General features: G+C 71.1%; 55 protein-coding genes and 2 pseudogenes (1 of these 57 running past the window's edge). 34 read left to right on the forward strand and 23 right to left on the reverse strand.

The window, feature by feature from the left end:
- Positions 1-185 precede the first annotated feature (185 nt).
- Positions 186-833, reverse strand: a complete 648-nt coding sequence (locus tag ACGFRG_RS34015) for a nucleopolyhedrovirus P10 family protein (RefSeq protein WP_361431701.1) — start codon at positions 831-833, stop codon at positions 186-188.
- 88 nt (positions 834-921) lie between these two features.
- Here ACGFRG_RS34015 and ACGFRG_RS34020 point away from each other — a divergent pair, with 88 nt between their 5' ends.
- The 5 genes from ACGFRG_RS34020 to amaP are packed head-to-tail and all read left to right on the forward strand — an operon-like array spanning position 922 to position 3,311.
- Positions 922-1,428, forward strand: a complete 507-nt coding sequence (locus ACGFRG_RS34020) for an Asp23/Gls24 family envelope stress response protein (RefSeq protein ID WP_361431698.1) — start codon at positions 922-924, stop codon at positions 1,426-1,428.
- Positions 1,429-1,457: 29 nt separating this feature from the next.
- Positions 1,458-1,649, forward strand: a complete 192-nt coding sequence (locus ACGFRG_RS34025; protein ID WP_361431696.1) for a hypothetical protein — start codon at positions 1,458-1,460, stop codon at positions 1,647-1,649.
- Between the two features lie 9 nt (positions 1,650-1,658).
- Positions 1,659-2,027, forward strand: a complete 369-nt coding sequence (locus ACGFRG_RS34030) for an iron-sulfur cluster assembly protein (protein ID WP_361431694.1) — start codon at positions 1,659-1,661, stop codon at positions 2,025-2,027.
- A complete protein-coding gene (locus ACGFRG_RS34035) occupies positions 2,024-2,728 on the forward strand; it encodes a DUF6286 domain-containing protein (RefSeq protein WP_361431692.1) in 705 nt (234 codons plus the stop codon). Before ACGFRG_RS34030 ends, ACGFRG_RS34035 begins: the two co-directional genes overlap by 4 nt.
- Positions 2,729-2,732: 4 nt before the next feature.
- On the forward strand, positions 2,733-3,311 hold the full coding sequence (gene amaP, locus ACGFRG_RS34040) for an alkaline shock response membrane anchor protein AmaP (protein WP_393270286.1): 579 nt from the start codon (positions 2,733-2,735) through the stop codon (positions 3,309-3,311).
- A 58-nt stretch (positions 3,312-3,369) separates the two neighbouring features.
- Here the strand turns inward: amaP and ACGFRG_RS34045 are convergent, their stop codons facing one another.
- The 6 genes from ACGFRG_RS34045 to ACGFRG_RS34070 all read right to left on the reverse strand — a co-directional run bounded on the left by ACGFRG_RS34045 (position 3,370) and on the right by ACGFRG_RS34070 (position 8,833).
- Positions 3,370-4,125: an SDR family oxidoreductase gene (locus ACGFRG_RS34045; RefSeq protein WP_393270288.1), complete on the reverse strand. Its 756-nt coding sequence runs from the start codon at positions 4,123-4,125 to the stop codon at positions 3,370-3,372.
- 4 nt (positions 4,126-4,129) lie between these two features.
- The gene (locus ACGFRG_RS34050) at positions 4,130-5,914 is read right to left on the reverse strand and encodes a glycoside hydrolase family 15 protein (RefSeq protein ID WP_393270290.1); all 1,785 of its coding nucleotides are present in this window, start codon (positions 5,912-5,914) and stop codon (positions 4,130-4,132) included.
- A 125-nt stretch (positions 5,915-6,039) separates the two neighbouring features.
- Positions 6,040-6,825, reverse strand: a complete 786-nt coding sequence (locus tag ACGFRG_RS34055; protein WP_393270292.1) for an SURF1 family protein — start codon at positions 6,823-6,825, stop codon at positions 6,040-6,042.
- A gap of 79 nt (positions 6,826-6,904) precedes the next feature.
- Positions 6,905-7,138: a hypothetical protein gene (locus tag ACGFRG_RS34060; RefSeq protein ID WP_188274533.1), complete on the reverse strand. Its 234-nt coding sequence runs from the start codon at positions 7,136-7,138 to the stop codon at positions 6,905-6,907.
- A gap of 53 nt (positions 7,139-7,191) precedes the next feature.
- Positions 7,192-8,169, reverse strand: a complete 978-nt coding sequence (locus tag ACGFRG_RS34065; protein ID WP_361431678.1) for a DEDDh family exonuclease — start codon at positions 8,167-8,169, stop codon at positions 7,192-7,194.
- Positions 8,170-8,209: 40 nt separating this feature from the next.
- A complete protein-coding gene (locus ACGFRG_RS34070; RefSeq protein WP_393270295.1) occupies positions 8,210-8,833 on the reverse strand; it encodes a TetR/AcrR family transcriptional regulator in 624 nt (207 codons plus the stop codon).
- Positions 8,834-8,968: 135 nt separating this feature from the next.
- On the opposite strand from ACGFRG_RS34070, the gene ACGFRG_RS34075 reads away from it, so the two are divergent.
- From ACGFRG_RS34075 to ACGFRG_RS34095, 5 genes are read left to right on the forward strand one after another with little or no spacing between them, the layout of a single operon-like run.
- Positions 8,969-9,766: an acetoacetate decarboxylase family protein gene (locus ACGFRG_RS34075; protein ID WP_361431673.1), complete on the forward strand. Its 798-nt coding sequence runs from the start codon at positions 8,969-8,971 to the stop codon at positions 9,764-9,766.
- Positions 9,766-10,650, forward strand: a complete 885-nt coding sequence (locus ACGFRG_RS34080; protein WP_393270298.1) for an SDR family NAD(P)-dependent oxidoreductase — start codon at positions 9,766-9,768, stop codon at positions 10,648-10,650. The genes ACGFRG_RS34075 and ACGFRG_RS34080 overlap by 1 nt, the downstream gene beginning before the upstream one ends.
- A 53-nt stretch (positions 10,651-10,703) precedes the next feature.
- Complete coding sequence (locus ACGFRG_RS34085) at positions 10,704-11,987, forward strand: amidohydrolase family protein (protein ID WP_361431668.1); 1,284 nt, start codon at positions 10,704-10,706, stop codon at positions 11,985-11,987.
- On the forward strand, positions 11,984-13,213 hold the full coding sequence (locus ACGFRG_RS34090) for an amidohydrolase family protein (RefSeq protein ID WP_393270303.1): 1,230 nt from the start codon (positions 11,984-11,986) through the stop codon (positions 13,211-13,213). Before ACGFRG_RS34085 ends, ACGFRG_RS34090 begins: the two co-directional genes overlap by 4 nt.
- A gap of 25 nt (positions 13,214-13,238) precedes the next feature.
- Positions 13,239-13,961 carry a VIT family protein gene (locus ACGFRG_RS34095; RefSeq protein ID WP_361431663.1) on the forward strand — a complete coding sequence of 241 codons (723 nt, stop codon included), beginning with the start codon at positions 13,239-13,241 and terminating at the stop codon, positions 13,959-13,961.
- 3 nt (positions 13,962-13,964) lie between these two features.
- On the opposite strand, the gene ACGFRG_RS34100 is transcribed toward ACGFRG_RS34095, so the two are convergent.
- Positions 13,965-17,048, reverse strand: coding sequence for an NACHT domain-containing protein (locus ACGFRG_RS34100; RefSeq protein WP_393270307.1), 3,084 nt, complete (start codon positions 17,046-17,048; stop codon positions 13,965-13,967).
- Between the two features lie 167 nt (positions 17,049-17,215).
- Between ACGFRG_RS34100 and ACGFRG_RS34105 the strand changes: the two genes are divergently transcribed.
- From ACGFRG_RS34105 to ACGFRG_RS34115, 3 genes are read left to right on the forward strand one after another with little or no spacing between them, the layout of a single operon-like run.
- Positions 17,216-18,124: a sterol desaturase family protein gene (locus tag ACGFRG_RS34105; protein WP_393270310.1), complete on the forward strand. Its 909-nt coding sequence runs from the start codon at positions 17,216-17,218 to the stop codon at positions 18,122-18,124.
- Positions 18,121-18,792 carry a lysoplasmalogenase gene (locus ACGFRG_RS34110; protein ID WP_393270313.1) on the forward strand — a complete coding sequence of 224 codons (672 nt, stop codon included), beginning with the start codon at positions 18,121-18,123 and terminating at the stop codon, positions 18,790-18,792. Before ACGFRG_RS34105 ends, ACGFRG_RS34110 begins: the two co-directional genes overlap by 4 nt.
- Positions 18,793-18,810: 18 nt before the next feature.
- Positions 18,811-19,854 carry a zinc-dependent alcohol dehydrogenase family protein gene (locus ACGFRG_RS34115; protein ID WP_361431657.1) on the forward strand — a complete coding sequence of 348 codons (1,044 nt, stop codon included), beginning with the start codon at positions 18,811-18,813 and terminating at the stop codon, positions 19,852-19,854.
- A gap of 64 nt (positions 19,855-19,918) precedes the next feature.
- On the opposite strand, the gene ACGFRG_RS34120 is transcribed toward ACGFRG_RS34115, so the two are convergent.
- Together ACGFRG_RS34120 and ACGFRG_RS34125 are read right to left on the reverse strand one after the other, a co-directional pair.
- Positions 19,919-21,457, reverse strand: a complete 1,539-nt coding sequence (locus ACGFRG_RS34120; RefSeq protein WP_393270377.1) for a S8 family serine peptidase — start codon at positions 21,455-21,457, stop codon at positions 19,919-19,921.
- Positions 21,458-21,581: 124 nt separating this feature from the next.
- Positions 21,582-23,102, reverse strand: a complete 1,521-nt coding sequence (locus ACGFRG_RS34125; protein WP_393270317.1) for a S8 family serine peptidase — start codon at positions 23,100-23,102, stop codon at positions 21,582-21,584.
- A gap of 285 nt (positions 23,103-23,387) precedes the next feature.
- On the opposite strand from ACGFRG_RS34125, the gene ACGFRG_RS34130 reads away from it, so the two are divergent.
- The 3 genes from ACGFRG_RS34130 to moaA all read left to right on the forward strand — a co-directional run bounded on the left by ACGFRG_RS34130 (position 23,388) and on the right by moaA (position 26,523).
- Entirely contained in the window at positions 23,388-23,750 is a 363-nt protein-coding gene (locus ACGFRG_RS34130; protein ID WP_361431653.1) for a DUF485 domain-containing protein, read from the forward strand.
- A complete protein-coding gene (locus tag ACGFRG_RS34135; RefSeq protein ID WP_361431651.1) occupies positions 23,747-25,381 on the forward strand; it encodes a cation acetate symporter in 1,635 nt (544 codons plus the stop codon). Before ACGFRG_RS34130 ends, ACGFRG_RS34135 begins: the two co-directional genes overlap by 4 nt.
- A gap of 152 nt (positions 25,382-25,533) precedes the next feature.
- Positions 25,534-26,523 carry a GTP 3',8-cyclase MoaA gene (moaA, locus tag ACGFRG_RS34140; protein ID WP_361431648.1) on the forward strand — a complete coding sequence of 330 codons (990 nt, stop codon included), beginning with the start codon at positions 25,534-25,536 and terminating at the stop codon, positions 26,521-26,523.
- Here the strand turns inward: moaA and ACGFRG_RS34145 are convergent.
- Both ACGFRG_RS34145 and ACGFRG_RS34150 read right to left on the reverse strand, forming a co-directional pair.
- A complete protein-coding gene (locus ACGFRG_RS34145; RefSeq protein WP_361431645.1) occupies positions 26,506-26,754 on the reverse strand; it encodes a hypothetical protein in 249 nt (82 codons plus the stop codon). The genes moaA and ACGFRG_RS34145 overlap by 18 nt on opposite strands.
- Before the next feature lie 177 nt (positions 26,755-26,931).
- Positions 26,932-27,309, reverse strand: coding sequence for a DUF3099 domain-containing protein (locus ACGFRG_RS34150; protein ID WP_393270320.1), 378 nt, complete (start codon positions 27,307-27,309; stop codon positions 26,932-26,934).
- Positions 27,310-27,561: 252 nt separating this feature from the next.
- Between ACGFRG_RS34150 and ACGFRG_RS34155 the strand changes: the two genes are divergently transcribed.
- On the forward strand, positions 27,562-27,837 hold the full coding sequence (locus ACGFRG_RS34155) for a GlsB/YeaQ/YmgE family stress response membrane protein (RefSeq protein WP_361431640.1): 276 nt from the start codon (positions 27,562-27,564) through the stop codon (positions 27,835-27,837).
- A gap of 111 nt (positions 27,838-27,948) precedes the next feature.
- Here ACGFRG_RS34155 and tyrS read toward each other — a convergent pair whose 3' ends face one another.
- The 4 genes and pseudogenes from tyrS to ACGFRG_RS34175 all read right to left on the reverse strand — a co-directional run bounded on the left by tyrS (position 27,949) and on the right by ACGFRG_RS34175 (position 32,504).
- A complete protein-coding gene (gene tyrS / locus ACGFRG_RS34160) occupies positions 27,949-29,217 on the reverse strand; it encodes a tyrosine--tRNA ligase (RefSeq protein ID WP_361431638.1) in 1,269 nt (422 codons plus the stop codon).
- Between the two features lie 55 nt (positions 29,218-29,272).
- Complete coding sequence (locus tag ACGFRG_RS34165; RefSeq protein ID WP_361431635.1) at positions 29,273-30,670, reverse strand: metallopeptidase TldD-related protein; 1,398 nt, start codon at positions 30,668-30,670, stop codon at positions 29,273-29,275.
- Positions 30,667-30,933 (reverse strand): annotated as a pseudogene (locus tag ACGFRG_RS34170) (metallopeptidase TldD-related protein); the annotation flags it as partial. The pseudogene ACGFRG_RS34170 and the gene ACGFRG_RS34165, both read right to left, overlap by 4 nt.
- A gap of 218 nt (positions 30,934-31,151) precedes the next feature.
- Complete coding sequence (locus tag ACGFRG_RS34175; RefSeq protein WP_393270325.1) at positions 31,152-32,504, reverse strand: tetratricopeptide repeat protein; 1,353 nt, start codon at positions 32,502-32,504, stop codon at positions 31,152-31,154.
- A gap of 172 nt (positions 32,505-32,676) precedes the next feature.
- On the opposite strand from ACGFRG_RS34175, the gene ACGFRG_RS34180 reads away from it, so the two are divergent.
- From ACGFRG_RS34180 to ACGFRG_RS34190, 3 genes are all read left to right on the forward strand, one after another.
- Positions 32,677-33,258: an ATP-binding protein gene (locus tag ACGFRG_RS34180; protein WP_393270328.1), complete on the forward strand. Its 582-nt coding sequence runs from the start codon at positions 32,677-32,679 to the stop codon at positions 33,256-33,258.
- The gene (locus ACGFRG_RS34185) at positions 33,255-33,476 is read left to right on the forward strand and encodes a hypothetical protein (protein ID WP_393270331.1); all 222 of its coding nucleotides are present in this window, start codon (positions 33,255-33,257) and stop codon (positions 33,474-33,476) included. The genes ACGFRG_RS34180 and ACGFRG_RS34185 overlap by 4 nt, the downstream gene beginning before the upstream one ends.
- Positions 33,477-33,924: 448 nt before the next feature.
- Positions 33,925-34,221 carry a hypothetical protein gene (locus ACGFRG_RS34190; RefSeq protein WP_393270334.1) on the forward strand — a complete coding sequence of 99 codons (297 nt, stop codon included), beginning with the start codon at positions 33,925-33,927 and terminating at the stop codon, positions 34,219-34,221.
- A gap of 410 nt (positions 34,222-34,631) precedes the next feature.
- Here the strand turns inward: ACGFRG_RS34190 and ACGFRG_RS34195 are convergent, their stop codons facing one another.
- Positions 34,632-35,411, reverse strand: coding sequence for a GntR family transcriptional regulator (locus ACGFRG_RS34195; RefSeq protein WP_393270337.1), 780 nt, complete (start codon positions 35,409-35,411; stop codon positions 34,632-34,634).
- Positions 35,412-35,585: 174 nt separating this feature from the next.
- On the opposite strand from ACGFRG_RS34195, the gene ACGFRG_RS34200 reads away from it, so the two are divergent.
- The 6 genes from ACGFRG_RS34200 to ACGFRG_RS34225 all read left to right on the forward strand — a co-directional run bounded on the left by ACGFRG_RS34200 (position 35,586) and on the right by ACGFRG_RS34225 (position 40,592).
- Complete coding sequence (locus ACGFRG_RS34200) at positions 35,586-35,927, forward strand: hypothetical protein (RefSeq protein WP_393270340.1); 342 nt, start codon at positions 35,586-35,588, stop codon at positions 35,925-35,927.
- Positions 35,927-37,228 (forward strand): FtsK/SpoIIIE domain-containing protein, encoded by a 1,302-nt coding sequence (locus ACGFRG_RS34205; protein ID WP_393270380.1) that lies wholly within the window; start codon positions 35,927-35,929, stop codon positions 37,226-37,228. The genes ACGFRG_RS34200 and ACGFRG_RS34205 overlap by 1 nt, the downstream gene beginning before the upstream one ends.
- Complete coding sequence (locus ACGFRG_RS34210) at positions 37,225-37,422, forward strand: hypothetical protein (RefSeq protein ID WP_393270343.1); 198 nt, start codon at positions 37,225-37,227, stop codon at positions 37,420-37,422. The genes ACGFRG_RS34205 and ACGFRG_RS34210 overlap by 4 nt, the downstream gene beginning before the upstream one ends.
- A 298-nt stretch (positions 37,423-37,720) precedes the next feature.
- Positions 37,721-39,115 (forward strand): replication initiator, encoded by a 1,395-nt coding sequence (locus ACGFRG_RS34215; RefSeq protein WP_393270383.1) that lies wholly within the window; start codon positions 37,721-37,723, stop codon positions 39,113-39,115.
- A 20-nt stretch (positions 39,116-39,135) separates the two neighbouring features.
- Entirely contained in the window at positions 39,136-39,297 is a 162-nt protein-coding gene (locus ACGFRG_RS34220; RefSeq protein WP_393270346.1) for a helix-turn-helix domain-containing protein, read from the forward strand.
- Positions 39,298-39,344: 47 nt separating this feature from the next.
- A complete protein-coding gene (locus tag ACGFRG_RS34225; protein ID WP_393270349.1) occupies positions 39,345-40,592 on the forward strand; it encodes a tyrosine-type recombinase/integrase in 1,248 nt (415 codons plus the stop codon).
- Between the two features lie 61 nt (positions 40,593-40,653).
- Here ACGFRG_RS34225 and ACGFRG_RS34230 read toward each other — a convergent pair whose 3' ends face one another.
- Positions 40,654-42,180: a TldD/PmbA family protein gene (locus ACGFRG_RS34230; RefSeq protein WP_393270352.1), complete on the reverse strand. Its 1,527-nt coding sequence runs from the start codon at positions 42,178-42,180 to the stop codon at positions 40,654-40,656.
- 184 nt (positions 42,181-42,364) lie between these two features.
- Here ACGFRG_RS34230 and fabG point away from each other — a divergent pair, with 184 nt between their 5' ends.
- The 3 genes and pseudogenes from fabG to ACGFRG_RS34245 form a co-directional block, all read left to right on the forward strand.
- Entirely contained in the window at positions 42,365-43,084 is a 720-nt protein-coding gene (fabG, locus tag ACGFRG_RS34235) for a 3-oxoacyl-[acyl-carrier-protein] reductase (protein WP_361431630.1), read from the forward strand.
- Between the two features lie 4 nt (positions 43,085-43,088).
- Positions 43,089-43,856, forward strand: a complete 768-nt coding sequence (gene fabI / locus ACGFRG_RS34240; RefSeq protein WP_393270355.1) for an enoyl-ACP reductase FabI — start codon at positions 43,089-43,091, stop codon at positions 43,854-43,856.
- A gap of 170 nt (positions 43,857-44,026) precedes the next feature.
- A pseudogene (locus ACGFRG_RS34245) lies at positions 44,027-44,383 on the forward strand (hypothetical protein); the annotation flags it as partial.
- 384 nt (positions 44,384-44,767) lie between these two features.
- Here the strand turns inward: ACGFRG_RS34245 and ACGFRG_RS34250 are convergent.
- Positions 44,768-45,442: a FadR/GntR family transcriptional regulator gene (locus ACGFRG_RS34250; RefSeq protein WP_361431625.1), complete on the reverse strand. Its 675-nt coding sequence runs from the start codon at positions 45,440-45,442 to the stop codon at positions 44,768-44,770.
- 72 nt (positions 45,443-45,514) lie between these two features.
- Here ACGFRG_RS34250 and ACGFRG_RS34255 point away from each other — a divergent pair, with 72 nt between their 5' ends.
- The 4 genes from ACGFRG_RS34255 to ACGFRG_RS34270 all read left to right on the forward strand — a co-directional run bounded on the left by ACGFRG_RS34255 (position 45,515) and on the right by ACGFRG_RS34270 (position 48,026).
- Complete coding sequence (locus tag ACGFRG_RS34255) at positions 45,515-46,867, forward strand: CynX/NimT family MFS transporter (protein ID WP_393270358.1); 1,353 nt, start codon at positions 45,515-45,517, stop codon at positions 46,865-46,867.
- A gap of 4 nt (positions 46,868-46,871) precedes the next feature.
- Positions 46,872-46,988: an SGM_5486 family transporter-associated protein gene (locus tag ACGFRG_RS34260; protein ID WP_361431621.1), complete on the forward strand. Its 117-nt coding sequence runs from the start codon at positions 46,872-46,874 to the stop codon at positions 46,986-46,988.
- A gap of 238 nt (positions 46,989-47,226) precedes the next feature.
- Positions 47,227-47,430: a hypothetical protein gene (locus tag ACGFRG_RS34265; protein ID WP_361431619.1), complete on the forward strand. Its 204-nt coding sequence runs from the start codon at positions 47,227-47,229 to the stop codon at positions 47,428-47,430.
- 77 nt (positions 47,431-47,507) lie between these two features.
- A complete protein-coding gene (locus tag ACGFRG_RS34270; protein ID WP_361431617.1) occupies positions 47,508-48,026 on the forward strand; it encodes a histidine phosphatase family protein in 519 nt (172 codons plus the stop codon).
- Between the two features lie 83 nt (positions 48,027-48,109).
- Here ACGFRG_RS34270 and serB read toward each other — a convergent pair whose 3' ends face one another.
- On the reverse strand, positions 48,110-49,375 hold the full coding sequence (gene serB, locus ACGFRG_RS34275) for a phosphoserine phosphatase SerB (RefSeq protein WP_361431615.1): 1,266 nt from the start codon (positions 49,373-49,375) through the stop codon (positions 48,110-48,112).
- A gap of 220 nt (positions 49,376-49,595) precedes the next feature.
- Positions 49,596-51,287 (reverse strand): streptophobe family protein, encoded by a 1,692-nt coding sequence (locus ACGFRG_RS34280; protein WP_393270386.1) that lies wholly within the window; start codon positions 51,285-51,287, stop codon positions 49,596-49,598.
- Between the two features lie 263 nt (positions 51,288-51,550).
- Here ACGFRG_RS34280 and ACGFRG_RS34285 point away from each other — a divergent pair, with 263 nt between their 5' ends.
- A complete protein-coding gene (locus ACGFRG_RS34285; protein ID WP_393270363.1) occupies positions 51,551-54,121 on the forward strand; it encodes an FHA domain-containing protein in 2,571 nt (856 codons plus the stop codon).
- Positions 54,122-54,209: 88 nt separating this feature from the next.
- Here the strand turns inward: ACGFRG_RS34285 and ACGFRG_RS34290 are convergent, their stop codons facing one another.
- Both ACGFRG_RS34290 and ACGFRG_RS34295 read right to left on the reverse strand, forming a co-directional pair.
- The gene (locus tag ACGFRG_RS34290; RefSeq protein ID WP_361431608.1) at positions 54,210-54,875 is read right to left on the reverse strand and encodes a transglycosylase SLT domain-containing protein; all 666 of its coding nucleotides are present in this window, start codon (positions 54,873-54,875) and stop codon (positions 54,210-54,212) included.
- A 274-nt stretch (positions 54,876-55,149) separates the two neighbouring features.
- A protein-coding gene (locus ACGFRG_RS34295; protein ID WP_393270366.1) for an S-adenosylmethionine:tRNA ribosyltransferase-isomerase crosses the window boundary here: on the reverse strand, positions 55,150-55,331 show its end. The gene runs 952 nt beyond the window's last position; the window shows 182 of its 1,134 coding nt (coding positions 953-1,134); the start codon falls outside the window, past its right edge — the gene reads right to left on this strand; it ends in the stop codon at positions 55,150-55,152.

Genomic DNA, 55,331 nt, shown 5'->3' on the forward strand with positions numbered 1-55,331 from the left:
CCCACGCGGCGGAGCCGCAAATCGACACAGCCCCGCGCCCCTACAGGAGGGCCCGAAGGGCCCATCAAGGGGCGCGGGGCTGTGACATTTGCGGCTCCGCCGCGTGGGCGCGACCAGCCCCCACCGGGCCGCAGACGAAACGACATCCGCCGGAGGCTTTAGGGAAGGGGCGGGGTGGGGAAACGTCACCCCACCCACGTCACCAGCACCCCCACCCCACCCCCCACCACCCCCCGAACCGCCCGCGCCACATCCAGCGCCCGATGACCCGCCGCCGTCGTCAGCTCCAGGACGTCGGGGCGATCGGGGCGAGGCGACAGGGGATGGCCGAGTTCCGCCGTCAGGGACGCCACGCCCGGGACCGACAGGGCCGCCCGCGCCAGCGGGGTGTCCGGGGGGCGCCCGGCCGGGGGAGTCCGCGGCGGCAGCTGCGCCGGGGCGGACAGGAGCGCGGTCACGTGCACGTCCACGCCCGTCAGCGCCAAGCCGACCCGCGCGTCCGCCGCCTCCCACAGCACCTCCCGCAGCCGCTCCAGCCGCCCCGGCAGCGGCTCGGCGCCCCACACCGCCACCTCCGCCGAGACCCGCACCGGCCCCGCCCCCGGCGCGCTCGGCGGAGCCCACGCGGCGGGCGGGCCGGAAGCGTCCGGGGCCGCGAGCGACAGGCGCACGGCCGTCAGCGCAAGCCCCGGCACCGCACCCGCGGCCGCGCACAGCACCGCCCCCGCCGCCCGCTCGGTCACCCACACCCCGTCCGCCGCCTCCCCGAGCGGCAGCAGCCTGCCGAGGCCCAGTCGGCGCCGTACTTCCGCGCCCCACGCGTCCGCCGTCATTGCTCCAGCCTGCCGCATCCCTGGCGCGGGAGTGGGGAACCGCACTTAGTGTGGGCAATCGGGGGGAAGCCGAAAGGGATGAACCGCCATGAGCGAGACCGCACAGCGCAACCGCCCCGAGCACTCCGGTCCGGACCGGGACTCGCCGGACAGCGGGACCAGTGGGACCAAGAAGGCTTCCTCCGCCAAGCGTGGCGGGGGTGATCCCGGGACCCGTGGGCGTACCACCATCGCCGACGGCGTGGTGGAGAAGATCGCCGGGCTCGCGGCCCGCGAGGTCGGCGGGGTGCACGCGATGGGCAGCGGCCTGTCGCGTACCTTCGGAGCCGTCCGGGACCGGGTGCCCGGCGGCAGCAAGGCCGCGGTGTCGCGCGGCGTCAAGGCCGAGGTCGGCGAGGTCCAGACGGCCCTCGACCTGGAGATCGTCGTCGACTACGGCGTGTCGATCTCCGAGGTGGCCCGGGCCGTGCGCGAGAACGTGATCGATGCCGTCGAACGGATGACGGGACTTGAGGTCGTCGAGGTCAATATCGCGGTGAGCGATGTGAAACTTCCCGATGAGGAAGAGGACGAGCCGGAGCCACGTCTCCACTGAGGCCCCGGCCCCCGACTGAGGAGCTCAACATGAGCATGGCGGTGATCGGCATGGTGGCCGGCATGGCCCTCGGCTTCGCCGGATACTTCGGCGGCTTCGGGGCGTTTTTGCTGGTCGCGGCGCTCGGCGCGATCGGCTTCGTGGCGGGCAGGTTCCTGGACGGCGATATCGAACCAGGCGACTTCTTCCGTCCGCGTGACCGCGGCGACCGGCGGCGGTGACACGGCCCCATGACGGTGTCGTCGACGGCGTCGCCCCGGCGGATCGAGCCCGCGGAGCGCGGTGCGACCCGGATCGCCGACCGGGTGGTGGCCAAGATCGCCGCACAGGCGGCGCGCGAGGCGCTGGACGCGCCCCCCGAAGGTGGCGCCGCGCCCCACGCGACGGTGACGGTCCACCAGGACGCGGCCCGGGTCCGGGTCAGCGTGGAGCTCGGCTACCCCTCCGACATCGGCGCGCAGTGCGGCGCCGTGCGTCGGCAAGTCGCCGAGCGGGTAAGGGCGTTGGCGGGCATGGAGGTGCCCGAGGTGGCGGTGCAGATCGAACGGCTGCACTCCGCGCACACCGGAACGGCGGCGGATCGGGGGAGGATTCGATGAACGAGCCCACACCGCGGGAGTCGACACCGCACGAGCCCGAGGGCGACGACGCCACGCGCCGGATGCCCGTCGTTCTGGAGAAGAACCCCGAGGGCGGGCTCGACCAGTCGCAGTCGTCCGCCGCGTACGACCCCGTCCTGGCGGAAGGGGCGGGCGGCGGGGGCGGCCGGTTCTGGTCGACCCGGCGCGTGCCCGCCACCGTCGTGGCGCTCCTCGTGCTCGCCGCGGCCGGGCCGCTGCTGTACGACATCGCGGCCGTCCGGGCCGACCGCCCGGCGATGCGCTGGCGCCGCCGCGGCGCCGACTGGCTGGCCGAGCACGCCGTGGACGACGTGGTGGTGCTCGCCGGAGCGGGTGTCGTGGTGGCGCTCGGCCTCTGGCTGATCGTGCTCGCGCTGACGCCCGGGCTGCGGGACGTGCTGGTGATGCGGCGCCCGTCCGCCGACGTGCGGGCCGGGCTGGACCGGGCCGCCGCCGCGCTGGTGCTGCGGGACCGGGCGATGGAGGTCCCGGGCGTGCAGTCGGCGCGGGTCCGGGTGGGCCGCGCCAAGGTCGCGGTGCGCGCGGTCTCGCACTTCCGCGAACTCGACGACGTACGGGCCGATTTGGACGCCGCGCTCGGGACGGGCATCAAGGAGCTCGGGCTCGCCGCGCAGCCGGGCATGTCCGTGCACGTGGGCCGCGCCGCCAGGAAGAGGTGAAGCGGTGCTGAGTACGGTGAACCGGGTGCTGCTGGGTCTGGTGGGGCTGGTGCTGGTCGCGGCGGGCGGCGCGGTGCTGGCCGCCGGGTCCGGACTCTCGGTCCCCTCGTGGTGGCCCTGGCACGGCACCGACGACGTGGTGCTCAGCCGGGCCCGGCGGGGGCGCTGGCACGACTACGGCTGGTGGTGGCCGGTGGTCATCGCGGCGCTCGCCGTGCTGATCCTGCTCGCCCTGTGGTGGCTGCTCGCCCAGCTGCGCCGGGCCCGCCTGGCCGAGGTCCTGGTGGACTCCGGCGACGGCGAGGGCGCGCTGCTGCGCGGCCGGGCCCTGGAGACGGTCCTGGCGGGCGAGGCGGAGGCGCTGCACGGGGTGGCGCGCGCCCAGGTGACCCTGCACGGCCGCCGCACCACCCCGGCGGCCCGTGCCGCCCTGCTGCTCGAACCCCACGCCGCCCCCGCCGAGGCCCTGGCGCTGCTCACCTCGCAGGCCCTCGCCCACGCCCGTGACTCGGCGGGCCTGGCCGCGCTCCCGGCCGAGGTACGGATGCGCGCGGTCAAGCACCGGCCGCAGCGGGTCAGTTGACCGAAACGGGTCGGGTCCCACCCCGGTCCCCGCACCCCGGGCCGCCCGGCCGCGCGCCTCAGAACCCGTGCCGCGCGCCCCCGTCCACCGGCAGCATCACGCCCGTCAGATACGACGCGGCGGGCGAGAGCAGGAACGCGGCCGTGCGGCCGAACTCCTCCGGCGTGCCGTAGCGGCGCAGCGGGATCCGGGACTCGCTCGCGGCGCGCGCCGCCTCCGCGTCGCCGGACAGCGCGTCCAGCTCCCGTACGCGGTCGGTGTCGATCCGGGACGGCAGCAGGCCGACCACGCGGATACCGCGCGGGCCCAGCTCGTCCGCCAGGGACTTGGCGAAGCCCGCGAGCCCCGGGCGCAGCCCGTTGGAGATGGTCAGGCCCGGGATGGGCTCATGGACCGACGCGGACAGGACGAAGCCGATCACCCCGCCCTCGTCGAGCTCGGCGGCCGCCGTGCGAGCCGTCCGTACCGCCCCCAGGAACACCGAGTCGAAGGCCGACCACCACTGCTCGTCCGTGTTGTCGGCGACGAAGCCGGGGGCCGGGCCGCCGACGCTGATCAGCACGCCGTCGAAGCGGCCGAACCGCTCGCGGGCGGTGGCGATCAGCCGGGCGGGCGTCGCCGGGTCGGCGTTGTCGGCTGCCACGCCCACCGCGTTCGGGCCGAGCCCGGCGGCGGCCTCGGCCACCGACTTCTCGTCGCGGCCGCTGAGCACCACCTTCGCGCCATCGGCCGCGAGCGCCGTCGCGGAGGCGAGGCCGAGGCCCCGGGAGGCGCCGGTGACGACGTAGACGCGGTCCTTCAGTCCAAGATCCATGCGCCTATCCTGCCTCCAGCCCCAGCGCGGTCGCCACCAGGCCGATGTGGCTGAACGCCTGCGGGAAGTTCCCCAACTGGCGCTTGGCCACCGGGTCGTACTCCTCGGCGAGCAGCCCCACGTCGTTGCGCAGCGCGAGCAGCCGCTCGAACAGGTCCCGCGCCTCCTTCTCGCGGCCGGTCAGCCGCAGCGCGTCGGCCAGCCAGAACGAGCAGACCAGGAACGTGCCCTCGCTGCCGGGCAGCCCGTCGACCGTACGGCGGCCCTCGGTGCTGTAGCGGCGCAGGAAGCCGTCCCGGCCGAGTTCGGCCCGCACCGCGTCCACCGTCCCGATCACGCGCGGGTCGTCGCCCGGCAGGAACCCGACGCGCGGGATGAGCAGCGTCGCCGCGTCCAGCTCGGCGGACCCGTACGACTGCGTGAAGGTGTTCCGCTCCGGGTCGAAGCCCTTCTCGCAGACCTCCCGGTGCACCTCGTCGCGCATGCGCCGCCAGCGCTCCGCGTCGCCGCGCCGCGCCGGGTCGCTCTCCAGGGCCCGGACCGCGCGGTCGGCGGCGACCCACGCCATCACCTTGGAGTGCACGAAGTGGCGGCGCGTGCCGCGTACCTCCCACAGCCCCTCGTCCGGCTCGCGCCAGCGGGACTCCAGGAAGCCGAGCAGGCTGAGTTCGACGTTCCAGGTGTGCGGCTTGGCGGCCATGCCCGCGGTACGGGCCAGATGCAGCGAGTCGATGACCTCCCCGTACACATCGAGCTGGAGCTGGTCGACGGCGGCGTTGCCGATGCGGACCGGGGTGGAGTCGAAGTGGCCGCTCAGCCAGGGCAGTTCGACCTCCGGCAGCCGTCGCTCGCCGCCGAGCCCGTACATGATCTGGAGGTCCGCCGGGTCGCCCGCGACCGCGCGCAGCAGCCAGTCGCGCCAGGCCGCCGCCTCCTCCAGATAGCCGGCGGTGACCAGCGCCTCCAGGGTCAGCGTGGAGTCGCGCAGCCAGCAGAAACGGTAGTCCCAGTTGCGCACGCCCCCGATCTCCTCGGGGAGCGAGGTCGTGGGGGCCGCCACGATGCCGCCGGTCGGCGCGTAGGTGAGCGCCTTGAGCGTGATGAGGGAGCGGACCACCGCGTCCCGGTAGGGGCCTTCGGTGCGGCACTTGTCGGCCCATTCGCGCCAGTCCGCCAGGCTCTGCTCCAGCGCCTCGTACGGATCGATTATCGACGGCCGCGGCTCGTGCGAGGGATGCCAGGTGAGGACGAACGCGACCTTCTCGCCCGGCCCGACCGTGAACGACGAGCGGGTGCTCATCTGCTGGCCCCACGTCTTGACCGCCGGATCGGTGCGCAGCCAGACCGAGTCGGGGCCCGCGATGGCGACCCGGTGGCCGTCGGCCCGGCGCACCCAGGGCACCACCCGGCCGTAGTCGAAGCGCAGCCGCAGGACCGAGCTCATCTCCACGCTGCCGCTGACGCCCTCGATGATCCGTACGACGTCCGGCATGACATCGCGCTGCGGCATGAAGTCGATGACCTTGACCGTGCCGGTGCGGGTCTCCCACACGGACTCCAGGACGAGCGAGTCGTCGAGGTAGGCGCGGCGGGTGCAGTCCCCGGCGCCCGCCGGGGCGATCCGCCAGTGGCCGTTGTCGTCCTCGCCGAGCAGCGCCGCGAAGCAGGCCGCCGAGTCGAAGCGGGGCAGGCACAGCCAGTCGATGGAGCCGTCCCGGCCCACCAGGGCGGCGGTCTGCAGATCGCCGATGAGGGCGTAGTCCTCGATGCGCTGGATACGTCGCGTCACGCAGTGGCGTGTTCCCGCCCGGCGGAATTGTCAATCAGGCCAATACGTCAATACGACCGGACGGTAGGCGAACAGAACGCGCCGGTACGCCTCGGACGGGGGCGCGGCGGTGGTACGAGGGTGGCTCAGGCGGCCGCGGGCGCGGGCAGCTCGCCCTCGGCGTTCGCCGCAGCCTCGGCCCGGTCGCGCTTCTCGCGGCGGACCAGGATCACCCAGCCGACCGGGACCCCGGCGGTGAACAGCCACCACTGGACGGCGTACGCCATGTGGGGACCGATCGAGGAGTGGTCGGGGGCGGGGATCAGCTCGGGGGAGTCCGACTCGGGCGCGGTCTGCTCGATGTAGCCGCCGAGGACCGGCCGCCCCAGTGCCTTCTGCTGCTGGGCGCTGCTGATGAGCATGACCTGGCGGGGCGGCAGGCCCTTGACGTCCTTGATGCCGCTGGCCGCGGTCGTCTGGTCGGCCATCAGCCGCCCGGTGACGGTGACATCGCCCTTGGGTGGCGCGGGGATCTTCGGGAACTCGGTCTGGCTGCCGTTGTCCGCCACCCAGCCGCGGTTGATCAGCACGGTCGGGCCGCTGTCCAGGATGAACGGGGTGAGCACGTGGTAGCCGACGCGGCCGTCGGCCGCGGTCCGCCGGCGCACGACGACCTCATGGGCGGTGTCGTAGGTACCGGTGGCGGTGACCCGCAGCCAGTACTGGGAGTGCGGGACGACGTGCCCGGGGGAGGTGAGCTGGGTCACCGGGACCGGCTTCGCCTTCAGGTTGTCCGCGATGACGGCGTTCTGCGCGACGCGGTGCTGGTGGCGGTGCAGCTGCCAGAAGCCCAGCTCGATCATCGTGGGGATGAGAACGAGGGCGAGGAGGGTGACGAGCACCCACTGCCGGGACAACAGGAAGCGATACACCCCACGACGGTACAACTCCGCCATGGGGTGTTCTCAGGGGGGTCGGCAGTACGGGAGGCCCCCTTCGGGATACGGGGGGTCAGACCTTGTCGACGATGCCCACCCTGCCCTCCGCTCGGGCGCAGTGCCCGCCGCAGTACCAGTGCCCCTCGACCTCGACGCCCTGGCCGATCACCTGGACCCGGCAGTGTTCGCAGATGGGCGCCATGCGGTGAATGGCGCAGGAGAAGCAGTCGAAGACGTGCACCGCGCCCTGCGCGTGCACCTCGAAGGACATCCCGTAGTCGTTTCCGCAGACCTCACAACGTGCCATGCGCCACAGGGTGCGGCGCGCCGGGCCGCATCGGCGGGCGGCACGCCCTGCACTCACCCGTCTGCCGGAGCCACGTCCCGCAGCAGCTGGGTGAAGGCGGCCTCGTCGACGACCGGGGTGCCGAACGACTTCGCCTTGACGGTCTTCGAGGTCGCCGAGTCCGGGTCGTTGGTCACCAGCAGACTGGTGAGCCGGGACACGCTGGTCGCCACGTGCAGCCCGGCCTCGACGGCCCGGTCCTCCAGGAGCTCCCGGTCGATGGAGGTGTCCCCGGAGAACGCCACCCGCATGCCCTGCTTGAGTGGTTTGTCCGCTTCGTAACGCCCCGGGTTGGGGTACGGGCACGCCGGGCGCTTTCGGGCCGGGCGCCAGCTCGCACCTCGGTAGGACGCCTGGTAGCCGATGCGCGGCGTGGGCGGCGCGTCCGACCACTCGGTCAGCGGGCGGCATTCGAGCAGCGGCAGCCGGGCACCCACCCGCGCCGCCTCGTGCAGGCTCGGGCGGAACGCCTCGGCCAGCACGCGCGCGTCGTCGAGCGCGTGGTGCGCGCGCTGCTGCACCACTCCGTAGTGCGCGGCCAGCGACTCCAGTTTGTGGTTGGGCAGCGGCAGGGCGAGCTCCTTGGAGAGCGCGATGGTGCACAGCCGCTGGCGCACCGGCGCGGTCCGCTTCGCCCGTGCGTACTCCCTGGCGATCATCTGCCAGTCGAAGATCGCGTTGTGCGCGACCAGGACCCGGCCGTCCAGGCGCTCGGCGAACTCCCCGGCGATGTCCGGGAAGAGCGGCGCGTCGGCCAGCACGTCGGTGGTCAGCCCGTGGATCCACACCGGCCCCGGGTCGCGCTCGGGGTTGACCAGCGTGTACCAGTGGTCCTCGACATTGCCCTGGGCGTCCAGGCGGTAGACGGCAGCCGACACTATCCGGTCGTCGCGGGCGAGTCCGGTGGTCTCCACGTCGACGACCGCGTACCCCTGTGGGTAGGCGGTCGGCCACGTCGGCGCTGCTGTCGTACGGTCGTCGAGCATGGTCACAGAGAATACGGGGCCGCACTGACAGTCCGACCGGCGCCCGTCAACGCGGCTGCGCCAGCAGCCCGTCCACCAGGGCCCGCACCGAGGTCGCGAACAGCCGCTCCGGGTCCGCCGGCCGGGCCAGCGCGCGGGCGAGCGCCGGGTCGTGCTCGGCGGACGCGGTGTGCCAGAGCTCGTCCTCGCCGGGGTGCTGGGCCGGGGCGCGTTCGCGGTAGCGCTCGACCAGGACATGGCCGACGACCTGGGTCTGGACGGCCCGCACCACCCGCGCCGCGGCGGCCCCGCGTAGCCCGGCCGTGTGGACCTCGTGGACCAGGGCCTGCTGGGCGGGCAGGAACATCCGCTCGGTGAGGCCGCGTTCATGGACCAGCGCGATCAGATGCGGGCGCTCGCGCAGCTCCCGGCGCAGGGCGGTGGCGACCGAGACGATCCGGGCGGCCGGGGTGCGCCCGCGCGGTCTGATCTCGCCCAGCTCCCGCACGGTCAGCTCGACGAGCGCGTCGAGCAGCGATTCGCGGTTGCCGACGTGCCAGTAGATCGAGGTCACCGCCGTGCCCAGGTCGGCGGCGAGCTTCCGCATGGTGAGGGCCGCCGGGCCGTGCTGCCGGACCAGGGCCCCGGCGGCCGCCAGGATCTCCTCGCGGCTCAAAGACGTACGCGTCATGGCCCGCCGCCTTCCCAACTCCGGTTCCCGCACGGCTCTTTACCCTTCATCGGCGGCGGTGTAACTGTGTTACAGAACCCGGGGGACGGCACGGCGAACACAGGCTGAGGCACGACCGACGAAGGGTGGTACGACATGGCACGCGTACGGTACGGAGCCCGTACCCAGGAGGAGATCCGGGCCGCTCGGGCCGCGAGCGCGAAGCTCCCCGACATCTGGTCCACCGGTGTGACGGCCGTCTGGGAGAGCGATCCGGACGCGGTCGCGGCCGTTCTGCCGCCGCCGCTCAAGCCCGCCGAGAAGTCACTCGTACGGGCGAACATCAGCCGCGTCGACCTGCCCGGCTACCGGCTCGGCGCGGGCTCGGTGGCGGTCTGTGCCGTCCACGACGGGCAGCCCGGGTGGTACCCGCTGGTGATGCCGATGACCCATGAGCGCGCGCTGATCGGCGGGCGCGAGGTGTTCGGCGAGCCGAAGAAGCTCGGCGAGGTCACCGTCGAGCGGGACGGCCTGGTCGTACGGGCCGCGCTCGCCCGGCACGGCATCGCCTTCGTCGAGGTGCGCGGGGCCGTCGACAGCGTGCTGCCGCTGCCCGCGCCCACCGAGAAGGTCGACTTCTACTTCAAGTTCCTGCCCGCCGTGGACGGCGAGGGCTTCGAGATGGACCCGGTCCTGGTCCACTGCGTACGGAACGAGAAGGTCCGCAAGCTGGAGCGGATCACCGGGGACGTGGTGCTGCGCGAGTCGATGTTCGACCCGGTCGCCGATCTGCCGGTGCGCCGCGTCGTGGAGATCACCATCGGCGAGAAGACCACCGACCAGCGCGGCCGGGTGGCCGAACGGGTCAGCGCGCAGGCCCTGTTGCCGTACATCCACCAGCGCTACGACGACCCGCGGCAGATCCTCGACGGGCCGCCGGCGGGGAGCGTCTGATGCGGCTCGCCGAGGGGCAGACCGCGGTGGTCACGGGCGCGGCGAGCGGGATCGGGCTCGCGATGGCCCGCCGGTTCGCGGCCGAGGGCCTGAACGTCGTCCTCGCCGACGTCGAGGAGGCCGCCCTCCACAAGGCGGCCGAGGAGGTGCGCGAGGAGGGCGCGCGGGTGCACGCGCGCGTGACCGACGTCTCCGAGCGCGATTCGGTACGAGCGCTCGCCGACGCCGCCTACGACGCCTTCGGGGGCGTCCATGTGCTCTGCAACAACGCGGGCGTCGGCTCCGGGGCCGAGGGCCGGATGTGGGAGCACGAGGTCAACGACTGGAAGTGGGCCTTCGCCGTCAATGTGTGGGGCGTCTTCCACGGCATCCAGACCTTCGTCCCCCGCATGATCGCCTCGGGCGAGGCGGGCCATGTGGTCAACACCTCCTCCAGCGACGGCGGGATCGCACCGCTGCCCACCGCGTCCGTGTACGCGGTCACCAAGGCGGCCGTCGTCACGATGACCGAGTCGCTGTACGCGCATCTGAAGGCGGAGCACGCGCGCGTGGGCGCGTCCGTGCTCTTCCCCGGCCCGCACATGCTGCGCACGGGCCTGTGGGAGTCGCACCGCAACCGGCCCGAGCGGTACGCCAAGGAGCGGCCCCGCAGAACGCCCTACCGCAGCCTGGACCAGTGGGAGGCGGCGATGCGGGCGGCCGGGCGCGAGATCGAGTTCACCCCGGTCGAGGACGTCGCCGAGACGGTCGTGGCCGGCGTCCGGGCCGACCGCTTCTGGCTGCTCCCGCCGAGCGAGCACAGCGACCGGCAGATCAGGGCCAGGTCGCAGTCGATGCTGGACCGGGCCGAACCGGCGTACCTGGAGAACTTCATTCTCGACTGAGGACTGGCGACGGAGCACCGAGGACCGACGACAGAGGACCGAGGACGGCAGAGATGACCGAGCCGAACGACCCGTATCTGATCATTTCCTCCGACTGCCACGCCGGACTGCCCACCGAGCGGTACCGGCCCTATCTCGACTCCCGCTTCCACCGGGAGTTCGACGACTTCCTCGCCGGGCGTGAGCGGCGCCGCGAGGAGATGACCCGCCTGGGCGTACGCAACGAGGCCTTCGCGTCCAAGTGGTTCGCCGACAACGAGGAAGGCCTCAAAGGCGGTTGGGACGTCGAGCGGCGGCTCAAGGAGCTCGACGGCGACGGCGTCGCGGCCGAGGTGGTCTTCCCCGACGCGGACGCTGTCGACAGCGGCACCGCCGCGCCCTTCGGCGTGGGCCTGGGCCTGTCCGGCGACCAGGACCCGGAGCTCGGCATGGCGGGCGCCCAGGCGCACAACCGCTGGCTGGCCGAGTTCGTCGGGCACTGTCCCGAACGGCACTGCGGGGTGGCCCTGCTGCCGGTGACGGGCGACGTCGCGCGCGTGGTGGCCGAGATCCACCGGGCCAGGGAGTCGGGGCTCGGGGCGCTGATGATCCCCTCGATGTGGGTGGACAAGGCCCCGTACCACGACCGCCGCTACGACCCGGTGTGGGCGGCGGCCGCCGAGACCGGGATGCCGCTGGTCACCCACTCGGGCGCGGCGCCCCGCCACGAGTACGGCGACCACCTCGGCATCTACGTCAGCGAGGTCACCTGGTGGCCCGCGCGGCCGCTGTGGTTCCTGCTCTGGTCCGGTGTCTTCGAACGCCATCCGGGGCTCAGGTTCGGGGTGGCGGAGTCGGGCTGCTGGTGGCTGCCGAATCTGCTGTGGTTCATGGACCGGCTGTATCTGGGCGCCCACGGCGGCAAGAAGCTCTCGCCGTTCGCCGAGCTGAAGCGGCCGCCGAGCGAGTACCTGGACCGGCAGATGTTCGTCTGCGCCACCAACACCAAGCGCCGTGAGCTGGCCCAGCGCTACGAGATAGGTGTCGACAACATCCTGTGGGGTTCCGACTTCCCGCACCCGGAAGGCACCTGGCCGCACACCCGGGAGTGGCTGAGGAAGACCTTCCACGACATCCCCGTGACCGAGACGCGCCGCATGCTGGGCCTGGCGGCGGCCGAGGTCTTCGGCTTCGACGTCGACAAGCTCGCTCCGGTCGCCCGGCGCATCGGCCCGACCCCGGCCGAACTCGGCCAGAGCGACGACCAGTCGGCGGTCGAGGCGTCCTGGGCGCGCTCGCGCGAGGTGGGCCGGCACTGGCTGACCGACCACGACTTCCCGGTCCTGGGGGCGTCATGACGGCCGACCGCTACACCGTGATCTCGGCCGACTGCCACGCGGGCGCCGACCTCCTCGACTACCGGCCCTACCTGGAGAAGCGGTACCACGACGACTTCGACGCCTGGGCCGCCACCTACGTCAACCCGCACGAGGACCTGCTCGCCGACACCGCCGACCGCAACTGGAACTCCGAGCGGCGCGTCGCCGACCTGGCGGCGGACGGGATCGTGGCGGAGGTGATCTTCCCCAACACGATCCCGCCGTTCTTCCCGTCGGCGTCCCTGATGGCCCCCGCGCCGACCCGGGAGGAGCTGGACCTGCGCTGGGCGGGCCTGAGAGCCCACAACCGCTGGCTCGCCGACTTCTGCGCGCTGGTCCCGGGCCGCCGGGCCGGGGTGGCGCAGATCCTCCTGAACGACGTCGACCGGGCGGTGGCGGAGATCCGCCGGACCAAGGAGGCGGGCCTGACCGGCGGCGTCATGCTCCCGGGCGCACCACCGGGCTCGGGACTGCCGGAGCTCTACTCGGCGGCGTACGACCCGCTCTGGACGGTCTGCGCGGACCTGGACGTCCCGGTCAACCACCACGGCGGCTCCGCGTCGCCGCCGCTCGGCGAGGAACCGTCCGCGCGGGCCGTCTTCATGGTGGAGACCACCTGGTTCTCGCACCGGGCGCTGTGGCACCTGATCTTCGGCGGCGCGTTCCGCCGCCACCCCTCGCTCAAACTGGTCCTCACCGAACAGGGCTCGGGCTGGATCCCCGGCGTCATCGAGATGCTGGACTACTACCACGAGCGCCTGGTGTCGGCCGCGACCCGGGCGGCGACGGCGGAGTCCAGGTTCGGCGCGGGGCTCGCCGAGTCGATGGGCGAGGGCCCGAGCCGGGTCTGGCGCGACAACTGCTATGTGGGCGCCAGCTTCATGCGCCCGCACGAGGTGCGGCTGCGCGACCGGATCGGCCTCGACAAGATCATGTGGGGCAGCGACTACCCGCACGACGAGGGCACGACCCCGTACTCCCGCGAGGGCCTGCGGATCGCGTACGCGGGGCTGTCGCAGGAGGAGGTGGCGCGGATGGTGGGCGGCAACGCGGCGCGCGTGTACGGCTTCGATCTGCCGCTCCTGGACGCGCTCGCGGCGACGGTGGGCCCCACCGTCGAGGAGATCGCCGAGCCGCTCAAGGAGATCCCGCCGGACGCGACGAGCCCGGTGTTCGCCCTCGGTGGGTCGGTACGGGTGTGGTGACGGCGGGGGTGAGACCCTTCGCCGCATGACGGAAGCGGAGACGGCCGAGGGCCACGGCGAGGCCCATCACGGAGCCCTCGGTACGCGCCTGAACTGGCTGCGGGCGGCGGTCCTGGGTGCCAACGACGGCATCGTGTCCACGGCGGGCCTCGTCGTCGGCGTGGCGGGCGCGACGGGGGACCGCTCTACGCTCCTGACGGCGGGCCTCGCCGGCCTGCTCGCGGGCTCGATGTCGATGGCGGCGGGCGAGTACGTCTCGGTGTCGACCCAGCGCGACTCCGAGAAGGCCGCCCTCGCGCTGGAGCGGCGCGAGCTGAGCGAGGAGCCGGAGGCCGAACTGGACGAGCTGACCGGCCTGCTGGAGGGCCGCGGGCTCAGCCCGGAACTGGCCCGGGAGGCCGCGCAGCAGCTCACCGAGCGCGACGCCCTGCGCGCCCACGCGCGCGTGGAGCTCGGCATCGACCCCGACGAGCTGGCCAACCCCTGGCACGCGGCGGGCGCGAGCTTCCTGGCCTTCACGGTCGGCGCGCTGCTCCCCCTGCTGGCGATCGTGCTGCCGCCGTCTTCGGTACGCCTGTACGTGACGGTCGGCTCGGTCCTGGCGGCCCTGGCCCTGACCGGCTGGTGGAGCGCCCGACTGGGCTCGGCACCGGCGGGGGCGGCGGTGCTGCGCAATGTGAGTGGGGGTGCGGTGGCGATGGGGGTTACGTATGTGGCGGGGGTGTTGTTGGGGGCGGCGGGGGGTTGAGGGTCAGGGGCGGGTGCGGGAGATCTTGAGGCGTTCCGGGGGGATGAGGTCGGCGCCGATGACGGGCATGTCGTCAGGCAGTGTGATCGTGAGTGCGGGCAGGTCTGCCAGCGGGGTGAGGTCGAGCGGGGTTCCGGCGGCAGTCGACCTGGAGAGATGCACCTTGCTCAACTGGGGCAGCTCTCGTAACGGCCCGAGACCGTACGGGAGTTGACACTCGCCCAGGGACAAGTTCTGGAGCCGGGCAGCGCCCGCTAGCCCGCTCAGATCGAGAGCAGTGAGCTCGTAGAGGCCCAGGTGCGTCAGTCGTCCGAGCAGGTCGGGCATCCGGCATAGTTCCCGTAGTTGCGACTGTCCGGCGAGCGTCAGATTGGTGAGGAGCGGCCAGCGTTCGATGCCGTTGAGACTCGCGTACCGGATCTGGCGCTCAAGCATCAGCGACGTCAGCTGGGGGCCCAGGGGTAGCTCAGCAAGGCTCTCGATGAGCGCGGGATGGCCGATGAAGGCTCCCTTGAGGCTGGTCGCCTCCCGCAGCGGCTCCAGCGAGAGCTCCGGATCGAGCATGTAGAGGGAGATTTGCTCAAGGCCCGGCGTGGCGATCGGCGTCAGATCCCGAAGCGCCGAACACCGGCTCAGCCCCAGATGCTTGAGTCGGGGGAGTGAGGCCAGCGGAGTGAGATCTGTGAGATCCATGCTGCCGTAGACGAAGACGTATTCCGCTGCCTGGACTTCGGTCAGTGGGGTGAGATCGGTGTGGTTGCCTGACACGTGGATGCGATGAGCGCCAGGAACCAGTCGAAGCGCGAGCAACTGCTCCGGAGTCGTCGCGGTCAGCACAGCGCGGTCCCACGTCCCCGCGGCCAACACCTCCCGCGCGTGCTCCTCGGTGTCGAACGACCCCCAGGCGCCGGATACCTGCGTGGCGACCAGGGGTCGCCCGTCTTCTCGAAACCGCGAGACCACCTGCAACGCCGCATCCCCCCTGATCAGCGCAGCCGTCCGCACCACCGCCCCCGCCTCGTACTCGTCCAACCCCTCCGGCCCCGGCAGCAGCTCAAGCACCAGCTCGCCCACCTTCGCCAGCTTGTCCGCGTCGTCCAGGCTGCGCGGCGGCAGCAGCTCCCGCGTCCGGGTCTGGATCGCGTCCCGGATCGCCGGGTCCAGCTCGGGAGCGTGTTCCAGGCAGGCCGCCGCCAGCAGTACCAGCCGGTGGCGCAGCTTCGGGGCCCGGTCCGCGCGGCGGAGCAACTGCTTGAGCAGTCGCGCCCGTTCGTCCGCGCGCGCGTGCCCCACCGCCATCTGGACGACGTCGTCCCATGTGTCGTCGTGCGCGTTGGCCGCCAGCACGCCGAAGTCGCGGGACTCCACCGCCGCCTTCGCGCCCAGGTAGTCCTGGAAGGTGCGGTGCACGAAACCCACGGTGCCGGGGGCCGGTTCGCGTAGCAGGCCGCTGCGGATCAGGAGGTGGGCGAAGACCTGTTCCGCGGTGCCGCGCACCTGCGGCATCGCGGTGAGCCAGTCGGCGATCATGGCCATGGCCTCGCCCTGCTCGGCCTCCACCTGGGCGTTGCGGATCAGCCAGTACGCGAGTCGCTGGAGGAGCGCGGTCTGTTCCTCGCGGGTGAGCTCGACCCCCTCCACGCACGCGATCTCGCGTTCCGTGTCCCGTCGTACCAGCAGCATGTCGAGGGCCGCGTCGTACAACTCCTTCCTCGCGCGAGGCAGTTGCATCCGGCGGTCGCGGTTGAGCGCGCACAGCAGGGCGCACATCAGCGGGTTGGTGGCGAGCCGTCCGAGGTCCCGGCGGCTGCCGACCGCTTGGCGCAGCGAGGTCTCGTACGTCGCCAGCTGTGCGCGCTCCGCGTCGCTCAGGCACTCGCCGCGCGCGGCGTCGTGCCAGTGGCCGATGAACGCGCGGATGTCGTCCCGTTCCATCGGCAATAGTGAATGGGCCACGAAGCCCTGCCGGGAGAGCCAGTCGACGGGCACGGCGGAGGGGCGGGTGGTGACGACGTACCGCGCGTTCGGGAACGCGGCGATCAGCGACTTCAGCCAGGTCTCGGTACGGTGGCGCAGCCGTGTCGGGACCTCGTCCACCCCGTCGACGAGGACGAGGGCCCGGCCGTCCGCGAGCAGCCGCTCCGCCCACCCGGCGGGCGCCGTCCCGTGCAGCGGCACCCCGCCCGCGCGCAGGAACTCGTCCGGCAGCGGGAGCGCGTCGGCCTGGGTGAAGGCGCGCAGCCGCAGAACGAAGGGGACGCACCGGTTCCAGTCCGCCATCTCCCCGGTGAAGGTGCGCCGCGCGGCGTTGAGGGCCAGCCACTGGACGAGGGTGCTCTTGCCGGAGCCCGCGGGTCCGCGCAGCACCAGGCGGTCGGCGGCGGCGAGCGCCTGCTCGGCCTTGACCGCGACCTGGTCGCCCCGGGCAAGGCCGAAGTCCCCGCGCTCGCCGCTCACCGCGAGGCTGATGTAGGCGGTGTCCAGCGCCCATTCGCTCCGCGAGCGGCCCAGTGTCAGCCCGTACAGCTCAAGCCGCCCGTGCGTCTCGGTCACGTAAGCCGCGTATTGCTCCTCGAAGCTCAGTGCCGCCGCCTGGGCGCGCGGGCCGAGGCGGTCGCGTACGTCCGCCACCAGCGCGTGCGTCCGACCCGCCGTCCGCGCCTGCTCCACCGCCGCCCGCGCGGCGAACGCGGGGTGGGCGGTCAGCTGCTCGACCACGTGCGCGCAGCACAGACCCAGCAGCTCCTCGTACAGGCCCTCGCCCGGGCCCGGGTGCGGGCGGCGGAGCTCGGCGCGCAGCCGCTCGGGGTCCAGGTCGAGCGCGAACAGGTGCTCCGGCGTGATCTCGCCCGCCGCGAACGCGTCCGCCACCGCGTCGGCCGCCGCCGTCCGCTCGTACCCGGGCAGCGAGCCGTAGGAGTCCGTCAGCCTTCGGCCGAGCACCTTCGCCAGCCGCTCCGGCGACGCGGGCTTCGGCAGGGGCCGGACGGGGGCGGGGACCAGACCCGCTCCGGGCCTCGGGCTCAGGAGGGACTTGGCGACGGTGGAGACCACCGTGCCCGCCAGCCGCATGAGCGCAACTTCCATGCCGGACACGGCAGTTGACCTCCCCCTGGGGCCCGGAGGAGCAAATCGTACGCCCGGCGGCCGTGCCGTCATTGGCAGAAGGTGCCAAAAGTCGCTGACAACTTGTCTCGCATACTTGTCAGTAACAACCTCTAGCGCACCCGCCACCCCGCCCCTACGGTGCAGGCATGTCGCCGAACCTGCCCGATGTCGTGCTGTGGTCGATACCCGCCTTCGTGCTGCTCACCGTCGTCGAAATGGTGAGTTACCGGATACATCCGGATGACGAAGCGGCCGGGTACGAGACGAAGGACGCCGCCACCAGCGTCGGCATGGGGCTCGGCAGCCTGGTCTTCGACGCGCTGTGGAAGATCCCGATCGTCGCGATCTACACCCTGGTGTACGAGCTGACACCGCTCAGCATCCCCATCCACTGGTGGACCCTGCCGCTGATGCTGCTCGGGCAGGACTTCTTCTACTACTGGTCCCACCGGGGCCACCATGTGATCAGGATCCTGTGGGCCTGCCATGTGGTGCACCACTCCAGCAAGAAGTTCAACCTCACCACCGCGCTGCGCCAGCCCTGGACGACGTGGACGGTGTGGCCGTTCTACGTGCCGCTGATCGCCCTCGGCGTGCACCCGGCGGCGCTCGCGTTCTGCTCGGCCACCAACCTGGTCTACCAGTTCTGGGTGCACACCGAGCGGGTCGGCAAGCTGCCCAGGCCGTTCGAGTTCGTCCTGAACACGCCCTCCCACCACCGGGTCCACCACGCCTCCCAGGGCGGCTATCTGGACCGGAACTTCGGCGGGATCCTGATCGTCTGGGACCGGATGTTCGGGTCGTTCACCCCCGAGACCGACCGACCCGTCTACGGGCTCACCAAGAACATCTCCACCTTCAACCCGCTGCGGGTCGCCACCCACGAGTACGCGGCGATCGCCCGTGACATGCGTGCCGCGAGCAGCTGGCGCGAGCGGGCCGGGCGGGTCTTCCGGGGTCCGGGCTGGCAGCCGGCCGCCGCCGCACCGGCGCCCGCCGAGGCCGCGCCCACCGAGGCCGCCGAGCCCGAGCCCGTCTCCGAGCAGCACGCGTGACGGCGGTCGCCGCCGAGCGGAACCGCGCCCGGCTGGTCCGTCCGCTGCTGCTCGCCTTCGGGGCCGTCGCCGTCGTCGACCTGCTCTGCCTTGCCGCCGGGTGGCGGGCCGGGCACGTGGTCGCCAAGCCGCTGCTCATGCCGCTGCTCGCCGGGCACGTGTACGCGCGCGGTGGGCCCCGGATGCTGGTGGCCGCGCTGCTGTGCGGCTGGGGCGGTGACGTGTTCCTGCTCTCCGACGCCGACCCCGCCTTCCTGCTCGGCATGGGCTCGTTCGCGGCCGGGCACGTCTGCTACCTGCTGCTCTTCGGGCGGGGCCGGACGTCCAGAGGGCTCGGGGCCGCGTACGGGCTCGCGCTGGTCGGCACCGTCGCCGCGCTGTGGGGCGATCTCCCGGCCGGGCTGCGTATCCCCGTCGCCGGGTACAGCCTGCTGCTCACCGCCATGGCGTACCGCTCCAGCGGGCTCGGGCCGGTCGTGGGGCTCGGCGGGGCGCTGTTCCTGCTCTCCGACACGCTGATCGCCACCGGCGTCGCCGACTGGCCGCAGCTGCCGCGCCCCGACTTCTGGGTGATGCTCACGTATCTCGCCGCGCAGGCACTCCTGGCACAGGCGTACGGTGAGATGCGGACTTCCCGTGCGGCCACGTTCCGTACGCCCCCCGACTGACCAGCAAGGATCTGCCCCATGCGCGCCACCGTCATCCACGCCCCCCACGACATCCGGGTGGAGGAGGTGCCGGACCCGATCGTGCGGCTGCCCACCGACGCGGTGGTCCGCGTGCTGCGCGCCTGCATCTGCGGCAGCGACCTGTGGGCGTACCGGGGCGAGTCGGCGCGCCAGCCGGGCCAGCGCATCGGGCACGAGTTCCTGGGCGTGGTCGAGGACGCGGGCGCCGAGGTGAACGGCTTCCGGGCCGGTGACCTGGTGGTCGCGCCGTTCGTCTGGTCCGACGGCACCTGCGAGTTCTGCGCCGAGGGGCTGCAGACGTCCTGCCCGCAGGGCGGCTTCTGGGGCTCGGTGGGCTCCGACGGCGGCCAGGGCGAGGCGGTCCGGGTGCCGTTCGCCGACGGCACGCTGGTCAAGCTGCCCGCCGCCGCGGCCGCCGACGACCACCTGCTCACCGCGCTGCTCGCCCTCTCCGACGTGCTCGGCACCGGCCACCACGCCGCCGTCGGCGCGGGCGTGAAGCGCGGCTCCACGGTCGCCGTCGTCGGTGACGGGGCCGTCGGGCTCTGCGGCGTCCTGGCCGCCAGGCGGCTCGGTGCCGAGCGGATCATCGCGCTCGGCCGCCACCAGGCCCGTACCGACATCGCGCGGACCTTCGGCGCCACGGACGTCGTCGCCGAGCGCGGCGAGGCCGCCGTCGACGCGGTGCGCGAGCTGACCCGGGGCCAGGGCGCGCACGCGGTCATCGAGGCGGTCGGCACCGAGCAGTCGATGCGTACGGCCGTCGAGATCACCCGCGACGGCGGCGCCATCGGCTATGTCGGCGTCCCGCACGGCAGCGGCACCGGCCTCGACCTGAGCGTCATGTTCGACCGCAACATCGCCCTGCGCGGCGGTGTCGCCCCGGTCCGCGCCTACATCCCCGAGCTGCTGCCGGACGTCCTGTCCGGCACCGTCGACCCGTCCCCGGTCTTCGACCTGACGGTCGGCATCGACGGCGTGCCGGGCGGCTACAAGGCGATGGACGAGCGTACGGCCCTGAAGGTGCTGGTCAAGCCGTAGCGCGTACGTCGTACGCGGCCCGGCGGGGCCGGGCGCGTCGCGCCGCCCGGCCCCGACCTTGCTGCTAGCGAACCGCGTTGAGCGCGTCCACGATCCCCGCCCCGTAGAACCCGCTGCGGTGCCGTCCGCCCTCGCAGACCGCGTCGGGCTTGCCGTCGCCGTCGATGTCGTACGGGTCGGGGCAGGCGGTCGGGTCGGCGCCCTCCTTCAGGAGCTCCTTGATCTTCCAGGCGGGCGCGTGCGGGTGCTCGGACTTCAACAGCGCGGCCACGCCCACCACATGCGGGGTCGCCATGGAGGTGCCCGCCATGTAGGCCCACTTGCCGCCGGGCACCGGGCCGAGGATGAGGCCACTGGTGGCCGGGGCCTGCGGCGGCTGGTACGCGGTGGAGTCGCCGCCGGGCGCGGCCACGTCGATGACGCCCAGACCGTAGTTGGAGAACGAGGACTTCAGCCCCTTGGCCCCGGTCGCGGCGACCGTGACCACACCCGGCAGCTGGGTCGGGATGTCGAAGCACTCGTGCGGGTCGACGGTCCGGTTGCCCGGGGTGCTGTCGTTGGGGCTGGCCGGGTCGGTGATCGAGTCGGCCGCGAGGTCGTAGTGCTCGTTGCCCGCCGCCGCCACATTGACCGTGCCCTTGGACTCGGCGTACCGGCTGGCCCGGGTGATCGCCTCGACCAGCGCCTTCTGATCGGGGTCGGTGGTGCAGTTGAAGTACCAGGGGTCGGTGTAATAGCTGTTGTTGGTCACATCGATGCCGTGGTCGGCCGCCCACATGAAGCCGCAGACGACCGCCTCGGTGTAGAAGAAGCTGCCGCCCTGGGTGGACACCTTGATCGCGGCGACCTTCACCCCGGGTGCGACGCCGGTGATGCCCACCCCGTTCTTGGCCGCGGCTATCTCGCCCGCCACATGTGTGCCGTGCGGGGAGCCGCCGGTGGTGAACGGGCGCCAGGCGCCGTCGGTGGTGTCCGGCTTGCCGCCGATGCAGCTCACCGACTTGGCCCGGTCGAAGTTGGGCGCGATGTCCGGGTGGGTGTCGTCGACGCCCGTGTCGATCACGCCGACGGTCACCTTGGAGCTGCCGAGCGTCCGCTCGTGCGCCTTGTCGGCCTTGATGGCCTTCAGGTCCCACTGCAACGGCTCCAGCGGATCCTGCCCGGCCGCCGCCCCGGCGGTGGCGGCCCTCACTTCCTCCTCGCTGAGCAGCTTCGGCGTACCGACGTCGGTCGTCGCCTGCGCGGGCAGCGGCGCGGTCCGGGTCGCCCCGGCCGAGGCGACACCCCGTACCTCTCTGATGGTCCTGGCGAAGTCCGGATCGGCCGAGTGCACGACGATCACGCCGATCCGGTCGTACGCCTGGACGACGGTGCCCCCGGCCGCCCCGATCGCCTTGGTGATCCGGGCCGAATTCCCCTGCCCCTTGCGGAGGTTGACGACATAGCTGAGCGAGGGCGCGGCGTCGGTGCGCGCGGTCGCCTTCGCCGGCGCCGGGTCGGCCGGCGCGGCGGACGCGCTCCCGGGCAGCACGGCGAGGGCGGTGGCGGTCGCCATCGCGACGGATACGGCGATGGCGCGCTGCGTACGGGAGAGGTGCAACATCATGGGTTCTCCATGTGGTTGACGGATGTCTCGTGACGTACGGAAGTGCCTTGCGGGTGTTGCCCGGTCGCCCGGCCGTTCGGTCATCGGCCGGGTGACCGTCCGATCAGCGGTGCGGCTGCGGCTACTCGGTCACCGCGCGCAGCGCGTTCACGACGCCGAAGCCGTAGAACCCGTTGACGCGCTTGCCGCCCTCGCAGGTGGAGTCCTGGACGCCGTTGCCGTCCGGGTCGTAGAGGCCGGTCGGGCAGCCGGGGTTGTCGGCCTGCGCCTTGAGCAGGGCTCGCAGCTCGGCCGGGGACGCCCACGGGTGCTTGGACTTCAGCAGCGCGGCGACCCCCACGACGTGCGGCGTCGCCATCGAGGTGCCCTGCTTGTAGCCGTACAGGCCGCCGGGCAGCGTCGACAGGACGCGGCCGTTCTTGTCCGGGGTGTCCGGGATCTGGTACTTGTCACCGCCGGGCGCGGCCACGTCGACCTGCCCGAGGCCGTAGCTGGAGTAGTACGACTTGATCCCCTGCACACCGGTCGCGGAGACGGTGACGACACCGGGCAGCTGGGCCGGGATGTCCGGGCACTTGGCCGGGTCGACGGTCACCGTGGGGTGCGGCGCGGGCTGGTCGTCCGGGCTGGTGGTGTCGGTGAGCGCGTGCTTGGACAGGTCGTAGTTCGCGTTGCCCGCCGCCGCGACGTTCAGGACGCCCTTGTTCTCGGCGTACCGCGTGGCCCGGGCGACCGCGTCCAGGAGCGCCTTCTGGTCCGGGTCGTCCTTGCAGGTGAAGTACCAGGGGTCCACGTAATAGCTGTTGTTGGTGACGTCGATGTGGTGCTCGGCGGCGAAGACGAAGCCGCAGACCACCGCCTCGGTGAAGAACAGTCCGCTGCCCTGCTCGGCGACCTTGATCCCGGCGACCCGCACGCCCGGCGCGACCCCGGCGACCCCGATCCCGTTGCGCGCGGCCGCGATCTCGCCCGCGACATGGGTGCCGTGGTCACTGCCGCCGACGTACGGCCGCCAGGCGCCCGGCGAGGTGTCGGCGACGCCGCCCACGCAGTTGGCCGACTGGGACGCGGAGAAGTTGGGGGCCAGATCCGGGTGGGTGTCGTCGACCCCGGTGTCGATCACGCCGACGGTGACCCGGCGGCTGCCCTGGTAGATCTTGGCGGCCCTGTCGGCGCCGATCGCCCGCAGGTCCCACTGGTTGGCCTCAAGGGGCTCCTGGCCGGGCCCGGCCGCGGCCATCGCCTTCGCCGCCTCGGCCGGGGTGAGCGTCTGGGTGGTGCCCTCCTCGGTGGTGGCGAGGGACTTCAGCGGTGTCGTACGGGTCGCGCCGGCCGAGGCGACGCCCCTGACCGCGCGTATTCGCTGGGCGAAGGCGGGGTTCGAGGAGTGCACGACGACCACGCCTATCCGGTCGTACGAGACGACCACCGTGCCGCCCGCCTCGGCTATCGCCTTCTGTACGCGGGCCGAAGTGCCGTGTCCGCCCGTGGTGTTGACGACGTACGAAAGGTTCGGCCCGTCGGCGGGGGCGGCCGGTGCGGCCGAGGCCGAGGTCGTCGGGAGGAAGCCGAGCGAGGCGGTGAGCGCCAGACCGGCCGGGAGCGCGAGCGCCCGTCGCCGCCGGGATCCCAGATGCGCCATGGGTTCTCCACATCATCCGTGAGAGCCGTCCGCCCGCGGGTCGCGGCTGGACGGGTACATGACCAGCGAAGCTAGCGCCGATCAACCCGGCCCATCAACGAGTTCGCCGGTCTTCGTCCGGGATTCGTGTGCCTGCCGTGAACGCGGCGCAGAGAAAATCCACCGGTCTGAACCGAGACGCGGCGCCGTCCGTGCCGTTGTCAGGGGGACCACCATCACCGATCCCCGACTGTGAGGCCCCCCTTGCCGTCCATCCCCACCGCACCCTCGTCGCGAGGAGACTCCGTGGCCACCGATGTGCCACCGCCCCAGGGCGGTTCCGACACACGCGTCCAGCCCCCCACCGAGCGGTTCGTCGAGGTACAGGCGAGCGAGGAGTTCGCCGAACTGCGCCGCACCCACCGCAGGTTCGCCTTTCCGCTGACGGTCGCCTTCATCGCCTGGTACCTGCTGTACGTCCTGCTGTCGAACTACGCGGGCGGCTTCATGGGCCACAAGCTGTTCGGCAACATCAACGTGGCGCTCGTCTTCGGTCTCGCCCAGTTCCTCACCACCTTCCTCATCGCCTGGCTCTACTCGCGGCACGCCGCGTCCGAGCTGGACCCGCGGGCCGAGGCGATCAAGTCCCGTATGGAGGCCGACGCATGAGCGCCGCGTACGCCCACGTCCCGCTCGCGGCGACCGCCACCAGCGAGCACCGGCCGCTGATCATCACCCTGTTCGCGGTGTTCGTCGCCGCGACCCTGGTGATCACCGTCTGGGCCGGCCGCCAGACCAAGAGCGCCGCCGACTTCTACGCGGGCGGCCGCCAGTTCACCGCCTTCCAGAACGGGCTCGCGGTCTCCGGCGACTACATGTCCGCCGCGTCCTTTCTCGGCATCGCCGGAGCCATCGCGCTCTTCGGCTACGACGGCTTCCTGTACTCGATCGGGTTCCTCGTCGCGTGGCTGGTCGCGCTGCTCCTGGTCGCCGAGCCGCTGCGCAACTCCGGCCGGTACACGATGGGCGACGTCCTCGCCTACCGGATGCGCCAGCGCCCGGTCCGCACCGCCGCCGGCACCTCGACGATCGTCGTCTCGATCTTCTATCTGCTCGCGCAGATGGCCGGTGCGGGCGTGCTCGTCTCGCTGCTGCTCGGTATCACCAGCGACGCGGGCAAGATCCTGATCGTCGCCCTGGTCGGCGTGCTCATGATCGTGTACGTCACCATCGGCGGTATGAAGGGCACCACCTGGGTGCAGATGGTCAAGGCGGTCCTGCTCATCGCGGGGACCATCCTGATCACCTTCCTGATCCTGCTGAAGTTCCACTTCAACCTCTCCGACCTGCTGGGCACGGCCGCCAAGAACAGCGGCAAGGGCAGCGCGTTCCTGGAGCCCGGCCTCAAATACGGCAAGACCGGCACGTCCAAGCTGGACTTCATCTCGCTCGGCCTCGCCCTGGTGCTCGGCACCGCGGGTCTGCCGCACATCCTGATCCGCTTCTACACCGTTCCGTCGGCCAAGGCCGCCCGGAAGTCGGTCAACTGGGCGATCGGGATCATCGGCGCGTTCTATCTGATGACGATCGTGCTCGGGTTCGGCGCCGCGGCGCTGCTCAAACCGGCCGACATCATCGCCTCCAACCCCGCCGGCAACACCGCGGCGCCGCTCGCGGCCCTGGAGATCGGCGGCGGCAGCGGCTCCAACGGGGGCGCGATCCTGCTCGCGGTGATCTCGGCGGTCGCCTTCGCCACGATCCTCGCCGTCGTCGCGGGCCTCACCCTCGCCTCGTCGTCGTCCTTCGCGCACGACATCTACGCCAACGTGATCCGCAAGGGGAAGGCGACCGAGCAGGAGGAGGTCCGGGCCGCGCGCGGGGCCACCGTCCTGATCGGCGCGGTCGCCATCGTGCTCGGCGCCTTCGCGCGCGACCTGAACGTCGCGGGTCTGGTGGCGCTGGCCTTCGCGGTCGCCGCCTCCGCCAATCTGCCGACCATCCTCTACAGCCTGTTCTGGAAACGGTTCACCACGCAGGGCGCGCTGTGGTCGATCTACGGCGGTCTGACCACGGCGGTCGTCCTGGTGCTGTTCTCGCCGGTGGTCTCCGGCAACCCGAAGACGTCGATGTTCAAGGGCGTCGACTTCCACTGGTTCCCGCTGGAGAACCCCGGCCTGATCTCGATCCCCGTCGGCTTCCTGCTCGGCCTGATCGGATCCCTGCTCTCCAAGGAGGAGCCGGACGCCGGCAAGTACGCGGAACTGGAGGTCAAGTCCCTCACGGGCATCGGTGCGCACTGAGGACGTCCGTACGGAAAGCCGCCGCGGCCACGTCGTAGAGACCTACGACGTGGCTGTGTCGCACCTCGTGGCAAACGGCCCCTGTCGTTGTCCGATCTCTCGCGTAGGCTCGGCGGTATACACCAACCGATCACCGGGGGAGGGGGCCCACAGTGCTCATCGACACGTACGGCCGGGTCGCCACTGACCTGCGCGTTTCGCTGACGGACCGCTGCAATCTGCGCTGCACCTACTGCATGCCGGAAGAGGGCCTGCAGTGGCTCTCCAAGCCGGATCTGCTCACCGACGACGAGATCGTCCGCCTGATCCGGATCGCCGTGACGGATCTCGGTATCACCGAGGTCCGCTTCACCGGCGGGGAGCCGCTGCTGCGGCCCGGCATCGTCGGCATCGTGGAGCGCTGCGCGGCCCTTCAGCCGCGCCCCCGGATGTCGATCACCACCAACGGCATCGGCCTGAAGCGTACGGCGGCCGCGCTCAAATCGGCCGGTCTGGACCGGGTCAACGTCTCCCTGGACACCCTGCGCCCCGACGTCTTCAAGACCCTCACCCGCCGCGACCGCCACCACGACGTCATCGAGGGCATGGCGGCCGCGCGCGAGGCCGGGCTCACCCCGGTGAAGGTCAACGCGGTCCTGATGCCCGGGCTCAACGACGACGAGGCCCCCGACCTGCTGGCCTGGGCGGTGGAGAACGAGTACGAGCTGAGGTTCATCGAGCAGATGCCGCTCGACGCCCAGCACGGCTGGAAGCGCGACGGCATGATCACGGCGGGTGACATACTCGCCTCGCTCCGTACGCGGTTCACGCTCACCCCCGAGGGCGACGACGAGCGGGGCTCCGCGCCCGCCGAGCGCTGGGTGGTGGACGGCGGGCCGCACCGCGTCGGCGTCATCGCCTCGGTGACCCGCCCGTTCTGCGCCGCCTGCGACCGCACCCGGCTCACCGCCGACGGCCAGGTGCGCACCTGTCTGTTCGCCCGCGAGGAGTCGGACCTGCGGGGCGCGCTGCGCTCGGGGGCGCCGGACGAGGAGATCGCCCGGCTGTGGAAGCTGGCGATGTGGGGGAAGAAGGCCGGATCCGGTCTGGACGACCCGGCGTTCCTCCAGCCCGACCGCCCGATGTCAGCGATCGGCGGCTGATTCCCACTCCGCGAGCGGCACCACGTCCTTGAGGAAACCGCGTATCCCGAGGAACTGGGAAAGGTGCTCGCGGTGTTCGTCGCACGCGAGCCACGTCTTGCGGCGCTCCGGCGTGTGAAGCTTGGGGTTGTTCCATGCCAGCACCCAAACGGCCTCGGTGCGGCAGCCCTTGGCGGAACAGATGGGCGTCTCGTCGGCGATCTCGTCACTCACGGATACATTCTGCGCCATCGACGAGGGGTGACATGGCGACGCCGAGCAGCCACGGGGGGAGCTGCCCGGCGTCGGTCCGTCGCTCCGACGGGGGATGCGGAGCGCCTACGCAGTATGTCACGGGGGACCCGGTGTGGTGCACCGGAACTTCATGATTGATCTGAGCTTTTCTTGAGCTTTGCAGACTGTGACGGATCAGGTCTGCTCGCGTGACCACTGTTCGTGGTCAGGGGTCCCGGTGGCCCCCGAAGGGTGCCCCGGAACGCCCTGTCCGGCCGTCCCGAGCATCGGCCGCGAGGGCGCCGGAATGTAGGTCGAGGGCAGTGAAGGCGCGTTCTCCCGACCGGCGTTGGCGATCACGACAGCCACATAGGGGAGCAGGGCTCCCAACACCAGGGTCACGATTGCGACAGGGCGCTCGATGTTCCACAGCACGGCGGTCAGGACGACCGACACCGTACGGATCGACATCGAGATCACATAGCGCCGCTGGCGCCCCCGCACATCCTCGGCGAGTCCCTGCCGGGCCCCGGTGATCCGGAAGACCTCGGCCCCGCTCCGCTTCCGCGACACGCTCCACCACCCGACTCCACACCGGACTCTCCCCGGTCCGCACTGCTCTCACCGTACGCCCGGGATCCGTCGGGTTCGAGACCGGGGCCGGTCCGGCGTGTGCGAATGATCCGGTTCGTACTGCGTACGGCGGAGTCCGACATGCGCCGTATGGCGGGTGGGTCAACACTGGCCGCAACCGCTCATGTCGAGCGGAAGGCCCGGCGCTGTGCTCGGCGCGGCGCTCCTGACGGGCGGAACGAGGAGGCAGCCATGGGCTGGTTGTGGGCGATCATCGTGGGATTCGTGCTGGGCATCATCGCGAAGGCGATCCTGCCCGGCAAGCAGCACAGTCCGCTCTGGCTGACCACCATCTTCGGCATGATCGGCGGTGTGGTCGGCAACTCGATCGCCCGGGCGATCGGCATCGCCGAGACCAAGGGCATCGACTGGGGCCGGCACGGCCTCCAGGTCGCGGCGGCGGTCGTCATCGTCTTCATCGGCGACATGCTCTACATGGCGCTGAGAGGCAACAAACAGCAGGCCTGACGGCAGGCCCGGTACGCCGAAGGGGGCGGCCCGCAACGGGACCGCCCCCTCCGTACGCGACGTATCGACGTACGCGACGTATCGACGTACGCGACGTAGCGAACGTGCGGGTCAGGCGCCGGTGACCTCGATCGCGGCCAGGTTCTTCTTGCCGCGGCGCAGCACCAGCCACCGGCCGTGCAGCAGATCGTCGGCCGTGACCACCGCGTCCTCGGACGTCACCTTCGCGTTGTTCACGTAGGCGCCGCCCTCCTTCACGGTGCGCCGGGCCGCCGACTTGCTCGCCACCAGCTCGACCTCGGCGAACAGGTCGACGACGAGACCCAGCTCGGCCACCTCGGCGTGCGGCAGCTCGCTGAGCGCCGCGGCCAGCGTCGGCTCGTCCAGCTCCGCGAGGTCGCCCTGGCCGAACAGCGCCTTCGACGCGGCGACGACCGCCGCGCACTGGTCGGCGCCGTGCACCAGCGTGGTCAGCTCCTCGGCGAGCGCGCGCTGCGCGGCGCGCGCCTGCGGACGCTCCTCGGTGAGCTGCTCCAGCTCCTCGATCTCGGTGCGGGACTTGAAGCTGAAGATCCGCAGGAACTTGGAGACATCACGGTCGTCCGCGTTCAGCCAGAACTGGTAGAACGCGTACGGCGTGGTGCGCTCCGCGTCCAGCCAGACCGTGCCGGACTCCGTCTTGCCGAACTTGGTGCCGTCCGCCTTGGTGATCAGCGGGGTGGCCAGCGCGTGCACCTCGGCCTCCGGCACGACCCGGTGGATCAGGTCGGTGCCCGCGGTGAGGTTGCCCCACTGGTCGCTGCCGCCGGTCTGGAGCACACAGCCGTGCCGCCGGTACAGCTCCAGGAAGTCCATGCCCTGCAGGATCTGGTAGCTGAACTCTGTGTAGCTGATGCCCACGTCGGAGTTGAGCCGCCGGGAGACGGCCTCCTTGGCGATCATCTTGTTGACCCGGAAGTGCTGGCCGACGTCGCGCAGGAACTCGATGGCCGACAGGCCAGACGTCCAGTCCAGGTTGTTGACCATGGTCGCGGCGTGCGGGCCCTCGAAGTCGAGGAACCGCTCGATCTGGCCGCGCAGCCGCTCGACCCAGCCCGCGACGGTCTCGGGCGCGTTCAGCGTGCGCTCCGAGTTCGGCTTGGGGTCGCCGATCAGACCGGTGGCACCGCCGACCAGACCCAGCGGACGGTGGCCCGCCTGCTGGATCCGGCGCATGGTGAGGATCTGGACCAGGTTGCCCAGGTGCAGGCTGGGCGCGGTCGGGTCGAAGCCGCAATAGAACGTGACGGGACCGTCCGCGAACGCCTTGCGCAGTGCGTCCTCGTCAGTGGAGAGGGCGATCAGCCCGCGCCACTGCAGCTCATCGACGATGTCCGTCACGGTCGTACGTCTCCTAGGTCTGCTGGATGGATGTGCGACAGCCAGTGTATGGGGGTCACACGCCCTGACTGACCGAGCTCATATTGAAGTCCGGCACCCGCAGGGCGGGCATCGCGGCCCGGGTGAACCAGTCGCTCCACTCCCTCGGCAGGGTCTTCTCGGTCCGCCCGGCCTCGGTGGCCCGCGACAGCAGGTCCACCGGCGACTCGTTGAACCGGAAGTTGTTGACCTCGCCGACCACCTCGCCCCCCTCCACGAGATAGACGCCGTCCCGGGTGAGCCCGGTCAGCAGCAGCGTCGCCGGGTCCACCTCGCGGATGTACCAGAGGCAGGTCAGCAGCAGGCCGCGTTCGGTGGCCGCGACCATCTCCTGGAGCGAGCGCTCGCCACCGCCCTCCAGGATCAGATTGCCGACCGGCGGCGTCACGGGCAACCGGGTAAGTCCCGCGCTGTGCCGCGTGGTGATCAGCCGCTCCAGCTTTCCGTCCCGCATCCAGTCGGTCGGGGCCAGCGGCAGACCGTTGTCGAACACGGAGGCGTCGTCGCCCGAGGAGTGCGCCAGCTGGAACGGCGCGGACTCAAGGCCCGGCTCGTTCGGGTCGCTGCGCAGGGTCAGCGGCAGCCGGGCCAGTGTCTCGCCGAGCCGGGTGCCGCCGCCGGGCTTGGAGAAGACGGTGCGGCCCTCGGCGGCGTCGCGCGCGTTGGACGACCACAGCTGGTAGATCAGCAGGTCGGCGACGGCGGTGGGCGGCAGCAGCGTCTCGTACCGCCCGGCGGGCAGCTCGATGCGGCGCTCGGCCCAGCCGAGCCGGACGGCCAGCTCCTCGTCGAGCGCGCCCACCTCGACGTCCTTGAAGTCGCGCGTGGAGCGCCCGGCCCAGGCGGAGCGGGTGCGGTCCGGCGACTTGGCGTTGACTTCGAGCGTGCCGGTCGGCTGGTCGTGGCGCAGCCGCAGGCCCGTCGACGTCCCCAGGTAGGACGTGGTCATCTCGTGGTGCGCGAAGCCGTACAGCTCGCGGCCGCCCGAGCGGGCGCGGGCGAACGCCTCGCCGAGGGCCGGGGCGAACTCGGCGAAGACCGCCGAGGACGTCTCGGCGGGCGCCTCGGCGAAGTCGGCCGCCACCGGCACCCCGTCGATCAGCGGCTGGGCGTCCTCGGCGGGCCCGGCCGCGCGCGCGGCCGCCTCCGCGGCCCGTACCAGCGGCTCCAGGTCGGCGGCGGTGACGGCGGACCGCGACACCACCCCGGACGCGGCGCCCTCGGCCCCGTCGACGGTCGCGATCACGGTGAGGGTGCGCCCGCGCGTCACACCGTTGGTGGTCAGCGCGTTCGAGGCCCAGCGCAGATTGGCGGAGGAGTGCTCGTCGGCGATGACGACACACCCGTCGGCGGTCGAGAGCTCCAGCGCCCGCTCGACGATCTCATGCGGCTTGACGGTCGTACGGGAACTCATCGGCCGGCCTCCTGCGTGGTGTTCAGAATGTTGACGCCTCGGAACAGGGCCGACGGGCAGCCGTGCGAGACCGCCGCGACCTGGCCCGGCTGGGCCTTGCCGCAGTTGAAGGCGCCGCCCAGGACATACGTCTGCGGGCCGCCGACCTTCTCCATCGAGCCCCAGAAGTCGGTGGTGGTCGCCTGATAGGCGACATCGCGCAACTGCCCCGCCAGTCGGCCGTTTTCGATACGGAAGAACCGCTGGCCGGTGAACTGGAAGTTCACCGGGGGAGCGGAGGGCATACCCCTCTGATCAGTGTCTGCGCAGGTCAGGCGGTATTTCACGGTCTACCCTCAATCCCTGTTCATACCGGTTGAAACCGGACTGTGCGGGGTCTGGTGACGACTTCGTGTCGACCTGGAGGCAGAGCCTATCGAGTGGCGGCCTGGCTGGCAGAGGCCCGGTGGGAACTTGATCGACTTGCCTGGCAGGACGACGGTCAGAACGGAAGCTCTGGCGTGCTCGCGCCGCGCGTGATGGTCAAGATCCGTTCGTGGAAGTCGCGCGCGGCGGTCTCGCGGGGGAAGCGGGCGCGGAGTTCCTTGTCCAGCTCGTTGGCGACTAAAAGCAGGGACGGAAGAGACTTCCGGTCGGCTTCAAGGGCCATGGTGCCCATGCCTACGGCCTCGTCTATCTCGCCGGTCCGGGCGGCGGCGACTCCGAGTGTGAGGCGGGCTTCTGCGGCACGCATGGGGGAGATCTCGGTTCCGTCGGGACCGGTGCTGATCCGGATCACCGACCTGGCGTGGGTGGCGGCGCGCTCGTCGTCGCCGAGCAGACGATAGGCGTCCATCTCGTAGAAGTCCCACTTGTCCGGGTCGATGATGAAGTGGTGTTCGGGGTGATCTGGGCGGGGCAGGCGGTCCAGCCTTGCGCGCCCGGCGTCCAGGGAGTCGCGGACCAACCGCGCGTTTCCCATCCGGGCGGCCGCGCGGGCCTTGTGCGCGTACAGCTGCACGCCGACGGAGTGCGTCTGGTCGGCGACGTGCCCGGCTTCCACCGCGTTCAGCATGTCCTGCCATCGGCTCTGGGTGAGAGCGAACCACGCCTCGATCTCCCATGCCCACGCCTTGATCTCGCCGTGTCCCGCTTCGTCGCCTATCCGGAGTGCTGCGGCCTTGCTGAGGTTGGCGGCCTCTCGCTGGCCCCGGTCGTACTGGACGCACGCGTTCAGCAGGAACAGCCACCCGGCATCGACGAGCAGTTCCCGATGCTGACGTAGTGTCATCCGGCTCTCAAGCTGCTTGGTGACGTAGTGCAAGCCGTTCCGGGTGCGCTGGTGTAGGTAGTCGGCATCGGCGTACGGGTAGGCGCGGGCCAATTGATCAATGCCCTGCTGGATCGACTCCAGGGCTGCGCTGTTGATGCTGGACATCTCCGTTCGCCTCAGTAGCTCGGCGATGTCCCACAGTCCCGCACCACCCTCCGCGAGCAAGGTGCTCGGGTCCTCCGGCTGGGACGTGTTTGCTCTTCGTTCCAGCTCCCAGGGACGTGGGGCGAATCCGGCAAGGTGGCCAGGGATGCGCAGTCCGTCCACTACTTCGAGGATCTTGCGGTACTGGGTGATCCGGGGGCGAACGCCCTTGCCTTCGGTTTCGTCCTTGGCCATCTTGCCGATGTGCTCGCGCTTGTAGCCGACGGCCTCGGCAATCTTGGCGTAGCTGATCTTGCCGTGCAGTCTGGCGAGTCTGAAGACCTCGCCGAAGTCGTGGTTGGCGATCGCTGAGCGGACGTCGGCGCGCTCCAGCACGTGCGGCGGCAGCGCTGCGGGCGTCGGAGCAACTTCGGCCATCTCACTTCCCCTGGTGATTGACCTGACAACTCTTCGGGGGGTGCGTCTGGCGAGTGTACCCACGAGGGGGGTCCCCAAGAGGGGGGAGCGACGGCCGGTACAAGGGGTGGATCCTCGGCCCACCCTGCCGGGAACGCCCCGGTAGACGTGACCGAGGACGGTCGATCGTGTCATGGAAACCGGAAAGATCGTACGAGGCTTACTCCCGGCAGCAGAGGCGGGAATCGTCGGGCGCGGTGGGGTAGCGGCAGCGGGCCGCTTCCGCGCGCTCACACTCTTCGCGGACGCCGAGGACACCCCGCAGGCTGCGCGGCGCATGGCGGTCGGGACGCTGACGAGCTGGGACCTCGGCGGCCTGGCCGCCGACGTGGAACTGTGCGTCTCGGAGCTGGTCGGCAATGTGGTGCTTCATGTGATCACCGACCGCCACCCGATGGAGCCCGGCCACCGTCCGGTGGTCACGCTGGCCCTGCGGTCCTGGCCGCGATGGCTGTTCGTGGAGGTGGCCGACGAAGACTCCGACCCGCCTACGCTGCCGCTCGGCGACGGCTTCGGCCCGGACTTGGCTGAGGATCTGCCGGAAGCGCTGTTGCCTGATCACGGGCGGGGGCTGCACATCGTGCGCACTCTGGCCGACGGCTTGTGGTGGGTGCCGGAGGAGGGTGGCGGCAAGAGTGTCTTCTGTCGCTTCGACCTCGACGGCGGCTCTGGCGGAGCGTCGTCTATGGCCGCTGACGGGGGGCTGTCGGCGTGATGGAACGAGTGATGGCGCTGCGGGTGCGGCGCGGTGATGAGATCAGCGACCGGGGCCGACGGCGGGAGGTCAAGGCGGTGCGCTCGGACCGGCGTGCCTCGGGACGTCCGGCGGTGGTGCTGGTCTTCAAGTCGGGGCCTGCCCTGCGGATGAATGCGACAGACGTGGTGCAGGTGGAGCGCGGCGGACGGCGCTCGGGTCGGGAGGGGCGGCGATGACGATGCGTGCGGTCTGGCGGTTCGCGGACTGGGTGTTGAGCGTGGACACCTCGGGGAGCGGGCCGATCTATGTGGCGGAGTGCACGACGTGCGGGGACGGATCTGAAGCGGCTGAGGAGACGGAGGGGCCGGAGATCTGGAGTCTCCAGCACGCGGGGCGGACGGGGCACACGGGCTTTCGGAACATTGACATCAGCTTCTCGCGGGCCTCCTTGGTGGAGGGGCCGCGCTGATGTCACCTGCGCCTGTCGCGTAGAGCTGGATCGAGTACGACAACCGCATACGAGACCGGACCACCCCCGCGCCTGGCAGCAACCGGGGTGGTCCGGCTGGGGACGCAGCGGCCCCCGGTGCCAGATGGTATCCGGGGCCGTTGTGCTGCGCTTCTGTCTTGGCACACAAGGGAGTTGATCAGGTACTACCCGAGACCGGACAGAGGTGAACTGTCGTGAGCGGCATTGAGGGTGAGGGTCTGTATGACGGCCTGGACGCGGTGGAGGTGGACGTCGGGCTGTGGTCGCCGGGGGTGGATTACCTGGCGGGCTGGCGTGAGGCGCGGGTGGTGGCGGACCGGTTGAACCGTGCGTTGCTGGCGGCGGGGTTCGAGTTGTCGGAGCTGCGGGCGACGGCGGCGACGGCCGGGGACGGTCGTGGGGTGGTGCGGCTGGCGGGCTGGCCGGGTGTGGTGGACCGGCTGGCGCGGTGCCTGGGACGGGTTACCGGGGATGATGGCGAGCCGACGTAATGAGGGGCGTTTTGCCTGGTGAGCGGCGCGCGTGGGCACGTCGCCGGCCGGAGAGACTTTGGGCGGTAGCTGCCATGGGGCGAGTGAACAGGGGGCCCTACGCTGGCCCGGCGAATCGGGCGGGCACCTGACCTGCCCGCTGTTGTGCCCGATGGGCCCCCTGTTCTTCGAGGCTCGCCCCATGGGAGCTGCCTAAAGTCTCGGAGGCCGTCGACCCCCAGCCCCGTGCGCACCAGCCTTCGTCGGCCGGTCGACGCCCCACGACCTTGGGCGCGTGGTGTGGGGCGTCGGGCGTCCGGCCGGGATCGGCGGGTACGCCGCATGCCCGGCCGGGGCGGCCGGGCGGCCCGGCGCGCCGCAGGCGCGCCCTTGAGTAAGTGGAGAAGGTTTCGACCGATCGGCCTCGGCGGTCAGGCGCGAGGACGCCGTGCGGGTTCCTTGTCGGCGGTGATGCGGTAGGCGAGTTCGGCCCGGTCGGCGCCGATGCGGAGTTCTTCGAGGATCAGGGGCCGGTCGTCGGTGCCGTGGGTGACGCGGGTGGTGTGCAGGACCGGTGTCGCGTCGGGCAGGCGCAGGGCGGTGCGTTCGTCGGGCAGGGGCATGTGGGCGCGTACCGTCTCGGACCACCAAAGCGTGTGCCCGGCCTTCGCCAGCAGGGCATAGATCGCCTCCAGGGACGCGTCCGGTGCGTCGGCAAGGCCGGGGATTGCTTCGGCGGTCGCGAAGGGGATCAAGGTGCGGTGCATGGCACGCGTGCCGGTGGCCGGGTCGGCGAGCAGTCGGTCACAGCCGAACAGGGCTTCCTCCTCGTCCAGTCCGAGCGGACGGCCGGTGGTGTTGGTGGTGTGGGAGCGGTAGACGGTCGGCTCGTCGACCGCCTCCCACTCGGTGCCGTCGTGGGTGGTGAACCGTCCGCCGGTGGTGCGGCTGATCCGGCGCTCGATCGTCATGGCGGGCAGGCCGCTGGAGCGGACGAAGCTGCCCTTGCCGTGCCGGACGTCGATCAAGCCTTCCGCGCGCAGGGCGGCAATCGCGTTGCGGACGGTGGGGCGGGAGACCTTGTATCGCTCGATGAGCTGGGCCTCGGAGGGGAGCGGGGCGTCGGGTTCGAACTCGCCGGACAGGATCGCTTCACGGATGGCGGCGGCGACCTGCTGGTAGAGGGCTCCGGGGCGCTGGATCTCGCTCATCTGGACACCTTTGTCGTGGGTGTGGTGGGGACGTAGGCACGTCGCACGCGCGACATCACTCGTCAGCATAAGTACTTGCCCAACTCCCGTACAGAGGCGCATAGTTCCAACTCGTAAGGACAAGTGACGTCCGGATATGTCGGGCGTCGTGAGCGGCCTAGGAGGCCAAAAATCATGCAGTCCATTCCCGTGGACACGACACGACTGGGCGTACTGCGGTGCGCCATCGCACCCGAGAAGAAGATCGCCAACTCCGAGACCGGGGAGGTCAAGAGGGACCGCGACGGCAACCCGGTCTACACGGTGGCGGTCACGGTCCGCCAGGACGCCCGCCGTATCTCGGTGATCGAGATCGCGATGAGCGGCGAGCCGCGCGGCATCGAGGAAGGAATGATCGTCAAGGTCACCGGGCTGATCGCGTTCGCCTGGTCGATGGGCGAGCGGCACGGGATCAGCTTCCGGGCCGACGCCATCACGCCCGTGCCCACCGGCTTACCGAAGGCGGGTGGGGCGTGATGGGGGCGATCCTGCTCGCGCTGGCGCTCGCCGCACTCGCCTGGGCTCTGGTCCTGGGTGACCTGCTGCGGCGGACCCGTCCGGTCTGGCACTGGTACCTGACCGGCTATCCCGTGACTGCGTGCCGGGTGGTCTTCACCTGGCGCAAGGTCGCGATGCTCAACGACCTGTCGGTCTCGCGGCGTCCGCCGCGCGGGCTGGTCGGGGACGTGGTGGTCAAGGGTGATCCGCTGCGGCCGGTCGCACCCCGGATCTCGTTCCCGCGTGCCACCCGCCTGGGGCTGTCGGTGATCGTGCGCCTGCATCCGGGCCAGACCCCCGCCATGTACATGAAGGCGGCCGACGCGCTCATGCACGCGTGGAAGGTCCACGCGGTACGGGTCACCTCCCCGGAACGGGGACGGGTGCTGCTGACCGCGACGGCTGTTGATCCGCTGGAGCGGCCGGGCCTGGCCACCGCGCCCGCCGCGTTGCTGTCGGCACTGATCGGCGCGCTGGAGAGCGGTGGCGCCTGGGTCATGGACCTGTGCCTGGTGCCGCACTGGCTGATCACCGGCGCCACCCGCTCCGGCAAGTCCACGCTGCTGGCCCGGCTGATCACCCAACTTGCCCCGCAGCCGGTCGCCCTGGTTGGCATCGACTGCAAGGGCGGCATGGAACTCGGCCTGTTCTCACCCCGGCTCAGCGCCCTGACCACCTGCCGACGCGAAGCGGTCGCCGTGCTGGCCGCGCTCGTGACCGACATGCAGGAACGGATGCTGACCTGCCGGGCGGCCGGGGTCCGCTCGATCTGGGAACTGCCCGACAAACTCCGGCCGGTACCGGTCGTCGTGATCGTCGACGAACTGGCGGAGCTGTACTTGTCCGACGGCACCCGCGAGAGCAAGTCCGAGGCGGAGCAGTGTTCCGTCCTGCTGCTGCGCATCGCTCAACTCGGTGCCGCGCTCGGCCTGCACCTGGTCGTCGCCGGACAGCGCGTCGGCTCCGACCTCGGCCCCGGCGTCACCGCGCTACGGGCCCAGCTCGGCGGACGGGTCTGCCACCGGGTCAACGACCCCGGCACAGCGGAAATGACCCTCGGCGATCTCAACAAGGACGCCGTCGCGGTCGCCCAGTCGATCACTGCGGAAGAGCAAGGCGTGGCCGTGTGCACCGGTCCCGACGGCGGATGGTCCCGGGCCCGCTCCCACCTCACACCGACCGAGGAAGCCACCGCGACCGCACGCAAGTACGCGGCCATGACACCCCACCTGCCCGCCTTCGACCGCGCCCTGGCGGCGCAGGCAGGGGGCGAACAGTGACCAGCGAATCATCCGCGCTGCCGCTCGTCGTGGTCTTCGGGATCATCACCGTCCTCCTCGTGCGCTCGCGCGACGTGCGCCCCTGGGAAGCGGTCTGCATCGGCCTGTTCGGCATGTACATCGGCCAGACCCCGGTCCTGTTCACCATCGACGGACTCGTGACCTGGTTCCTGCACGGCTTCTCCTCCCACTGACCCGAGCAGAAAGGACAGATGACGTCATGCCCATGAACCGCGTGCGCTGCCCGGCCTGCAAGGGCGAAGGGGCCCGCACCACCTGGACCGGACGACGACACCGCTGCCGCGTCTGCCGGGGCACCGGCACCATCCGCTAACCCACCCAGCCCGACCGCATCAGGGAGACCTGTATGGACAACTTCGCGCCGCCCACCACCCACCCGGCCGCTACGGCGGCCCCCAACGGAAGGTCCCCGCCATCACCCCCGAGCCCACCTCGGCTGGCAGGCGCGCCCACCTCGACCGTGCGGCGCGCCTGCGTCAGCTCCCCGAGACAGACCGAGACGCGATACGCCTCGCCCAAGACCCCCAGTTCGCCCGCTGGCTCGACCAAGTCAGGGCCACCGGCGGATGCGCCCACCCCATCCACCTCACTGGCTCAACGACCACCCGGGACACAGTCACGGGCGAGGTCCTGCACCAGTACGACACCCGCACCGAACCCGGCGAACGACTCCTTGTCCGCTGCCGCAACCGCCGCGCGAGCGTCTGCCCGCCGTGCTCCCGACTCCACGCCGGAGACACCTTCCACCTCGTGCGCGCGGGTTTGATCGGCGGCAAGAACGTCCCCCCGACGGTCCGCGACCGGCCCCGCCTCTTCATCACGCTGACTGCCCCGTCCTTCGGGCCCGTCCACCGGGCAGAGGAACGGTGCCGACCGCGCCGCGACGGCGGCACCTGCGAACACGGGCGCCCCCTCGGCTGCGGCGCCGTCCACGACGCGGACGCGCCCCATGTCGGCCGACCGCTGTGTCCCGACTGCTACGACTACGTGGCACACGTGCTGTGGCACGCGCACGCGGGGATGCTGTGGGACCGGTTCACCCGCGATGTCCGGCGCCGCCTCGCCACCTCGGCCGGGCTCGCACGGTCCCACTTCTCCGACCACGCCCGGTTGTCCTTCGCCCGCGTCGCCGAGTACCAGAAGCGCGCTGCCGTCCACGTTCACGCCGTTGTCCGGCTCGACGGCCCGGCCGGACCCGTCGACGAACCCCCGCCCTGGGGCACCGCCGACCGCCTGGCCGACGCCGTACGCACCGCCGCCCGCAGGGGCGTGGTCCGCACCCCCTACAGTCCCGCCATCGGTGAACTCGCCCTGCGCTGGGGCGTCCAGGTCGACATCCGCCCACTGCGCGCCGACGATGGGGGACCGGATGATGACGCGGTTGCTGCCTACGTCGCGAAGTACGTCACCAAGGGAGCGGGCGAGACCGGCGCCGGCGTCGACCACAAGCTCCTGACCTGCGACGATATCGACACGGCCCCCGTCAACGCGCACGTCCGCACCCTGATGCGGACCTGCTGGCGCCTCGGCACCCTCCCGGAGTACACGCCGCTCCGGCTGCGGGCCTGGACTCACACCCTCGGCTACCGAGGCCACATCCTCACCAAATCCCGCGCCTACTCCACCACGTACGCAGCGCTCCGCGCCGACCGCGCCGACCACCGCTACGTCGACGCCGCGACAGCCGATGATCCCGACGCTGTCACCGACGCGCTCTGGCGCTACATCGGCTCCGGCCACACCACCGGCGCAGCCCTCATCGCCGCCGGAATCGCCGAAGACCTCACGCAGTCCCGACAGCTCTACAAGGAGGCCAGGCGCGACGAGGCGTGGGTAGAGCCGCAGGGCTTGGGGGTGGGGCCGTGAGAGGTGGGAGCAACTTGCTCATGACGCCGGATGAGGCGGCTGCCGAACTGGGCGTGACGAAGCGGGTCCTCATGGACTCCTACCGACGTTGGGGCATCCCGTACCTGAAGGTCGGCAAGCATGTCCGATTCCGAACTCGCGATCTACACCACTGGGTTGACGCTCGGATGCAGCGTGGCTAGCTTCGAACTCAGTCACTAACCCATCAACATGTGGAGGGTTAACAAGCGTGGCGACCATCAAGAAGGAAGACTGCACCTGCCCCCGGCGCAAGAAGCCGACGTGTCCTCACAAGCCGTACCGGGTGACGTACCGCGAGCCCGGTGGCCGGGCAGGCAAGCCGCGACAGGTGTCCTTCAAGAAGCTCGAAGATGCAGAAGCCTTTGCGGTCAAGGTCGAGCGAGACAAAGACCTGGGAACGTACATCAACCCCAAGGCGGGGCAGAAAACGTTCGCAAAGATCTGGAACGAGTGGGTTGAGGCCGGAACCCTCGAAGAGTCCTCAAAGAGGAACTATCAGAGCGTCTTCGCCAACCACTATGAGCCGTTCTTCGGGACCAAGCCCATCGGCAGTATCACCCCGTCGATCATCCAGGAATGGGAGGCCGACCAGAAAGCGAGGGGGTACAAGGAGACGGGAATCAATGGACGTAAGAACGTTCTCTCGTCTGTCTTCAACTATGCGGTAGCGGCGGAGATCATCGGTCGTAATCCGTGCAAGAAGGCGAACCCGCGTAGGCGGTCAGGGCAGACGCTCACCCCGGTGACCGACGAAGACATCCCGACCATGGAGGAGGTGCTGGGGATCATCGCGGAGGCTCCCAAGCTGGTCCGCGCTGGGTTCTGGGCCATGGCGGGCTGCGGGACACGTCCGGGGGAGTCCCTGGCGCTGTCCGAAGAGTCGTTGGACTGGGAGCGCAGCATTCTCGCTGTGGATCACCAGGTCTCGGCTTATGGATGCCAGGAGATCTCAGGATATCGGCGCGGTGTGAAGCGGGGTACGAAACATCGCACCTTCGACCAAGCACGACAGACTCCGGTGCCCGATTCGATCAACGAGATCTTCAGCGATCACATCGATGCATTCGGTACCTGGGGAGATCGGGGATGGTTCTTTGAATCTCCCCGATTGAACGACCGCCACCCGTCCTATGACTGGTTCCTGGACCAGTTCAAGGCGGCGGTCAGGGCGGCGGGAACTCCGCAGTACACGCCCAAGAGTTTCCGGCACTTCTTCGTGTCGGAGGCAATCCACGCCGATATCCCGCTCTTCGAGATTGCGGCCTGGGTCGGGCACCGCACCACCAGGACGACAGAACTGGTCTACGGGCACCTCGTCCGCAGAGCGATGGACCGAGGTGCCCGAACCATGCACAACCGCCTGGGGTTGAAGCTGGCGCCCTTCAAGGGGCTGATCGTCCCGCCTCAGCTGGCTCCCGATGAAGTCGACGTCGACGACTGTGACGACGTGGCCTAGCGGGTACTCCGTGAAGACGTGTCGACCTGGTGCAGACTTCGGACCCCGAATGGGGTCCCTGTCACGGGCGGCCCGACTCGGCCGAAGTGTTCAGGATGTTCACACCCCGAAACAGTGCGGTGGGGCATCCGTGAGACACGGCGGCAACCTGTCCCGGTTGAGCCTTTCCGCAGTTGAAAGCCCCTCCTAGGACGTACGTCTGCGGGCCGCCGACCTTCTCCATCGAGCCCCAGAACTCAGGGGTCGTTCCCTGGTAGGCAACGTCTCGGAGCTGCCCGCAAAGGCGGCCGTTCTCGATCCTGTATGCCCTCTGCTGTGTGAACTGGAAGTTGTAGCGCTGCATATCGATCGACCACGACCGGTCGCCGACCACATAGATGCCGCGCTCGACGCCCCCGATCAGGTCCTCCGTCGAGAGCCCGCCCGGGTCCGGCTGGAGCGAGACGTTCGCCATGCGCTGGACCGGGACGTGCCCGGGCGAGTCCGCGAAGGCGCAGCCGTTGGAACGGCCCAGGCCCGTCAACTTCGCGATGCGGCGGTCGAGTTGGTAGCCGACGAGCGTGCCGTCCTTCACCAGGTCCCAGCTCTGCGCCGCCACGCCCTCGTCGTCGTACCCGACGGTCGCGAGGCCGTGCTCGGCGGTGCGGTCGCCGGTCACGTTCATGATCGAGGAGCCGTACGCCAGCTTGCCCAGCTGGTCGAAGGTGGCGAACGAGGTGCCCGCGTACGCCGCCTCGTAGCCGAGCGCCCGGTCCAGCTCGGTGGCGTGGCCGATCGACTCGTGGATGGTCAGCCACAGGTTCGACGGGTCCACGACCAGGTCGTACGTGCCCGCCTCGACGCTCGGCGCCCGCATCTTCTCGGCCAGCAGCGCCGGGATCTGCTCCAGCTCGGCGTCCCAGTCCCAGCCGGTGCCGGTCAGGTACTCCCAGCCGCGCCCGACCGGCGGCGCGATCGTCCGCATCGAGTCGAACTCGCCGGTCTTGCCGTCCACCGCGACCGCCGTGAGCTGCGGGTGCAGCCGGACGCGCTGCTGGGTGGTGACGGTGCCCGCCGTGTCCGCGTAGAACTTGTTCTCGTGGACGGTGAGCAGCGAGGCGTCCACATGCGCCACCCCGTCCGCCCGCAGCAGCCGCGCGCTCCAGTCGGCCAGCAGCGCGCTCTTGTCCTCGTCCGGTACGGAGAAGGGGTCGATCTCGTACGCCGAGATCCAGGTCCGCTCCGCGTGCACCGGCTCGTCCGCCAGCTCCACGCGCTCGTCCGAGCCCGCGGCGGCGATCACCTGCGCCGACAGCTTCGCCATCGCGACCGCTTGGGACGCGACCTTGGCGGCGGCGTCCATGGTGAGATCGACACCGGAGGCGAACCCCCAGGCGCCGCCGTGCACCACCCGGACCGCGTAACCGAGGTCCGTCGTGTCGGCGGACCCGGACGGTTTGGCGTCGCGCAGCCGCCAGGCCGCGCTGCGCACCCGCTCCAGACGGAAGTCGGCGTGGTCGGCGCCGAGCGCGCGGGCCCGCGCGAGCGCGGCGTCGGCGAGGGCGCGCAACGGCAGCGCCGTGAAGGCTGCGTCGATGGAATGAGGCACGGATGTCTCCTGTCGTGTGAGACGGTCGCTCCGATCATGTCGCGCTCGCGGGCCCTGTGCCCAGCCCTTTCTGTAGGGACCCCACAGCGCATCTTCCACGCCACTGTCACAGGTCGATTCCCCGTACACGTGCAGGTACCGATAGTTTGCGGAAGTACGAAACCGCTATCGAAAGGGTGATCCGTTGAGCCGCTCGGTTCTCGTCACCGGAGGAAACCGGGGCATCGGCCTCGCCATCGCCCGCGCTTTCGCCGAATCCGGCGACAAGGTCGCGATCACGTACCGCACCGGCGAGCCGCCCGCGGCCCTCGCCGAGCTCGGCTGCCTGGCCGTCAAGTGCGACATCACCGACGCCGAGCAGGTGGAGCAGGCCTACAAGCAGATCGAGGAGGCCCACGGTCCGGTCGAGGTGCTCGTCGCCAACGCCGGGGTCACCAAGGACCAGCTCCTCATGCGGATGTCCGAGGAGGACTTCACGTCCGTCCTGGACACCAACCTCACCGGCACCTTCCGGGTCGTCAAGCGCGCCAACCGCGGCATGCTGCGCGCCAAGAAGGGCCGGGTCGTCCTGATCTCGTCCGTGGTGGGTCTGATGGGCTCGCCCGGCCAGGCCAACTACGCGGCCTCCAAGGCCGGTCTCGTCGGGTTCGCCCGCTCCCTCGCGCGCGAGCTGGGCTCCCGCAACATCACTTTCAACGTCGTCGCACCCGGTTTCGTCGACACCGACATGACCAAGGTGCTCACCGACGAGCAGCGCACCTCGATCATCTCCGGGGTGCCGCTGGGCCGCTACGCGCAGCCCGAGGAGATCGCCGCCGCGGTCCGCTTCCTCGCCTCGGACGACGCTTCGTACATCACTGGTGCCGTCATCCCGGTTGACGGCGGATTGGGCATGGGTCACTGATCACATGAGCGGAATTCTCGACGGCAAGCGCATCCTGATCACCGGTGTGCTGATGGAGTCCTCCATCGCCTTCCACGCCGCGAAGCTGGCCCAGGAGCAGGGCGCCGAGGTCATCCTGACCGCGTTCCCGCGCCCCACCCTGACCGAGCGCATCGCCAAGAAGCTCCCCAAGCCCGCCAAGGTCATCGAGCTCGACGTGACCAACCAGGAGCACCTGGACCGGCTCGCGGGCCTGGTCAAGGACGAGCTCGGCAGCCTGGACGGCGTCGTGCACTCCATCGGCTTCGCCCCGCAGGACGCCCTCGGCGGCAACTTCCTCAACACCCCGTTCGAGTCGGTCGCCACCGCGATGCACGTCTCGGCGTTCTCGCTGAAGTCGCTGACCATGGCCTGCCGCCCGCTGATGAGCTCCGGCGCAGCGGTGGTCGGTCTGACCTTCGACGCGCAGTTCGCCTGGCCGCAGTACGACTGGATGGGCCCGGCCAAGGCCGCCCTGGAGGCCACCTCCCGCTACCTCGCCCGTGACCTGGGCAAGGAGGGCATCCGCTGCAACCTGGTCTCGGCGGGCCCGATCGGCTCGATGGCCGCGAAGTCCATCCCGGGCTTCTCGGACCTGGCGGACGTGTGGAACACCCGCTCCCCGCTGGAGTGGAACATGGCCGACCCCGATCCGGCCGGCCGCGCCATCGTGGCCCTGCTCTCGGACTGGTTCCCGAAGACGACGGGCGAGATCGTCCACGTCGACGGCGGCGTCCACATGATGGGTGCCTGACCCCGACGGATCACCGACGGCCGTCCTCCCCGCCCCGTGCGGACGGAGGGCGGCCGTCGTGCGTGTCCGGCCACTTCCCCGCAGACTGATCGAAGCGGACATGTCGGGCATCCGGTCCGTCCGGTCCATCTGGTCCATCCGGTCGGGGAGGAGGTGGGGCAGTGCGGCCCCTGCGGACAGCGCAGCGCCGAGCCGTCGCCCTCGTGGCGCTCCTCGCCGCGGTCCCCGTCTCCCTCGCGGTCCCGTCGGTCGTACGGGCCGCCACCGCCCCCGAGGAGCCCGCCCGGCCGGCTCCCCCCGAGCCCTTCGGGGCCGAATGCCGCACCTCGGTCCTGGGCTCGCACGTCATCGCGTACTGCCACAACCCGTATCCGGACACCGACCGGGTTCGGCTGCACACCCAGTGCGTGCGCTGGTGGGACATCGCCGCGGACGCGGCGCCGGTCGCGGTCGCCCCGGCGCAGACCGTGCGGCTCACGGACCGCTGCTGGAAAGAGGTACGGGCCGTGTGGGTCACTCATGAGAAGCCCGGCCCCAAGCAGACCGGCACCCCGACGCCCCGGCCCCGGCCGGCAGCCGTCGTGGCCGAGGAGCCGGAGCTCGCGGAGAACGGGGCGCCGGAGTCTCTGGTGCAGGACTGATGAAACGCGTGACCCGGCGACCTGGAAGGACCTGGGCCAGGCCCTAGGGCCTGGCCGGTGGATCTTGCCTGGGACGCGGGGGCGTGGCACGCCCATCTGCGGCGTTGTCGTCGGTTGCCGACGCTCCGCGTCGCCGCCCTCCTCCGCCTTGCAGCATTGGGGTCTCCCCTGCTCGAACGAGGTTGAGAGCTTGGGGAAGCACCACGCCCCCGCTCACCAGCACCGAAACGGCACCCCGTGCCGAAGGCGGCCAGATCCACCGGACAGGCCCTAGAGCCGTTCGCTCAGGCAGAAGAACGCGTGCCCCGCCGCCTCCGTCGCCGCCGTGTCCGCGTCGCCCGCCCGGATTGCCTCGACCAGACGCGCGTGGTCCATGTGGTTCTCCGGCCGGAGCTCGCGGCCCACGTCGTCGCGGAGCCAGTCGCGCAGGAGATCGCCGAGGTCCGCGTACAGCTCGGTCAGCACGTCGTTGTGCGAGGCCGCCACGATCGCCAGGTGAAGGGTCGCGTCGGCGGCGACGAACGCCTCCGCGTCACCGGACTCCCACGCCTGCTCGCGCCGCGCGAGCGCCGCGTCCAGCTGGGCCAGATCGCGCGGAGTGCGCCGCTCGGCGGCCAGCCGGGCCGCCGAGGACTCCAGGGTGGAGCGCAGTTCGGCCACATGGCGGGGGTCGGCGGTGGCGAACCGCCGGTGCATCACGCCCGCCAGCTCGCTGGTCGCGACGACGTACGTGCCGGAGCCCTGCCGGATGTCGAGCAGGCCGTTGTGCGCGAGCGCGCGGACCGCCTCGCGGACCGTGTTGCGCGCGACTCCCAGCTGTTCGACCAGCTCGGGCTCGGTGGGGATGCGCGATCCCACCGGCCACTCGCCCGAGGTGATCTGGTTGCGCAGCTGCGCGATCACCTGGTCGGCGAGGGGAGAGCGCCGCGGAGAGCTCAGCGTCATGCCGCTCCTTGTGTTCGGTGGCCGTCCAAAGCGATTGGACAACCAATCATCCCATGATTCTATGATGGACCCATGGCCGACGACGAGACCCGCACCCTGAGCCCCACGCCGGGCAGTACGCCCACCGCCTCCATTGAAGCCCCCGCGGGCGCGAACACGGACGGCATCGGCGTGCCCGCGGACGGCACGGGCGCCCGCGCGGACGGCCGGTCGGCGTGGACCACACGGCTCGTGCTCGTCGGCCTCGTGCTCGCCGCGATCAACCTCCGCCCGGCCATCACCAGCCTCGGCGCGCTCTTCGAGGAGGTGCGCGACGGGCTGCACATGAACGGCAGCGTCGCCGGTGTCCTCACCTCCGTGCCGCCGCTCTGCTTCGCCGTCTTCGGCGTCATGGCGCCGCGCCTGGCCCGCCGCTTCGGCCCCGCCGTGGTCGTCTGCGCGGGCATGGTCGCGATAGCCGGAGGTCTGCTCCTTCGCCCGTTCGCGGGCGGCACTCCGGGCTTCCTCGCCGCCAGCGCGCTCGCCCTGATGGGCATCGCCGTCAGCAACGTCCTGATGCCGGTGATCGTCAAGCGGTACTTCCCGGACCGGGTCGGCCCGATGACCGGCCTGTACTCGATGGCCCTCGCGCTCGGCACCGCCCTGGCCGCCGCCGCGACCGTGCCCATGACCGATGCCCTGGGCGGCAGTTGGCGCACCGGCCTGAGCGTGTGGGCGCTGCTCGCCGTCGTCGCCGTACTGCCGTGGCTGCTGCTCGTACGCGACTGGTCGGGGGAGCGGGACGGACGGGTGTCCGCCGCGCGGCGGGCGTCGCAGGCCGAGGAGGAGCCCGCCTTCCGGATCACCCGCAGCCGTACCGCCTGGGCGCTGGCCTGCTTCTTCGGCCTCCAGGCCACCGCCGCGTACATCACGATGGGCTGGATGCCGCAGATCTTCCGGGACGCCGGGGTGTCCGCCGGGACCGCGGGCGTGCTGCTGGCCGTGACGATGGTGATGGGCGTGCCGCTGGCGTTCGTCATCCCGCGCGTCGCCACCCGGATGCGGAACCAGGGCCCGATCGTCGCCGTCCTCGGCGCCTGCGGACTCGCGGGCTACGCGGGCCTCTATTTCGCCCCGGCCGCCGGCGCCTGGGCCTGGGCGCTGCTGCTCGGCATCTCCAACTGCGCCTTCCCGCTGGCCCTCACGATGATCGGCATGCGCTCGCGGACCAGCACGGGCGTGGTCCGCCTCTCCGCCTTCGCGCAGTCCACCGGCTACCTCATCTCGATCCCCGGCCCCACCCTGGTCGGCGCCCTCTACGACCGGACCGGCGGCTGGGGCCTGCCGATCGCGCTGATGGCGGGCCTGATGGTGCCGCAGATCTTGGTCGGAACGCTGGCGGGCCGGGACCGGACGGTGGAGGACGAAGCGGGGATGCGAGACTGAGCGCATGCCTGTGCTCGAACCGAACCCCCAGAACGGTCAGAAGAAGCTCCTCGTCGTGCTCGGCGCGATGCTGGCGATCACGGCGGTCATCGCCGTCATCGCCACCCTCGCCTCACCCTGACCCCCGCCCGACCCCCGGTTGCCCCACCCCTCCCGAGCAGCCTCCGCACGACCTTCGCCACCCCTCCTGACCTGGGGTGACGCGGCCGATGGTGGTGCTGGCCCCCCTGACCCCTAGGGGGGAAAGCCCCGGGGTAAGTGGGTGGGTCACCGGATGGGCGCGGGACGCCGTGATCCGTAGGTTCGAGGTACGTCAGCGACTCGACGTACGTCACCTTTTCGGATTTACGGAGGCGGCCATGCCGGCCATGAACACCCGGTCCACCCACCCGGCCACCGGCGACGCCGACTTCCGGCTCCCCTGGTGGGCGGTGGCGCTCCCGACGGTCGCGTTCGTCGTCCTGCTGGTGCTCATCACGGGCTCGCACGAAGCCGACGCCGCTTCCGGTGACCCCGCTCTCAGCCACCTCGTGGACCGCATCCAGCACGCCCTGTCCCGCTGAACGCCCTTGTCAACCCGGGCGGGAGAGCTCATCGACAGCCTGCGCCCGATGGCGTGATTCATGCGAAGCTGGGGGACATGAGCGTCGACACACCCCGCAGGATCGTCCTCCTCCGGCACGCCAAAGCCGACTGGCCCCAGGTGTCCGACCACGACCGGCCGCTCGCCGATCGCGGCCGTACGGACGCCACGGTGGCCGGGCGCCGGCTCGCGGACACCAAGATCACCTTCGATCTGACTCTCTGTTCGACCGCGGTCAGGACCCGCGAGACCTGGAAGCTGGCCGTGCACGAACTGCCGCACCGCCCCAGGACCGTGTACGAGGAGCGGCTGTACGAGGCGTCGCTGGGCGAGCTGATCGCCCTCCTCAACGAGACGCCGGACGAGGTGAACGACCTGCTTCTGGTGGGCCACAACCCCGGGATGCACGCGCTCGCGGACGCGCTGGCCGGCCGCGCCGAGGGCGATGTGCTGACGCGGATGAACCGCAGTGGCTTCCCGACCGCCGCCTTCGCGGTCGTCGAGTACACCGGCTCGTGGAAGTCGGTCGAGCACGGCGTCGGCACCCTGACGGACTTCTGGGCGCCGCACGACTGAGGACGCGCCCGTCGTATATATCGCGGTGCGGTACGACAGAAGGCCCCGGCGCGCACGCTGCCGGGGCCTTGTGCGTCCGCGCGTCAGTGGGGCTCGTCAACGAGCCCGTCGGCGGTCTCGACCTCCTCGCGGGTGATCCCGAGAAGGTAGAGGACGGCGTCCAGGAACGGTACGTTCACGGCCGTGTGGGCGGCCCGGCGGACCACCGGCTTGGCGTTGAAGGCGACCCCGAGACCGGCCGCGTTGAGCATGTCGAGATCGTTGGCGCCGTCGCCGATCGCCACGGTCTGGTCGAGCGGTACGCCCGCCTCGGCCGCGAACTCGCGCAGCAGCCGGGCCTTCCCGGCCCGGTCGACGACCGCGCCGGTGACGCGTCCGGTGAGCTTGCCGTCGACGATCTCCAGGGTGTTGGCGGAGGCGAAGTCGAGGCCGAGCCGTTCCCGCAGATCATCGGTGACCTGGGTGAACCCGCCCGAGACGACGCCCACTTGATAGCCGAGCCGCTTGAGCGTACGGATCAGGGTGCGCGCCCCCGGAGTGAGCCGCACCTCGGCGCGGACCTTGTCCACTACGGAGGCGTCGAGCCCGGCGAGCAGCGCCACGCGCGCGTGCAGCGACTGCTCGAAGTCGAGCTCGCCGCGCATCGCCTGGGCGGTGACCTCGGCGACCTCGTCCTCGCAGCCGGCGTGCGCGGCGAAGAGCTCGATGACCTCGTCCTGGATGAGCGTGGAGTCCACGTCCATCACGACGAGCCGCTGGGCGCGGCGGTGCAGCCCGGCCGAGACGACGGCGACATCGACGCCGAGCGCCGCGGCCTCGACGGCGAGCGCGGTGCGCAGCGGTGCGGTCTCGGTGCCGGAGACGGCGAACTCGACCGCCGTCACGGGGTACTTGGCGAGCCGGAAGATACGGTCGATGTTGCCGCCGGTGGCGGTGATCCGGGCCGCTATGGCCGCCGTGGACTCGGCGGTGAGCGGGTGCCCGAGCACGGTGACATGCGAACGCCCGCTGCCGCGCGGCCGGTTGTCGCCGATGCCGGAGATGATCTCGGCCTGGAGCTTCAGCGACTCCGCCCAGCTGTGCACGGTGGCCCGCAGCTCGCCCGCCGTGCTCACGGTCGGCTCGGTGACGAGCGCGCACAGGGTGATACGGCCACGGGTGACGACCTGCTCGATGTCGACGACGTCCACGGCGTAGGCGGCGAGGGTGTCGAAGAGCCCGGCGGTGATCCCGGGCCGGTCCTTGCCGAAGATCTTGACGAGGAGGGTGGGGACGTCGGCTCCGGCGGTCGCACCGAGCGGCTCGTCAGGGGTGTGACCAGCGGGGCGAGGGGGCTGTGATGCGCTCATGGTGATCCCACCGTATAGGCCCGGCCCGCGCCCCCGACGGCCTGTCCCGCCCACCGGACAGCGTGTCACCGCCCGTCGACGAATCGACAGCGGAGCGCCACCTCATCGTCACTTCCAGGTGATCCCACGGTCGCCGAGCGGGGTGCTCGCCGTATTTCCGGCGGCGCCGAGGAGCCTCACCCCGGTCCCGGCCGACCCCCGGTCCGATCTCGGCCGGGCCTCACCCCGAACCCCATGGCCTGCCCGCCGAAGGTGGTGGCGGCCTGTCCTGCGGCGGCTCCGGCGGGCGCTGCCGGGGCCGGGCGCGCTGCGGCGGGGGAGTCAGCGGCCCCGCCACCGTCGGCGCCCCGTGCACCCCCTGCTCGGGCGCGCGCAGATACGGGTTGGTCTCGTCGTGCGAGGGCCGGTACACCGGCGACGGGGTGTAGGGCCCGGGCCGCCGGTACACCTCGTCGGCGCCCGGTCCCGGAGCGGCCGGGGCCGGGTCCCGTTCGGCGAGCCCGGCCACGCGTCGCCCCGCCGCCCCCACCGCGTACGCGAGCAGCGCCCCGGCTCCGCCCGCGGCCGCGCCCCACGCCGCGCCCAGCACCAGGGCGAGCCCCGCGTTCCCGTGGAGCGCGATCCCCGCGCCGAACGCGTCGAAGCCGAGCACCGAGAGCGAGGCGTCGGCGGAGACACCCGTCAGCCACACCATCAGCGGCAGGGCGAGCGCGGTCACCGCACCCAGCGCCAGCGCGCACCGCCCGGCGAACGCCCCCGCCGAGACTCCGCGCACCGGCGTGCGCGATGCCGCGAGCACCCCCGCGTACAGCATCATCACGCCCAGCGCGACGGCCAACAGATAGACGCGGCTGTCCAGTTCGGCCAGTCGCCCCAGGCTCACCCGCTGGTCGGTTCGGACCCCGAGCAGCTTGTTCAGCGGGTCGGGCAGCACCTTCACCAAGGCGCCGCTCGCGTGCCCGCTCCACGGGACGAGCAGGCCGAGCGGGATCGCCAGCCACACGCCGTTCGGCGCGCCGAGCAGCGCGGCGCCCGCGATCCGCTTCGGGTGGTCGTCGCCGACGAGGGCGTACGCGGCCGCCGCGAGGCCCGCGAGCACCGCCACCAGGACCACCGCGACCAGCGCGGAGGCGGCCGGTCGCACGGTGCGGTGCGCCCACTCCCAGCCGGGCGGCAGCGGGGTGCGCCGGGAGGCGAGCAGCGCGATCAGCACCACGCCGAGCACCCAGAGCACCGCTCCCGCCAGCGAGTGCGCCGTGTTCACGGTGAACCCGACCCGCGCCTTGGCGTCGGCGAGTTTGCCGAGCCGGTCCGGCAGCAGCCCGCCGAGGTCCCCGAGGTCGCCGAGCCCGGGGATGGACACCCCGCCGGTCCCCGGCACCTTCGCCTTGTCGAGCCCCAGCGCTCCGCCGTCGATGGTGACGAGGTCGTGCCCGGCCCAGCCGAGCCCGGCGACCACGCCGACGAACAGCACCGTCACCCCGCCGACCCGCGCGGCGAGTTCCGCCCCGGGCAGCGTGGTGCCCGCCGCCCGCAGCGAGCGCAGGAAGAAGAACGCGAGCAGCAGCGCGCCCGCGAGCGAGACACCCAGTGGCGTGATGTCGATGGCCGTCCTCGCCTCGGCGCCGGTCAGCCCGAACGCCGAGACGTCCCCGGACGGGGTGACCGAACCGCCCGCGCCGAGCACCACCACGGCGGCGGTCATCGGCCCCAGCGCCCCCGCCGCGTCCGCGCCCAGCAGATGCAGCCCGAGGGCCGCGACGCCCGCCATCGCGACCAGCGCCCAGCTGACCGAGGCGACCGACGCGAGCAGCACATCGCCCCAGGGCAGCCGCCCGGACGCCTCTCGCGCCTCCTTCGCACCGGGGGTGGCGGGCGCTCCGGAAACCTTCTTCGCGCCCCTGTCGCCCATGCTCATCAGGACCCCCGGGATTTGCTCCGACTTGCCCCATTCGCGCATGATCCGTACGCAGTCATGGGTGGTTACTACTGTCCGGGGGCGTTTCACCCAAGTCAACGGCGCGTTCGTGCACGGCTGTTGCGGGACTGATACAGGTCTGTGCACGTAATTCACAAGGGCCGGGTTTCGGATACGAGCCTGGGCCTGAAATAGTTCCCCCCGATGTTCGCCATCCCTAGACTCCCTGTATCGGGGGATTGCTCGGGGGACAACAAGTGGGGCATGGAGTGCCGGAACTCGTACTGGAATTGAATGGCAGGACCTGGACGCTCGACGCGTCCCGGTCGTACACCCTCGGACGTGATCCGCAGGGCGACCTGGTCGTCGACGACGCCAGGGTCTCGTGGCGGCATGCCACGATCAGCTGGGGCGGCCGGAGTTGGGTCATCGAGGACCACGGCAGCACCAACGGCACCTATGTGCAGGGCCAGCGGATCCATCAGATGGAGATCGGGCCCGGCTCCTCGGTGCACCTGGGCAACGCGACGGACGGCCCGCGGCTGAATCTCACCGGTGCCGCCGCTGCCGCCGCAGCCGCGCCCGCCGGTGCCGGCGCGTACGCGCAGCCCGCGGCCGCCGCCCAGCAGGCGCCGCAGCAGGCCCCGCCGCAGCAGCAGCCCCAGCACGGCGGTCCCGGCTGGGCGCCTCAGCAGCCTCAGCAGGCGGCCCCGCAGCAGCAGGCGTGGCAGCAGCAGGCCCCGCCCGCGCAGCAGCAGCCGCACTTCCCGCAGCAGCAGGGCCCCGGCCAGGGCGCGGGCGCGCCGCCGGTCTACGGCGACCGCAGCCCCACCACGTTCCACCAGATGGCGCTCGGCCGGGTGATGCGCATCGGCCGTGCGCTGGAGAACGAGCTGGTCGTCTCCGACCTCCAGGTCTCGCGCCACCACGCCGAGTTCCACGCCACCCCCGACGGCCGGATGGAGATCCGCGACCTCGGGTCCCACAACGGCACGTACGTCAACGGTATGCCGGTCGCCAAGGGCGGCACCGCGGTGCTCGGCCCCAACGACATCGTCGGCGTCGGCCACTCGACGTTCCGTATCGTCGGCGACCGTCTTGAGGAGTTCGTCGACACCGGTGACGTCTCCTTCTCCGCCCGCCACCTCACGGTGACGGTCGACGGCGGCAAGGACATCCTCAAGGACGTCTCCTTCGGCGTCCCGGAGAAGTCGCTGATCGCGGTCATCGGCCCCTCGGGCTCCGGCAAGTCCACCCTGCTCAAGGCGCTCACCGGCTACCGGCCCGCCAACCAGGGCGACGTCCTCTACGACAACCGGAACCTGTACAAGCAGTTCGCCGAGCTGCGCCAGCGCATCGGTCTGGTCCCGCAGGACGACATCCTGCACAAGGAGCTGACCGTCAAGAAGGCGCTGAAGTACGCGGCCAAGCTGCGCTTCCCCGCCGACACCAGCGAGGCCGAGCGCCAGCAGCGGATCGACGAGGTCCTCGGCGAGCTCAAGCTGGACATCCACAAGGAGAAGAAGGTCACCTCCCTCTCCGGTGGCCAGCGCAAGCGCGTCTCGGTCGCCCTGGAGCTGCTGACCAAGCCGTCGCTGATCTTCCTGGACGAGCCGACCTCGGGCCTCGACCCGGGCATGGACCGCGATGTCATGCAGCTGCTGCGCGGGCTCGCCGACGACGGCCGCACGGTCCTCGTCGTCACCCACTCGGTGGCGGAGCTCGCGATCTGCGACAAGCTCCTGGTGATGGCGCCGGGCGGCTCGGTGGCGTACTTCGGTCCGCCGGAGGAGGCGCTCAACTTCTTCGGCTACGGCACCTGGGCCGATGTCTTCTCCGCCTTCGAGAACTACCGCGACTACGACTGGGCGGGCCGCTGGAAGGGCTCGCAGCACTACCAGATGTACGCCGCGGACATCGACGCCGTCGCCGCCCAGTCGGTGCAGATGCCGGCGCCGAACCAGATCCGCCCGCCCAAGCCGCAGGGCTGGGGCTCCCAGCTGTGGACCCTGATGCGGCGGTACACGTCGGTCATCGCCTCCGACAAGGGCTTCCTGGGCCTGATGGTCATCCTGCCCGCCGTCCTCGGCGCGGTCAGCGTGGTCATCCCGGCGAAGTTCGGCCTCGGCGCGCCGACCCCGCCCAGCCGGTTCAACAGCGACGCCGGCACGATCATGCTGATCCTCGCGGTCGGCATGTGCTTCTCCGGCGCGGCCAACTCCGTACGAGAACTGATCAAGGAACGGGTCATCTACGAACGGGAGCGGGCCACCGGCCTGTCCCGCTCGGCGTACCTGATGTCCAAGGTCATCGTGCTCGGCGTGATCACCGCCGTCCAGGGCGTCATCATCTGCGGCATCGGCTTCTCCACCCGGGACCTCCCCAAGGAGGGCCTGATCATGCCGCCGGCCGTCGAGATCTGCCTGGTGGTCATCGCGCTCGGCTTCACCTCGATGATGTTCGGCCTGGTCATCTCCTCGCTGGTGAAGACCGCCGAGAAGACCATGCCGCTGCTCGTCATGTTCGCGATCGTGCAGGTCGTCTTCACCGGCATCCTCTTCAAGGTCTTCGGCTCGATCGGCCTGGAGCAGTTCGCCTGGCTGATGCCGTCGCGCTGGGCCATCGCGGGCGCGGGCTCGACCCTGGACCTCGCGCATCTGATGCCGCCGTGGGACCAGAACCACCCCACCGACCTGGACCCGCTGTGGAAGCACTCGGCGAGCCAGTGGGGGATCAACATCACCGTGCTGATCTTCCTCGGTGTCGTCTGCGGCTTCGCGGTCGCGCGCCTGCTGCGCCGCCATGAGCCGGAGGTCATGCGGAAGTAGTCACCGCACAAAGACGGCGAGAGGGCGGCACCCCGCACGGGGTGCCGCCCTCTCGCCGTCTGCCGTCAGCGTCCGAAGAGGCGCGCGATCAGTAGGCGCCGTTGACGTTGTCGATCGAGCCGTACGTCTTCGCCGCGTAGTTCGCCGCGGCGGTGATGTTGGCGACCGGGTCGTAGATGTTGCTGGACGTGCCGGGCACGTGGAAGGCGTTGAACGTCGGCTGGATGACCTGGAGCAGGCCGATCGACGGGGTGCCGTTGACGGCGTTGACGTCCCAGCCGTTGACGGCGTTCGGGTTGCCGGTCGACTCCCGCATGATGTTGCGGTACAGACCGTTGTACGAACCCGGGATGCCCTTGTCCTTCATGATGTCGAGGGACTGACGGATCCAGCCGTCCAGGTTGTTCGTGTAGACCGGCTTGCGGGCGGCGGCGCGGCTCGCGGCGGCGTCCGCCTCGCGCTTCTTCGCCTCGGCCTCGGCCTTGGCCTTCGCGTCGGCCTCGGCCTGCGCCTTGGCCAGCTTGACGGCGGTGACCTGCTGCTTGGTGATGCTCTGCGCGACGTTCTTCGCGTTGGCACCGGCGGCGGTCACGGAGAAGGAGGCCGGCTCGGCGGCCACTGCGGTGCCCGACTCGCCGCTGCCCGGCAGGACCGAGAAGGCGAGGGCGGCGGCACCGAGGGCGGCGACGCCGGCAAGCGAGATCTTGTGCGTCTTGTTCAGACGACTGTGACCAGGGTTGCTGGACTCGGGCATGGCTGTTGAACCTCTTCCGAATGACGGGGACGGCACACGAAAGCGCCGCGGCGTGGAGCCGCAGCGCTGTGCGACGGGAGCCATTCTTAGCGGCCGCAAAATCCCGTGGCAAAGGTGTGACGTACGAAGCCGGATAGTGGATCAGGGGCGGGGAAAACCTGCTCCCCGCCCCCGCTGGCCCGGCTCACAGCGTCTTTATGCGTCCACTACGCTGCTTCGTAAGTGATGTGCGTCCTATGCCCGGGCTCACATCGGTCCCGTATCAGTTTCACCATCAGTTGCAAGAGCAATTCGGTGAGTGACGGTTGTCGTCCGGAAGTATGAGGTGGACGTCGCCGAACTCGTGCCAGAGGTAGAGCCCGGCCAGCGCCTCGGTGTACGCGGCGCCTATCGCGGCCCGCCCGGCGATCGCCTCCAGCATCAGCAGATGCGAGGCCTCCGGCTCGTGCAGCCCGG

This window comes from Streptomyces sp. NPDC048696 (assembly GCF_043198895.1).
GTDB lineage: Bacteria > Actinomycetota > Actinomycetes > Streptomycetales > Streptomycetaceae > Streptomyces.

Bases quoted from the DNA above. Each gene is read 5' to 3' on its own strand.
- ACGFRG_RS34015 (WP_361431701.1), bottom strand. From the start codon at position 833: ATGACGGCGGACGCGTGGGGCGCGGAAGTACGGCGCCGACTGGGCCTC.
- ACGFRG_RS34020 (WP_361431698.1), top strand. From the start codon at position 922: ATGAGCGAGACCGCACAGCGCAACCGCCCCGAGCACTCCGGTCCGGAC.
- ACGFRG_RS34025 (WP_361431696.1), top strand. From the start codon at position 1,458: ATGAGCATGGCGGTGATCGGCATGGTGGCCGGCATGGCCCTCGGCTTC.
- ACGFRG_RS34030 (WP_361431694.1), top strand. From the start codon at position 1,659: ATGACGGTGTCGTCGACGGCGTCGCCCCGGCGGATCGAGCCCGCGGAG.
- ACGFRG_RS34035 (WP_361431692.1), top strand. From the start codon at position 2,024: ATGAACGAGCCCACACCGCGGGAGTCGACACCGCACGAGCCCGAGGGC.
- ACGFRG_RS34045 (WP_393270288.1), bottom strand. From the start codon at position 4,125: ATGGATCTTGGACTGAAGGACCGCGTCTACGTCGTCACCGGCGCCTCC.
- ACGFRG_RS34060 (WP_188274533.1), bottom strand. From the start codon at position 7,138: ATGGCACGTTGTGAGGTCTGCGGAAACGACTACGGGATGTCCTTCGAG.
- ACGFRG_RS34070 (WP_393270295.1), bottom strand. From the start codon at position 8,833: ATGACGCGTACGTCTTTGAGCCGCGAGGAGATCCTGGCGGCCGCCGGG.
- ACGFRG_RS34075 (WP_361431673.1), top strand. From the start codon at position 8,969: ATGGCACGCGTACGGTACGGAGCCCGTACCCAGGAGGAGATCCGGGCC.
- ACGFRG_RS34080 (WP_393270298.1), top strand. From the start codon at position 9,766: ATGCGGCTCGCCGAGGGGCAGACCGCGGTGGTCACGGGCGCGGCGAGC.
- ACGFRG_RS34085 (WP_361431668.1), top strand. From the start codon at position 10,704: ATGACCGAGCCGAACGACCCGTATCTGATCATTTCCTCCGACTGCCAC.
- ACGFRG_RS34090 (WP_393270303.1), top strand. From the start codon at position 11,984: ATGACGGCCGACCGCTACACCGTGATCTCGGCCGACTGCCACGCGGGC.
- ACGFRG_RS34095 (WP_361431663.1), top strand. From the start codon at position 13,239: ATGACGGAAGCGGAGACGGCCGAGGGCCACGGCGAGGCCCATCACGGA.
- ACGFRG_RS34100 (WP_393270307.1), bottom strand. From the start codon at position 17,048: ATGGAAGTTGCGCTCATGCGGCTGGCGGGCACGGTGGTCTCCACCGTC.
- ACGFRG_RS34105 (WP_393270310.1), top strand. From the start codon at position 17,216: ATGTCGCCGAACCTGCCCGATGTCGTGCTGTGGTCGATACCCGCCTTC.
- ACGFRG_RS34115 (WP_361431657.1), top strand. From the start codon at position 18,811: ATGCGCGCCACCGTCATCCACGCCCCCCACGACATCCGGGTGGAGGAG.
- ACGFRG_RS34120 (WP_393270377.1), bottom strand. From the start codon at position 21,457: ATGTTGCACCTCTCCCGTACGCAGCGCGCCATCGCCGTATCCGTCGCG.
- ACGFRG_RS34125 (WP_393270317.1), bottom strand. From the start codon at position 23,102: ATGGCGCATCTGGGATCCCGGCGGCGACGGGCGCTCGCGCTCCCGGCC.
- ACGFRG_RS34135 (WP_361431651.1), top strand. From the start codon at position 23,747: ATGAGCGCCGCGTACGCCCACGTCCCGCTCGCGGCGACCGCCACCAGC.
- ACGFRG_RS34145 (WP_361431645.1), bottom strand. From the start codon at position 26,754: ATGGCGCAGAATGTATCCGTGAGTGACGAGATCGCCGACGAGACGCCC.
- ACGFRG_RS34155 (WP_361431640.1), top strand. From the start codon at position 27,562: ATGGGCTGGTTGTGGGCGATCATCGTGGGATTCGTGCTGGGCATCATC.
- ACGFRG_RS34165 (WP_361431635.1), bottom strand. From the start codon at position 30,670: ATGAGTTCCCGTACGACCGTCAAGCCGCATGAGATCGTCGAGCGGGCG.
- ACGFRG_RS34175 (WP_393270325.1), bottom strand. From the start codon at position 32,504: ATGGCCGAAGTTGCTCCGACGCCCGCAGCGCTGCCGCCGCACGTGCTG.
- ACGFRG_RS34180 (WP_393270328.1), top strand. From the start codon at position 32,677: ATGGAAACCGGAAAGATCGTACGAGGCTTACTCCCGGCAGCAGAGGCG.
- ACGFRG_RS34195 (WP_393270337.1), bottom strand. From the start codon at position 35,411: ATGAGCGAGATCCAGCGCCCCGGAGCCCTCTACCAGCAGGTCGCCGCC.
- ACGFRG_RS34200 (WP_393270340.1), top strand. From the start codon at position 35,586: ATGCAGTCCATTCCCGTGGACACGACACGACTGGGCGTACTGCGGTGC.
- ACGFRG_RS34205 (WP_393270380.1), top strand. From the start codon at position 35,927: ATGGGGGCGATCCTGCTCGCGCTGGCGCTCGCCGCACTCGCCTGGGCT.
- ACGFRG_RS34220 (WP_393270346.1), top strand. From the start codon at position 39,136: ATGACGCCGGATGAGGCGGCTGCCGAACTGGGCGTGACGAAGCGGGTC.
- fabI (WP_393270355.1), top strand. From the start codon at position 43,089: ATGAGCGGAATTCTCGACGGCAAGCGCATCCTGATCACCGGTGTGCTG.
- ACGFRG_RS34250 (WP_361431625.1), bottom strand. From the start codon at position 45,442: ATGACGCTGAGCTCTCCGCGGCGCTCTCCCCTCGCCGACCAGGTGATC.
- ACGFRG_RS34255 (WP_393270358.1), top strand. From the start codon at position 45,515: ATGGCCGACGACGAGACCCGCACCCTGAGCCCCACGCCGGGCAGTACG.
- ACGFRG_RS34260 (WP_361431621.1), top strand. From the start codon at position 46,872: ATGCCTGTGCTCGAACCGAACCCCCAGAACGGTCAGAAGAAGCTCCTC.
- ACGFRG_RS34265 (WP_361431619.1), top strand. From the start codon at position 47,227: ATGCCGGCCATGAACACCCGGTCCACCCACCCGGCCACCGGCGACGCC.
- ACGFRG_RS34270 (WP_361431617.1), top strand. From the start codon at position 47,508: ATGAGCGTCGACACACCCCGCAGGATCGTCCTCCTCCGGCACGCCAAA.
- serB (WP_361431615.1), bottom strand. From the start codon at position 49,375: ATGAGCGCATCACAGCCCCCTCGCCCCGCTGGTCACACCCCTGACGAG.
- ACGFRG_RS34280 (WP_393270386.1), bottom strand. From the start codon at position 51,287: ATGGGCGACAGGGGCGCGAAGAAGGTTTCCGGAGCGCCCGCCACCCCC.
- ACGFRG_RS34290 (WP_361431608.1), bottom strand. From the start codon at position 54,875: ATGCCCGAGTCCAGCAACCCTGGTCACAGTCGTCTGAACAAGACGCAC.